This window comes from Nocardioides sp. NPDC127503, from assembly GCF_040302165.1.
In the GTDB taxonomy this organism is placed as follows: Bacteria; Actinomycetota; Actinomycetes; order Propionibacteriales; family Nocardioidaceae; genus Nocardioides.
Genome location: NZ_JBEORH010000014.1, coordinates 55,597 through 112,216, shown reverse-complemented (window position 1 = coordinate 112,216; position 56,620 = coordinate 55,597). Strand labels below are relative to the sequence as shown.

At 69.3% G+C, this 56,620-nt stretch carries 51 protein-coding genes and 1 riboswitch (2 of these 52 running past the window's edge); of the genes, 26 read left to right on the top strand and 25 right to left on the bottom strand.

Translation table 11 applies throughout. The features are described from left to right. Positions 1-2,063, bottom strand: partial view of an NADP-dependent isocitrate dehydrogenase gene (locus ABTW65_RS26350; RefSeq protein WP_350665720.1) — the 5' portion only. It extends 130 nt beyond the left edge of the window; only the first 2,063 of its 2,193 coding nucleotides appear in the window; it begins with the start codon at positions 2,061-2,063; its stop codon lies beyond the left edge, outside the window. A gap of 261 nt (positions 2,064-2,324) precedes the next feature. Here ABTW65_RS26350 and ABTW65_RS26345 point away from each other — a divergent pair, with 261 nt between their 5' ends. Next, positions 2,325-3,413, top strand: coding sequence for an MIP/aquaporin family protein (locus tag ABTW65_RS26345; protein ID WP_350665719.1), 1,089 nt, complete (start codon positions 2,325-2,327; stop codon positions 3,411-3,413). 55 nt (positions 3,414-3,468) lie between these two features. Here ABTW65_RS26345 and ABTW65_RS26340 read toward each other — a convergent pair whose 3' ends face one another. The 5 genes from ABTW65_RS26340 to purN all read right to left on the bottom strand — a co-directional run bounded on the left by ABTW65_RS26340 (position 3,469) and on the right by purN (position 8,039). Next, positions 3,469-3,852: a DUF3017 domain-containing protein gene (locus ABTW65_RS26340; RefSeq protein ID WP_350665717.1), complete on the bottom strand. Its 384-nt coding sequence runs from the start codon at positions 3,850-3,852 to the stop codon at positions 3,469-3,471. A gap of 4 nt (positions 3,853-3,856) precedes the next feature. Next, positions 3,857-4,708 carry a bifunctional methylenetetrahydrofolate dehydrogenase/methenyltetrahydrofolate cyclohydrolase gene (locus tag ABTW65_RS26335; RefSeq protein ID WP_350665715.1) on the bottom strand — a complete coding sequence of 284 codons (852 nt, stop codon included), beginning with the start codon at positions 4,706-4,708 and terminating at the stop codon, positions 3,857-3,859. Between the two features lie 51 nt (positions 4,709-4,759). Then, positions 4,760-5,611, bottom strand: coding sequence for a calcium-binding protein (locus ABTW65_RS26330; RefSeq protein ID WP_350665713.1), 852 nt, complete (start codon positions 5,609-5,611; stop codon positions 4,760-4,762). 119 nt (positions 5,612-5,730) lie between these two features. Then, positions 5,731-7,308: a bifunctional phosphoribosylaminoimidazolecarboxamide formyltransferase/IMP cyclohydrolase gene (gene purH, locus ABTW65_RS26325; RefSeq protein ID WP_350665711.1), complete on the bottom strand. Its 1,578-nt coding sequence runs from the start codon at positions 7,306-7,308 to the stop codon at positions 5,731-5,733. 30 nt (positions 7,309-7,338) lie between these two features. Beyond that, positions 7,339-7,417, bottom strand: a riboswitch (ZMP/ZTP riboswitch). A gap of 10 nt (positions 7,418-7,427) precedes the next feature. After that, positions 7,428-8,039 carry a phosphoribosylglycinamide formyltransferase gene (gene purN, locus ABTW65_RS26320; RefSeq protein WP_350665709.1) on the bottom strand — a complete coding sequence of 204 codons (612 nt, stop codon included), beginning with the start codon at positions 8,037-8,039 and terminating at the stop codon, positions 7,428-7,430. A 268-nt stretch (positions 8,040-8,307) separates the two neighbouring features. On the opposite strand from purN, the gene ABTW65_RS26315 reads away from it, so the two are divergent. Beyond that, positions 8,308-8,478: a hypothetical protein gene (locus tag ABTW65_RS26315; protein ID WP_350665707.1), complete on the top strand. Its 171-nt coding sequence runs from the start codon at positions 8,308-8,310 to the stop codon at positions 8,476-8,478. A gap of 124 nt (positions 8,479-8,602) precedes the next feature. Here the strand turns inward: ABTW65_RS26315 and ABTW65_RS26310 are convergent, their stop codons facing one another. Continuing rightward, positions 8,603-9,865: a cell division protein PerM gene (locus tag ABTW65_RS26310; RefSeq protein WP_350665705.1), complete on the bottom strand. Its 1,263-nt coding sequence runs from the start codon at positions 9,863-9,865 to the stop codon at positions 8,603-8,605. Positions 9,866-10,021: 156 nt separating this feature from the next. Here ABTW65_RS26310 and ABTW65_RS26305 point away from each other — a divergent pair, with 156 nt between their 5' ends. From ABTW65_RS26305 to ABTW65_RS26280, 6 genes are all read left to right on the top strand, one after another. Further along, positions 10,022-11,854: a SigE family RNA polymerase sigma factor gene (locus tag ABTW65_RS26305; RefSeq protein WP_350665703.1), complete on the top strand. Its 1,833-nt coding sequence runs from the start codon at positions 10,022-10,024 to the stop codon at positions 11,852-11,854. A gap of 105 nt (positions 11,855-11,959) precedes the next feature. Then, the gene (locus ABTW65_RS26300; protein ID WP_350665701.1) at positions 11,960-12,463 is read left to right on the top strand and encodes a SigE family RNA polymerase sigma factor; all 504 of its coding nucleotides are present in this window, start codon (positions 11,960-11,962) and stop codon (positions 12,461-12,463) included. A 1-nt stretch (position 12,464) separates the two neighbouring features. After that, positions 12,465-14,018 (top strand): hypothetical protein, encoded by a 1,554-nt coding sequence (locus tag ABTW65_RS26295; protein WP_350665699.1) that lies wholly within the window; start codon positions 12,465-12,467, stop codon positions 14,016-14,018. Positions 14,019-14,115: 97 nt separating this feature from the next. Then, positions 14,116-14,619 carry a SigE family RNA polymerase sigma factor gene (locus ABTW65_RS26290; RefSeq protein WP_350665697.1) on the top strand — a complete coding sequence of 168 codons (504 nt, stop codon included), beginning with the start codon at positions 14,116-14,118 and terminating at the stop codon, positions 14,617-14,619. A gap of 1 nt (position 14,620) precedes the next feature. After that, on the top strand, positions 14,621-16,123 hold the full coding sequence (locus tag ABTW65_RS26285) for a hypothetical protein (RefSeq protein WP_350665695.1): 1,503 nt from the start codon (positions 14,621-14,623) through the stop codon (positions 16,121-16,123). A gap of 156 nt (positions 16,124-16,279) precedes the next feature. Further along, positions 16,280-17,662: a dicarboxylate/amino acid:cation symporter gene (locus ABTW65_RS26280; RefSeq protein WP_350665693.1), complete on the top strand. Its 1,383-nt coding sequence runs from the start codon at positions 16,280-16,282 to the stop codon at positions 17,660-17,662. A 70-nt stretch (positions 17,663-17,732) separates the two neighbouring features. Here ABTW65_RS26280 and ABTW65_RS26275 read toward each other — a convergent pair whose 3' ends face one another. Further along, positions 17,733-18,329, bottom strand: coding sequence for an NADPH-dependent FMN reductase (locus tag ABTW65_RS26275; RefSeq protein WP_350665691.1), 597 nt, complete (start codon positions 18,327-18,329; stop codon positions 17,733-17,735). Positions 18,330-18,431: 102 nt separating this feature from the next. Between ABTW65_RS26275 and ABTW65_RS26270 the strand changes: the two genes are divergently transcribed. Then, entirely contained in the window at positions 18,432-19,268 is an 837-nt protein-coding gene (locus tag ABTW65_RS26270; RefSeq protein WP_350665689.1) for a helix-turn-helix domain-containing protein, read from the top strand. A gap of 2 nt (positions 19,269-19,270) precedes the next feature. Here ABTW65_RS26270 and ABTW65_RS26265 read toward each other — a convergent pair whose 3' ends face one another. The 3 genes from ABTW65_RS26265 to sucC all read right to left on the bottom strand — a co-directional run bounded on the left by ABTW65_RS26265 (position 19,271) and on the right by sucC (position 22,242). Then, positions 19,271-20,053, bottom strand: coding sequence for a lytic transglycosylase (locus ABTW65_RS26265; protein WP_350665687.1), 783 nt, complete (start codon positions 20,051-20,053; stop codon positions 19,271-19,273). Positions 20,054-20,164: 111 nt separating this feature from the next. Next, complete coding sequence (gene sucD, locus ABTW65_RS26260) at positions 20,165-21,061, bottom strand: succinate--CoA ligase subunit alpha (protein ID WP_350665685.1); 897 nt, start codon at positions 21,059-21,061, stop codon at positions 20,165-20,167. A gap of 17 nt (positions 21,062-21,078) precedes the next feature. Next, entirely contained in the window at positions 21,079-22,242 is a 1,164-nt protein-coding gene (sucC, locus tag ABTW65_RS26255; protein WP_350665683.1) for an ADP-forming succinate--CoA ligase subunit beta, read from the bottom strand. Between the two features lie 783 nt (positions 22,243-23,025). Here sucC and ABTW65_RS26250 point away from each other — a divergent pair. Then, entirely contained in the window at positions 23,026-24,774 is a 1,749-nt protein-coding gene (locus ABTW65_RS26250) for a M23 family metallopeptidase (RefSeq protein WP_350665681.1), read from the top strand. A 108-nt stretch (positions 24,775-24,882) separates the two neighbouring features. On the opposite strand, the gene pcrA is transcribed toward ABTW65_RS26250, so the two are convergent. Further along, positions 24,883-27,342: a DNA helicase PcrA gene (pcrA, locus tag ABTW65_RS26245; RefSeq protein ID WP_350665679.1), complete on the bottom strand. Its 2,460-nt coding sequence runs from the start codon at positions 27,340-27,342 to the stop codon at positions 24,883-24,885. Positions 27,343-27,403: 61 nt separating this feature from the next. Further along, the gene (locus tag ABTW65_RS26240) at positions 27,404-27,766 is read right to left on the bottom strand and encodes a hypothetical protein (RefSeq protein ID WP_160025265.1); all 363 of its coding nucleotides are present in this window, start codon (positions 27,764-27,766) and stop codon (positions 27,404-27,406) included. 170 nt (positions 27,767-27,936) lie between these two features. Between ABTW65_RS26240 and ABTW65_RS26235 the strand changes: the two genes are divergently transcribed. Next, positions 27,937-30,207 carry a SulP family inorganic anion transporter gene (locus ABTW65_RS26235; protein WP_350665677.1) on the top strand — a complete coding sequence of 757 codons (2,271 nt, stop codon included), beginning with the start codon at positions 27,937-27,939 and terminating at the stop codon, positions 30,205-30,207. 5 nt (positions 30,208-30,212) lie between these two features. Here ABTW65_RS26235 and ABTW65_RS26230 read toward each other — a convergent pair whose 3' ends face one another. Both ABTW65_RS26230 and ABTW65_RS26225 read right to left on the bottom strand, forming a co-directional pair. Continuing rightward, a complete protein-coding gene (locus tag ABTW65_RS26230) occupies positions 30,213-30,860 on the bottom strand; it encodes a LuxR C-terminal-related transcriptional regulator (RefSeq protein ID WP_091052906.1) in 648 nt (215 codons plus the stop codon). Then, on the bottom strand, positions 30,857-32,197 hold the full coding sequence (locus ABTW65_RS26225) for a PspC domain-containing protein (protein WP_350665675.1): 1,341 nt from the start codon (positions 32,195-32,197) through the stop codon (positions 30,857-30,859). The genes ABTW65_RS26230 and ABTW65_RS26225 overlap by 4 nt, the downstream gene beginning before the upstream one ends. Before the next feature lie 124 nt (positions 32,198-32,321). Here ABTW65_RS26225 and ABTW65_RS26220 point away from each other — a divergent pair, with 124 nt between their 5' ends. Beyond that, a complete protein-coding gene (locus ABTW65_RS26220) occupies positions 32,322-33,620 on the top strand; it encodes a PspC domain-containing protein (RefSeq protein WP_350665673.1) in 1,299 nt (432 codons plus the stop codon). Continuing rightward, entirely contained in the window at positions 33,617-33,871 is a 255-nt protein-coding gene (locus ABTW65_RS26215; RefSeq protein ID WP_350665671.1) for a hypothetical protein, read from the top strand. Before ABTW65_RS26220 ends, ABTW65_RS26215 begins: the two co-directional genes overlap by 4 nt. A gap of 7 nt (positions 33,872-33,878) precedes the next feature. On the opposite strand, the gene ABTW65_RS26210 is transcribed toward ABTW65_RS26215, so the two are convergent. The 5 genes from ABTW65_RS26210 to ABTW65_RS26190 form a co-directional block, all read right to left on the bottom strand. Continuing rightward, a complete protein-coding gene (locus ABTW65_RS26210) occupies positions 33,879-34,499 on the bottom strand; it encodes a TetR/AcrR family transcriptional regulator (protein WP_350665669.1) in 621 nt (206 codons plus the stop codon). Between the two features lie 29 nt (positions 34,500-34,528). Continuing rightward, a complete protein-coding gene (locus ABTW65_RS26205; protein WP_350665667.1) occupies positions 34,529-35,407 on the bottom strand; it encodes a glycerophosphodiester phosphodiesterase family protein in 879 nt (292 codons plus the stop codon). A gap of 101 nt (positions 35,408-35,508) precedes the next feature. Continuing rightward, the gene (locus tag ABTW65_RS26200) at positions 35,509-36,234 is read right to left on the bottom strand and encodes an acyltransferase (RefSeq protein WP_350665665.1); all 726 of its coding nucleotides are present in this window, start codon (positions 36,232-36,234) and stop codon (positions 35,509-35,511) included. A 19-nt stretch (positions 36,235-36,253) separates the two neighbouring features. Beyond that, positions 36,254-37,036 (bottom strand): SDR family NAD(P)-dependent oxidoreductase, encoded by a 783-nt coding sequence (locus ABTW65_RS26195; protein WP_350665663.1) that lies wholly within the window; start codon positions 37,034-37,036, stop codon positions 36,254-36,256. A gap of 97 nt (positions 37,037-37,133) precedes the next feature. Continuing rightward, positions 37,134-38,108, bottom strand: a complete 975-nt coding sequence (locus ABTW65_RS26190; RefSeq protein WP_350665661.1) for an RNA polymerase subunit sigma-70 — start codon at positions 38,106-38,108, stop codon at positions 37,134-37,136. A gap of 258 nt (positions 38,109-38,366) precedes the next feature. Between ABTW65_RS26190 and ABTW65_RS26185 the strand changes: the two genes are divergently transcribed. Further along, a complete protein-coding gene (locus ABTW65_RS26185) occupies positions 38,367-38,558 on the top strand; it encodes a helix-turn-helix transcriptional regulator (protein ID WP_350665659.1) in 192 nt (63 codons plus the stop codon). Then, positions 38,548-38,976 (top strand): hypothetical protein, encoded by a 429-nt coding sequence (locus ABTW65_RS26180; RefSeq protein ID WP_350665657.1) that lies wholly within the window; start codon positions 38,548-38,550, stop codon positions 38,974-38,976. The genes ABTW65_RS26185 and ABTW65_RS26180 overlap by 11 nt, the downstream gene beginning before the upstream one ends. A 9-nt stretch (positions 38,977-38,985) precedes the next feature. Here ABTW65_RS26180 and fgd read toward each other — a convergent pair whose 3' ends face one another. Then, positions 38,986-39,990, bottom strand: a complete 1,005-nt coding sequence (gene fgd, locus ABTW65_RS26175; RefSeq protein WP_350665655.1) for a glucose-6-phosphate dehydrogenase (coenzyme-F420) — start codon at positions 39,988-39,990, stop codon at positions 38,986-38,988. Positions 39,991-40,013: 23 nt separating this feature from the next. On the opposite strand from fgd, the gene ABTW65_RS26170 reads away from it, so the two are divergent. The 8 genes from ABTW65_RS26170 (at position 40,014) to ABTW65_RS26135 (ending at position 52,710) form a co-directional block, all read left to right on the top strand. After that, positions 40,014-41,054: an LLM class F420-dependent oxidoreductase gene (locus tag ABTW65_RS26170; RefSeq protein WP_350665653.1), complete on the top strand. Its 1,041-nt coding sequence runs from the start codon at positions 40,014-40,016 to the stop codon at positions 41,052-41,054. A gap of 91 nt (positions 41,055-41,145) precedes the next feature. After that, the gene (locus ABTW65_RS26165) at positions 41,146-43,419 is read left to right on the top strand and encodes an MMPL family transporter (protein ID WP_350665651.1); all 2,274 of its coding nucleotides are present in this window, start codon (positions 41,146-41,148) and stop codon (positions 43,417-43,419) included. A 99-nt stretch (positions 43,420-43,518) separates the two neighbouring features. Next, the gene (locus ABTW65_RS26160; RefSeq protein WP_350665649.1) at positions 43,519-44,907 is read left to right on the top strand and encodes a hypothetical protein; all 1,389 of its coding nucleotides are present in this window, start codon (positions 43,519-43,521) and stop codon (positions 44,905-44,907) included. 128 nt (positions 44,908-45,035) lie between these two features. Beyond that, positions 45,036-47,312: a serine/threonine protein kinase gene (locus ABTW65_RS26155; RefSeq protein ID WP_350665647.1), complete on the top strand. Its 2,277-nt coding sequence runs from the start codon at positions 45,036-45,038 to the stop codon at positions 47,310-47,312. Positions 47,313-47,349: 37 nt separating this feature from the next. After that, positions 47,350-49,875 carry a bifunctional FO biosynthesis protein CofGH gene (locus ABTW65_RS26150; protein ID WP_350665645.1) on the top strand — a complete coding sequence of 842 codons (2,526 nt, stop codon included), beginning with the start codon at positions 47,350-47,352 and terminating at the stop codon, positions 49,873-49,875. 4 nt (positions 49,876-49,879) lie between these two features. Then, a complete protein-coding gene (locus ABTW65_RS26145; protein ID WP_350665643.1) occupies positions 49,880-50,416 on the top strand; it encodes a DUF1697 domain-containing protein in 537 nt (178 codons plus the stop codon). A 103-nt stretch (positions 50,417-50,519) separates the two neighbouring features. Then, positions 50,520-51,734 (top strand): hypothetical protein, encoded by a 1,215-nt coding sequence (locus ABTW65_RS26140; protein WP_350665641.1) that lies wholly within the window; start codon positions 50,520-50,522, stop codon positions 51,732-51,734. A gap of 10 nt (positions 51,735-51,744) precedes the next feature. Then, the gene (locus tag ABTW65_RS26135) at positions 51,745-52,710 is read left to right on the top strand and encodes a formylglycine-generating enzyme family protein (protein ID WP_350665639.1); all 966 of its coding nucleotides are present in this window, start codon (positions 51,745-51,747) and stop codon (positions 52,708-52,710) included. Here ABTW65_RS26135 and ABTW65_RS26130 read toward each other — a convergent pair. Beyond that, a complete protein-coding gene (locus tag ABTW65_RS26130; RefSeq protein WP_350665637.1) occupies positions 52,695-54,236 on the bottom strand; it encodes a sulfatase-like hydrolase/transferase in 1,542 nt (513 codons plus the stop codon). The genes ABTW65_RS26135 and ABTW65_RS26130 overlap by 16 nt on opposite strands. A gap of 127 nt (positions 54,237-54,363) precedes the next feature. On the opposite strand from ABTW65_RS26130, the gene ABTW65_RS26125 reads away from it, so the two are divergent. Beyond that, the gene (locus tag ABTW65_RS26125; protein ID WP_350665635.1) at positions 54,364-54,831 is read left to right on the top strand and encodes a DUF5709 domain-containing protein; all 468 of its coding nucleotides are present in this window, start codon (positions 54,364-54,366) and stop codon (positions 54,829-54,831) included. Here the strand turns inward: ABTW65_RS26125 and ABTW65_RS26120 are convergent. Genes ABTW65_RS26120 through ABTW65_RS26110 form a run of 3 tightly spaced genes read right to left on the bottom strand, consistent with a single transcriptional unit; the run spans position 54,828 to position 55,869 of the window. Further along, a complete protein-coding gene (locus ABTW65_RS26120) occupies positions 54,828-55,223 on the bottom strand; it encodes a VOC family protein (protein WP_350665633.1) in 396 nt (131 codons plus the stop codon). The two genes, ABTW65_RS26125 and ABTW65_RS26120, sit on opposite strands and share 4 nt — an antisense overlap. Before the next feature lie 23 nt (positions 55,224-55,246). After that, complete coding sequence (locus ABTW65_RS26115; RefSeq protein ID WP_350665631.1) at positions 55,247-55,546, bottom strand: hypothetical protein; 300 nt, start codon at positions 55,544-55,546, stop codon at positions 55,247-55,249. Then, positions 55,546-55,869 carry a hypothetical protein gene (locus ABTW65_RS26110; protein ID WP_350665629.1) on the bottom strand — a complete coding sequence of 108 codons (324 nt, stop codon included), beginning with the start codon at positions 55,867-55,869 and terminating at the stop codon, positions 55,546-55,548. Before ABTW65_RS26110 ends, ABTW65_RS26115 begins: the two co-directional genes overlap by 1 nt. A gap of 93 nt (positions 55,870-55,962) precedes the next feature. On the opposite strand from ABTW65_RS26110, the gene ABTW65_RS26105 reads away from it, so the two are divergent. Next, a complete protein-coding gene (locus tag ABTW65_RS26105; protein ID WP_350665627.1) occupies positions 55,963-56,298 on the top strand; it encodes a hypothetical protein in 336 nt (111 codons plus the stop codon). 3 nt (positions 56,299-56,301) lie between these two features. Next, positions 56,302-56,620, top strand: partial view of a WXG100 family type VII secretion target gene (locus ABTW65_RS26100; protein WP_350665625.1) — the 5' portion only. 1,463 nt of this gene lie beyond the right edge of the window; 319 of the gene's 1,782 nt are visible here — the first part of the coding sequence; it begins with the start codon at positions 56,302-56,304; its stop codon lies beyond the right edge, outside the window.

The following is a 56,620-nucleotide window of genomic DNA, read 5'->3' as shown; positions in this document are numbered from 1 at the left end:
ATCGTGGACTCCTTGGCGGCCAGGGTCTCGGCGAGACCCTTGAACGCGGCAGCGAGCTCGGTGTCCTCGGTCTGCGCGGCGAGCTCCTGGGCCCAGTAGAGACCCAGGTAGAAGTGCGAGCCGCGGTTGTCGGTGGTGCCGAGCTTGCGACCCGGGGAGCGGTCGTTCTCGAGGAAGGTCGCGGTCGCGCGGTCGAGGGCACCGGCGAGCACCTTCGCGGCCGGGGCGGAAGCCTGCTCGGCGTACTTCTCGAACGAGGGCACCAGCGCGAAGAACTCACCCAACGAGTCCCAGCGGAGGTAGTCCTGCTCGACGAGCTGCTGCACGTGCTTCGGAGCCGAGCCGCCCGCACCGGTCTCGAACAGACCGCCGCCGGCGATCAGCGGGACGATGGAGAGCATCTTCGCCGACGTACCGACCTCGAGGATCGGGAACAGGTCGGTGTTGTAGTCGCGCAGCACGTTGCCGGTGACCGAGATGGTGTCCTCACCGTTGCGCAGGCGCTCGAGGGAGTACGCCGTGGCGAGCTCGGGCGAGAGGATCTTGATCTCGAGACCCTCCGTGTCGTGCTCCGTCAGGTAGGTCGTGACCTTCTTGATCAGCTCGGCGTCGTGGGCGCGCGACTCGTCGAGCCAGAAGATCGCCGGGGTCTTGGAGTCGCGGGCGCGGCTGACGGCGAGCTTGACCCAGTCGCGGACCGGGATGTCCTTGGTCTGGCAGGCGCGCCAGATGTCGCCGGCCTCGACGTCGTGCTCGATCAGCACGTCGCCGGCCGCGTTCAGGACCCGGATGGTGCCGGCGGCCTCGATCTGGAAGGTCTTGTCGTGGGAGCCGTACTCCTCGGCCTTCTGCGCCATCAGACCGACGTTGGGGACGGTGCCGATCGTGGCCGGGTCGAGCGGGCCGTTCTTCTTCACGTCGTCGATGACGGTCTGGTAGACGCCGGCGTAGGAGGAGTCCGGGATCACCGCGAGGGTGTCGTCCTCGCCGCCGTCGACACCCCAGAGCTTGCCGCCGTTGCGGACCAGGGCCGGGATCGAGGCGTCGATGATGACGTCGGAGGGGACGTGCAGGTTGGTGATGCCCTTGTCGGAGTTGACGTAGGACAGGCGCGGGCCGGCCTCGATGGCAGCCTTGAAGGCCGCCTCGATCTCGGCGCCCTTCTCCAGGCCGGAGAGGCCGGACAGGATCGCGCCCAGGCCGTCGTTGGCGGAGAGGCCGGCGGCCTCGAGGTCGGCGCCGTACTTCTCGAAGACGTCGGTGAAGTAGGCCTTCACGACGTGGCCGAAGATGATCGGGTCGGAGACCTTCATCATCGTGGCCTTCAGGTGCAGCGAGAAGAGCACGTCGTCGGCCTTGGCCTTGGCGAGCGCGTTCTCGAGGAAGGCGTGCAGGTTGGCCACGGACATGTACGTCGCGTCGACGATCTCGCCCGCGAGCACCGGCAGCTCGGCGAGCAGCGTCACCGTCTCGCCGTCGGCCTTCTCGAGCACGATGGAGAGCGTGTCGTCGGCCGGAAGGGTCACGGACTTCTCGTTGGACTTGAAGTCGTGGGAGCCCATCGTGGCGACGGTCGTCTTGGAGTCGTCGGCGAACGGCTTGTTGGTGTGCGGGTGGGCCTTGGCGTACGCCTTGACCGAGCCCGGCGCGCGGCGGTCGGAGTTGCCCTCACGCAGGACCGGGTTCACCGCGGAGCCCTTGACCTTGTCGTACTTGGCCCGGATCTCCTCCTCCTCGGGCGTGCTGGGCGCCTCGGGGTAGTCGGGGATCTGGTAGCCCTTCTCCTGCAGCTCCTTGACCGCGGCCTTGAGCTGCGGGATGGAGGCGGAGATGTTGGGCAGCTTGACGATGTTGGCTTCCGGCGTCTTCGCCAGGTCACCGAGCTCGCCGAGCGCGTCGTCGGCCAGGCCGAACTGGGCCAGGATGCGCGAGGCCACGGAGATGTCACGCGTCTCGACCTCGACCCCCGCCTTGGCCGCGTAGGCCGAGACGATCGGAAGGAAGGAGTACGTCGCCAGCAGCGGCGCCTCGTCGGTGTGGGTGTAGATGATTCGTGCGGCCATTGCTGTGGCTACTCCTGACAAGTTGCGATCTGCGTATGACTGAGGCCGGGGACCCGGACGAAGGAAAGTGTCTTGACATCAAGATAACAGAAAGGGTGATGAGACACCGCCCCGCCCCACCTAAGCACCACGATGTGCCGTCGCAAAAGAGTTACTGTGTGTCAACACCTCATGTTGTTCAGGTGACTGCTGATACCTGAGTGCTTCTCGGGTGTCGATGGGTCTGACCGACGTCAACAGACATTGAAGGGTTAAGGGGACATGACTGAGGAATCACTGTCGGCGGCTGAGCCGACCTTCATCCAGAAACTCGCAGCCGAGGTCATCGGGACATTCATTCTGGTGTTCATCGGTTGCGGCTCGGTCGTCGCAATCGTCGCCGGCGCCACCCACGCTGGCCCCGAGAATGCGGTCTGGGGCCTCGAGGTCGCCGCTGTCGGCCTGGCGTTCGGTATCGCCGTCGTGATCGGCGCCTACACCTTCGGCCGCATCTCCGGCGGCCACTTCAACCCGGCGGTAACGCTCGGTGTGGCGACCGCCGGCCGGATCAGCTGGAAGGACGCTGGCGCCTACATCGGCGCGCAGTTCGTCGGCGCCACCATCGGTGCGATCGTCCTGTTCCTCGTCGCGCTCTCCTCGGACTACAACTCGTGGAACGACGGCGGCCTCGGCGCCAACCGCTTCGGCGACGGAGCCGGCACCGGCCTCATCGGCGCGATCCTGATCGAGCTGGTCCTCACCTTCATCTTCGTCTTCATCATTCTCGGCGTCACCGACGTTCGGGCCGGGACCAACGCCACCGCTGCGCCGCTCGCGATCGGACTTGCGCTGGCCGCAATCCACTTCGTCGGCATCCCGCTGACCGGCACCTCGGTCAACCCCGCCCGTTCGTTCGGCCCCGCTCTCTTCTCGGGCACCGACGCTCTGGCCAACCTCCCGGTCTTCCTGATCGTCCCGGCTCTCGGCGGTGCCGTCGCCGGATTCGTCTACCCGCTGCTCCTCGGCAAGGACGGCTCCGAGATCGTGGGGGCCGGCCTCGCCTTCGGCGGCGACAACCTGACCCCGGCCCAGAGCGTCCCGGCCTGGGACTCCCAGGCTGTCGCCCCGGCGGCACCCGCGGCTGCTGCAGCCCCGGCTGCGTCCGCGGCTCCGGCGGCACCCGCCGCGCCCGCTGCCAACCCGACACCTCCGGCTGCGGAGACCGGCGACCGCACCATCGTCTCCGGCGGCGGCGGCCAGCCGGCGTGGCAGCAGCCGACCCAGGCCACCGAGGGCGACCTGCCGGTCTACGAGCAGGACGGCTGGCGATGGGACTACGCCAAGCAGGAATGGGTCCCGATCGAGCAGTAGTCTCGAGAAGCACGAAGGCCGCCCCTCGGGGCGGCCTTCGTTCTATCTGTACGTCTTATTCGCCTGGAACGGTCACCGCGAGGATCCACAGCGCGCCCGCTGTCAGCGCCAGCAGGGCCACGTCGAACCAGCGGTTGCGCACCGCCAGCATCCCGGCATCCTTCGTACGCAGCACCGCACGCCCCAGCGACGCGGCCCCCACCCCGGCGGCGAGGACGATGATCCCCACCCGCCAGTGGCCGAAGCCGACCAGCCCGAGACCGACGAGCGCCGCCGTCAGCACCCCGAGATAGACGAACCCGCCGATGGTCGAGGGGAAGCTGCGTACGTCCTGGGGGTCCGTCTTCTCAAGCTCAGGTGTCGCCACCACCGGGGCGGGAGCCTCCGGTGTGGGGCTGCGCCAGCGGGCGCGTTCCGGGAGCGGGGGGTGGACGGACACCATTTCAGAGCCTTTCGAGAGCCTTCTCGGCGCTGAGGACGATATTGGAGAGCAGCATGGCGCGTGTCATCGGACCCACCCCACCCGGGTTCGGCGACACCCAGCCAGCCACGTCCCAAACGTCCTCAGCCAGGTCTCCTGCGATCTTACCGTCGACCCGGGAGACACCGACGTCCAGCAGGGCCGCGCCGGGCTTGACCATGTCCTTGGTGATGATCCCGGGCACGCCCGCGGCCGCCACCACGATGTCCGCACTGCGGGTGTGGGCGGCCAGGTCGCGGGTGCCGGTGTGGCACAGGGTGACCGTGGCGTTCTCGCTACGGCGGGTGAGCAGCAGGCCCAGCGGACGCCCGACGGTCAACCCACGGCCGACCACGACCACCTCGGCGCCCTTGATCTCGACCCCGTGGCGACGCAGCAGCTCGATGCAGCCCACCGGGGTGCACGGCAGCGGCCCGTCCTCACCGAGGACCAGCTTGCCGAGGTTGTAGGGGTGCAGCCCGTCGACGTCCTTCTCCGGAGCGACCCGGGAGAGCAGCGCGAACTCGTCCAGACCCGTCGGCTGCTGCACCAGGAACCCCGTGCACGCCGGGTCGGCGTTGAGGCGGTCGATCTCCGCCTCGACCTCTTCCTGGGTCGACGTCCCCGGCAGGTCCACCCTGATCGACTCGATGCCGATCTCGGCGCAGTCCTTGTGCTTGGCGTTGACGTACCACCGCGAGCCGGGGTCGTCGCCGACCAGCACGGTCCCGAGGCCCGGCGTCACGCCCGAGGCCTTCAGCTTCTCCACCCGGTCGGCCAGCTCGGCCTTGATCGTCTTGAGGGTGGCGGTGCCATCCAGCTTCTGTGCAGTCACAGGGACCATCCTAGGCTCGTCCGAGTCGAGGCTTGCGAAGGCCCACGCGCGTCAGGGGATCAGCCGCTCGCAGCCGTACTTGACCTCGGCCCGGCAGGCGTCGGTGCCCGCGCGCCCGTAGACCGTGTCCCGGCCACCGCCGCCGTCGAGCACGTTGCCGCCGGCCGTCCCGTAGACGATGTCGCGGTAGACCGTGCCGTTGAAGTTCTCGATGCCGGTGAAGGTGAAGTCGTACGCGCCGTATTCGGTCGTTCCGGGCATCACCAGTGTGCGCCCGGTGCCGGCGGCGAGGTCGACGCGAGCACCACCGGTATCCGCGCCGCCGAGGGCGAGCTTGTCCGCTCCCGTGCCGCCGACCATGCGAATGCCGTCACCGTAGGGCGAGAGGATGTCGTTGCCCCCGTCGCCGTAGCCCGTCCCCTTTGCGACACCGATCCCATCAGCACCCGGACCACCGTGGCCGACGCCGCCCCACAGATGGATCCAGTCACGGCCGTCGCCGCCATAGACGACATCGCCCACAGTCTGGCCGAACACCGTGTCATCACCGGGACCACCGAAGAGTCGGTCGACGCCCTCGTGGCCTGTCGAGTCGTCGATCTTATCCGCCCCGAGTCCGCCGAAGATCCGGTCCTTGCCGAGGTTGCCGCGGATCGTGTCGTCGCCTGAGCCACCACACACAATGTCATTGCCAGCTTTACCGAGAATGACGTCGTTGCCGGCGCCACCGACGATCACGTCCACCCCAGAGGAGCCGACCAGTCTGTCCGCGGAACTGGTTCCGACGATGGTGGCGACCTTCCCGTCGCAGGTCGCGGCGGCACTCGCCGAATTGAGCGCGAAGCCCACGGGGATAGCGGTCGCGGCTGCGAGGGTGACGACTACGGCGGCACGGCGGATCATTCGTCGGGTCTCTCTTTCAGAAGTTGAGGCGGGCCCGACAGTAAACCCCGGGGCGTATGCACGCAGCCGATCCCGTGCCGTGTTACTCGGCGGTTACGGGATCGGCTGCGTAGCGATGATCAGTGGAAGAAATGCCGCGTGCCGGTGAAGTACATCGTCACGCCCGCAGCCTCGCAGGCCTTGATGGTGAGCTCGTCACGGATGGAGCCACCGGGCTGGACGATCGCCTTGACGCCGGCGTCGATCAGGATCTGCGGGCCGTCCTCGAAGGGGAAGAAGGCATCGGAGGCGGCGACGGCGCCGCGGGCGCGCTCGGCGCCTTCGGCGAGCGTGTTGGCGCGCTCGACGGCGAGCTTGCAGGAGTCGACGCGGTTGACCTGGCCCATGCCGATGCCGACCGAGGCTCCGTCGGAGGCGAGCAGGATCGCGTTGGACTTGGCGGAACGGCAGGCCTTCCAGGCGAAGGCCAAGTCGGCGAGGGTGGACTCGTCGGCGGCCTCGCCCGTGGCCAACGTCCAGGAAGCCGGGTCGTCGCCCTCGGCGTCGACGTGGTCGACCTGCTGCATCAGCAGACCGCCGGAGATCGGGCGGGTCTCGACCGCGGCGCGCTCATCGGCGGCGGCGATCAGGATGCGGATGTTCTTCTTGCCCTGCAGGATCTCGACGGCGCCGTCCTCGTAGCCCGGAGCCACGATGACCTCGGTGAACACCTCGGCGACCTGCTTGGCCATCTCGACCGAGACCGGCCGGTTGGAGGCGATCACGCCACCGAAGGCGGAGACCGGGTCGCAGGCGTGCGCCCGACGGTGCGCCTCGGCGATGTCGGCGCCGACGGCCAGGCCGCACGGGTTGGCGTGCTTGATGATCGCGACCGCCGGCTCGGCGAAGTCGTTGGCGGCGCGGCGCGCGGCGTCGGTGTCGGTGTAGTTGTTGTAGGACATCTCCTTGCCGTGGAGCTGCTCGGCACGGGCGAGCCCGGCGGGTCCGAACCCGTTGAGGTAGAGCGCCGCCTTCTGGTGCGGGTTCTCGCCGTAGCGCAGAACGTTCGCCTTCTCGTACGTCCCGCCGACCCACGCCGGGAAGCCGGTGCCCTCGGAGGTGTCGGTGAGCACGGAGCCCATCCAGGAGGCGACGGCCACGTCGTACGTCGCCGTGTGGACGAACGCGGCCGCGGCGAGGGCCTTGCGCTGGTCGTAGGTGAACCCACCGGCAGCGACGGCAGCGAGGGTGTCGGCGTACTGCTCCGGGGAGGTCACGATCGCGACCGAGGGGTGGTTCTTGGCGGCGGCGCGGACCATCGAGGGGCCGCCGATGTCGATCTGCTCGACGACCTCGTCCGGCCCGGCGCCGGAGGCGACGGTCTGCACGAACGGGTAGAGGTTGGAGACGACCAGGTCGAAGGGCTCGACCTCGAGCTCCTTGAGCTGCTCGACGTGGGACTCGAGGCGGCGGTCGGCGAGGATGCCGGCGTGGACGCGCGGGTGCAGCGTCTTCACGCGGCCGTCGAGGCACTCGGGGAATCCGGTCAGGTCCTCGACCTTGGTCACCGGCAGGCCCAGCTTCTCGATCAGCGCCGCCGAGCCGCCGGTCGAGACGAGCTCGACACCGGCGTCATGGAGCCCGCGGACCAGGTCCTCGAGACCGGTCTTGTCGTAGACGGACACCAAGGCCCTCTTGATGGTGATCTGATCGAGCACAGCAATCTCCTCATCGGTCGACTATTTCGATGAGGGCACCCAGGCGGTCGATGCCGTCTCTTTCACACTCCCCGGTGGTCCCCCACCTGCGCCAGTCGTGTGCTCGTCACTCTAGCCGCTCAGGCGCGGCCGAACCGAACCCGCCGGCCGTCCAACGTGTAGCCCTCGCGGGCGATCCGCCCGACCGTCTCGACCAGCATCGAACGCTCGACGACCTTGATCCGCTCGTGCAGCGTCTCCTCGGTGTCGTCGTCCTCCACCGGCACGGTCGCCTGGGCCATGATCATCCCCGTGTCGACCCCGGCATCGACGATGAACAGCGTCGCCCCGGTGACCTTCACCCCATAGTCCAGCGCGTCCCGCGCCCCGTGCATCCCCGGGAAGGACGGCAGCAGCGCCGGATGGGTGTTGAGGGTCTTCCCCCCGAACCGGGCGAGGAAGGAAGCCCCCACCAGCTTCATGAAGCCCGCGGAGACCACGAGATCGGGCTCGTACGCAGCCACCGACTCGGCCAGCGCCGCGTCCCACTCTTCGCGCGATCCGAAGTCCTTGACCCGGTGCACGAAGGTCGGGATCCCGGCGTCGGTCGCCCGGGTCAGCCCCTGGATCCCGTCGCGGTCGGCCCCGACCGCGACGACATCTGCCCCGAACTCCGGGGTGGCACAGGCGTCCAGCAGGGCCTGGAGGTTGGTGCCCGAGCCGGACAGGAGGACGACGAGACGCAGCGACATGTTGCGAACTCTAGGTCACTGATCGCAAGCAAACAGGCGGCGGCTGCCGCGTCCACCGCTCCGCAGCAGGCGCCTTGGTTCAGCGAACCGTACGCACCTGGCGAGCACAGACAGCGGGGCACTGGTCCTTCGTCATGCGAAAGCCGAGCACCCCTGAGGCACGAAAACGATGGGATCGGTGTGGGTAGCTGGTCTCTCCCTCCCCGGGGTTGGGCATCTCGGGGCCGAAGTCATGTGCAGGGAGCGCTGGCCGGCGACGCTACTGGGCATGAACAGGCTCATGAAAGTGGTCGTGTGGACGATAGGCATCACCTTCGGCCTCTTCTTCCTCGCCATCTCGCTGATGTTCTTGGAGTCAACCGGCGGCCACGATGGGTGGCTGTGCGAATGGGGCATCGACATCGACGGTGCGGGGACTCTGACCAGCGGATGCGGGTAGACCAGCCTGTCCTCATCTTTCTCCCGGGCTTCAGCGCGAATACCCAACCGCCGTCACGACGTGGGCGCAAGCGCTCGGTACCAGAGTCGCAACACCCTCGAACTCACCCTGAAGGCTGCGAGCTCTAGGCCGCCGGGTCGGTCGGGAGGGAACGCCGGTGCCACCAGGTCATCGCGAGCCCGGCGAGCAGACCGGCCAAGCCGAAGAAGGCGATGGCGTTGACGAGCACCTGCCCGGCGTACGGCCCGACGTCGAGCATCCGGCCGGGACCGACCGCGCCGCCGGCAATGCCGGAGGCGATGGCGACGAGGAGGCCGGCGACGACGCCGGCGCTGACGCCGCGGAGCGCGCCCTCGGACCAGCGCAGGGTGGGCCGGTGGCGCTGTACGCGGCAGACCGCGACGAAGGCGGTGAGCGGGCCGAGCGCCATCACCGCGGCGACCCAGGCGGGCGGGGCGCCGTTGTCGGGCAGGGCGGCGAGCATGGGGAACATCGGCAGCGGCCCGAGGGTCACCGCGGTCGGCGTCACCGTGGTGCCGACGCCGACGGTGAACCCGGGCCCGAGGGCGTACGCACTGGAGAACAGCACCGCGTTGGGCAGCACCAGGACGGCGAGCAGGGAGTAGAGGATGATCCCGCCGAGGTCGAGGTGGAGCTGGGAGACGACGTTGATCGAGGTGGTGAAGTCGGCGAAGAGGGCCGCGAAGAAGACCAGCGTGCTGACCGCGAGCCACCAGACCAGGATCGACCTGACCATCACCAGTACGTCCACGGCCGCGCGCGGCAGCAGGGTGATCCACAGCGCCGCGCGGCCGGAGCCGACCGCGATCGCGGGCAGGGCCACGACCACGCAGAGCCCGACCGACCAGGAGAAGACGCCGACGATGCTCGGCGCGGTGGCCGGGGTGCCGGCCATGATCGCGGTGACCAGCGCGGTGCCGGTGTAGCCGAGCGTGAAGAGGCCGGCGACGACCGGGACGGTCAGGTCACGCTCGCCGTCGGCGAGGGCGTTGACGTCCGGGCCGTGCAGCGAGACCGAGTCACCGACCCGGACCGCGACCTGCCACATCGTCCAGGCGAGGACGAGGGTCAGCCCGAGTGGGACGACGGTGATCGCGACTCCGGAGACGAGGACGCCCGAGCCGTGCCCGAGCAGCCATCCGAGCGCGGCGACACGCAGGGCGTCCGACGGCTCGCCGTGGGCTCCCATGTCGCTGATGAACCAGCCGAGGATGCCTATCGCCAGGCACACCACCAGCGTGGCCCCGGCCGTGCCGATTCCGCCCAGCAGGGCGACCGCGACCAGCGGGCGGCGGTGGCGGAGATCGTGGAGATCATCCGCGACTCGCCCGCGGTCAGGGGTGCGTGGAGGCAGCAGGGACGACATCGCCACTCATCCTCGCAACCCGCGTCGTCTCGATCTCGGCGACGCGCCGCCAGGGGCGTTCACCGGGTTGGTCACAGCGGTTGATACCCGCCTGTGCATCTGCGGCTATTGCCGTTCATTCGACCGAATCACCTACAGTTGACCGCTGACATGGGCATGACCACGGCAGACCACGAGACCTTCGAGGCGTTCTATCAGGACGTCCGTGGACGCCTCCTTCTCCAAACCTGGTCGCTGACCGGGGATCTGGAGGCCGCCAAGGCCGCCGTACGCGGTGCGCTGGTCGTCACCTGGCACCACTGGCGCAAGGTGAAGCCGATGGACGACTTCGAGCGCGAGGACTGGGTCCGCCCGATCGCCTGGTCCAAGGCGATCCGCAACCACTCGGTGCCGCTGCTCCACCGCGACCAGACGATCGCGCCGGAGGCCCGACACGCCCTCTCCGCGCTCCGCGGGCTGCCGCTCCACGACCGCAAGGTCTTCCTGCTCGGCCACCTCACCAGCGTCGACCTGGCCCAGCTGGCCCGCGAGGTCGGCACCCCGATCAGCCGCACCGAGACCGACCTGCAGGCCGCCAACGCCGCCATCTGCGACGAGCTCGGGATCGTTCCGGAGCAGCTGCAGTCCATCTTCGACCCGCTCGTTGACGTGCTCACCGAGCAGCCCTGGCCGAAGACCTCCACGATCACCACCGCCGGCGCCGTACGCCGCCGGGTGCACACCGCCATCGGCGCGGCCGCGGCGATCGCCGCCCTGGTCGGCACCGGCTTCTTCGTCACCCAGGACGCCGAGAGCGAGCCGCGGCTCAACACCCTCTCGATGCAGTCGGCAGCCGAGGAGTTCGAGGTCGAGCCGAGCCAGATCCCCGGCAAGAAGCTGACCGCCAAGGACCTGATGACCGAGGAGGAGGTCGCGAAGATCTACGGCGGCTCCTGGGCCGTCGACATCTCCTCCGACAACCTCGAGGGCACCGGCCTCACCATCCCCTGCCAGGCCGACACCTCGGCCGACAAGCGGCCGATGGCGAGCCTGGCGCGCACCTTCATCGCCAAGGCGAAGGCGACCACCGCCGGCACCACGATCGAGTCGTCGGTCGACGCGAAGGCGGCGGCTGCGGCGTACAAGAAGATGCAGGGGTGGTACGCAGCGTGCGCCGAGCCCCGCTACCAGCTGATGTTCACCGAGTCGGTCGACGGCATCGGCGACCAGGCGACCCTCTTCACCTACCGCGACTGGGAGAACAACCGCGCGGTCACCTACGGCGTCGCCCGCACCGGCAACCACACCGCCGCGGTCACCGTGAAGACCGAGGGCAAGTCCACCACGACCGCGGCCAAGACCTCGACCATGCTCGGCACCGCCGTGCACAACCTCTGCTCGATGCCGGGCGCGGGTGCGTGCGTGGAGACCAAGCGACCGCGAGCGACAGTGGTCCCGATCCCCACGGGCAAGGCGCCAGGGCTGATCAACGAGACCGATCTGCCCCCGGTCAGCACGATCGGTGACCCCTGGGAGGGCACCGAGGCGAAGGCGGCCAAGACCAACCCGGCCCAGACCCGCTGCGACGAGACCCAGTTCAACGCCAAGGGCATGGCCGGCGCCCAGACGCGCTCCTTCGTGATCCCCGAGACGAAGAAGAAGCTCGCGCCGATCTTCGGGCTCACCGAGACGGTCGGCAAGTTCGGCTCTGCCAAGGAGGCGCAGGCGTTCAACGTCGCGATCAAGGGCCGGCTGGACAAGTGCAGCGACAAGCAGCTCGGCAGCCACGTCACCCAGGTCGCGACCGAGTCCATCAAGGACGGCGCGATCACGGTGTGGTACATCCGGGTGGAGCTCGAGAACACCTCGATCTACTACCGGATGGCCGCGATCCGACGCGGCGCCAACGTCGCCCAGATGAGTTTCGTCCCCGACGGCAACGCCGACATCAGCAACTCCGAGTTCGTCAGCCTCGCCAAGCGCGCCGCGTACCGGCTCGACTATCTCTGAGCCCGGTTCGCTCCGGATGCAACCGGACCCGCCTCCCAAGCATCTGACCCAATGAGACTGGCGTCGTAGCGCCAGATCGGGGACGGCCAGTCTGGGAGGCAAGCGATGGACGAGGACGAGTTCGACGCGTTCTACAACGTGTCCTACCGCCGCGTGTGCGCTCAGGTGTACGCCATGATCGGCGACTCCGACGAGGCCGCCGAATGCGTCCAGGAGGCCTTCGCCCGCGCTTGGGCCCACCGACGGAAGCTCTCCTCGGTCGACTACCCCGAAGCCTGGGTCCGCACCACCGCCTACCGCCTCGCGGTCGGCCGCTGGCGCAGAAAGAAGTACGCAGGCCGCGTCACCGACAGAGCCGTCGGTGTCCGCACGGTGATGCCCGCCGTCGACGAGACCCATGTCGCCCTCGTCGCCGCGCTCAAGAAGCTCCCCGAGGCGCAGCGCCAAGCCATCGTCCTGCACCACATCGCCGATCTGCCGGTCCACCAGGTGGCCGCCGAGGTCGGCGCCCCCACCGGCACCATCAAAGCCCGCCTGGCTCGAGGACGAGCCACACTGGCCGAGCTGCTCGCCGACGAACAACCCGGCGCCGTCTGGAAGGAGGCCTGAGATGAGTGACCCGATCTCGCGTCTGGACCAGTTCCGCGCCGACACCCCTGGAGCACCGATGAAGTCCGCAGCCGAGGTACGCCAACGGGGTGACCAGATCCGCCGCCGCCAGCGTGCGATCGTCACCGCCGGAGCCGTGGCCCTGGCCGCGGTCGTGGCCGGACCGATCATCTTCCTCTCCGCCGGGTTCGGCGAACGCGCCATCGAACCGGCACCGGCACCGAGCGAGACGCCGAGCACGATCACGCCCAGTCCGTCCGGATCCGCCTCCGCGGGCCCGTCCACCCTGACCCGCGCCAACCTCCCGGCCGCCAAGGACCTGGTCGCCCCCCTCGAGGCCTCCTGGGGCGAGACCAAGACCTACGACGGGGAGGGCAGCGACGCCTACAACCCGTGCCTCACCAAGACGTTGGGCGAGTCCGCGGCCGATGTCACCTTCCGCCGCGACTTCGCGATCGGTCCGTCGCTGAACGCCGGCGTCGACGATTACGGGATCATGAGCGCGGTGGTCGCCGAGTTCCGGTCTCCCGAAGCCGCCGAGGACGTCCGCGCCGACCTCTCGACGGCGGCCGCCTCCTGCACCCCGCTCGACGCGAGTCCGGCTGCTTCGTTACCGGTCGCAGGCGGCGTCATCTCGCGCGGCGACATCAACGTCGTCACCTACGTCTCCGACGATCCTGGAGCGAACGCTCGCCCCGAGGTCGCGACGGCCGTGGTCGTCGCCGAAGACCGGGTGCTGGTGCTGACGCGTCAGCGTGGCGCGAAGGAGCAGGTCTCGTCAGAATTCCTGCAGACCTCCCTACAGACTTCCGCGGTCAACGCCGCCCACCGGATGGCCGGCGCCGAGCCGCCTGCCCCGCCCGACTCCCCTGCTTCATCTGCGTCGGGCTCGGCATCCTCGTCGGCATCCTCGTCCGCGCCCGCGCCAGCGGCGATCCTCAGCGACGCACATCTCGTCGTGGCCGGGTCGCTGCCGGGACTGCCGATGGAAGGTGAGTCGTCCGCGGTGTGGCAGCAGGTCGCGCCGCAGCCGACCCCGACGCTCTACTGCCAGGGCGCCTGGCTCTCGTCGCTGAAGGCCGCCGAGTCGGTCAGCCGGGAGTTCCGCCTCGAGAACAGCGGCCAGATCGGCAAGGTCAACGTGACGGTGCTGGAGTTCGCCGAGAAGGCGAGCGCCGACGCGGCCTTCGAGACGGTCCACGGCTGGCTCGACACCTGCCCGGCATCGATGGACGACGCGAAGCTCTTCACCGCCAGGCCGGTCGAGTCCATCGCGATCGGCACCACCCCCGAGGTCGACCGAGCCGCGCAGACGCTCGCCGAGTACGCCGCCGACTGCGGTGGCGAGGGCTGCGACGCCACCTGGTACGACCACCAGACCGTCGCCCAGCTCGGGACCCGGCTGGTGCTCGTCACCCACGCCGAGGCCGGTGGCCCCTGCCCGCCGACCAGAGCCTGCCCGCCGGAGGAGGCCTCGGACTACACCGAATGGGACAACCGGGTCGCCCAGACGGTCGAGGCCACGGTGGACCGCGCCTTCCAGGACCTGCCCTGATGAGGACGCAGTGCAATTGACCTTTACGCTCACACACGCCACCGCAGACACTGGCGCACGGGCAAGAGTCATGGAAAGCCAGCCGGGGAGGCGAACGATGGACGAGGACGAGTTCGACGCGCTGTACAACGCGTCGTACCGCCGCTTGTGTGCTCAGCTGTACGCCATGATCGGCGACTTCGACGAGGCCGCGGAGTGCGTCCAGGAGGCCTTCGCCCGCGCTTGGGCGCATCGTCGGAAGATGTCCTCGGTCGACTACCCCGAAGCCTGGGTCCGCACCACCGCCTACCGTCTCGCGGTGGGCCGCTGGCGCCGGAAGAAGTACGCCGGGAGGGCCGCCGATAGAGCCGTCGGCGTCCGCACGGAGATGCCCGCGGTCGACGAGTCCCACGTGGCTCTCGTCGCCGCGCTGAGGCAACTCCCCGAGGCGCAGCGCCAGGCCATCGTCCTGCACCACATCGCCGATCTGCCGGTCCATCAGGTGGCCGCCGAGGTCGGTGCGCCGACCGGCACCGTCAAAGCCCGCTTGGCTCGAGGACGAGCCGCCCTCGCGGAGCTGCTCGCCGAGGACAATCCCGGCGCCGTCTGGAAGGAGGCCTGAGATGAGTGACCCGATCTCGCGTCTGGACCAGTTCCGCGCCGATGCCCCCGGAGCACCGATCAACTCTGCGGCCGAGGCACGGAGGCGGGGTGACCAGATCCGCCGGCGGAAGCGCACCGTGCTCACCGCGAGCGCGGCGGCCGTGGCCGCCGTCGTCGCCGGGCCGATCATCTTCCTCTCCACCGGACTCGGCGACAAGGGCATCGACCCCGCACCGGCGCCGAGCGACACCGCTGCCGCGCCCAGCGCGTCCGCCTCGGCCCCGGCCTCCGATCTCAGCCGGGCCAATCTGCCGACCGCGGACGATCTCGTCTCCGACGACCCCTATCCGGCGTGGGTCCAGCAGCAGACCTACGACGGCGAGGGCACCGACACCTACAACGACTGCCTCACCGAGTCGCTGGGCGACTCGGGCGCGCTGGCGACGTACCGCCGCGACTTCGTCGCAGAGCCCGGGAAGGAGATGGCGGACGCAGCCGGCACGCTGAACGCCGTCGTCGCCGAGTTCGGCTCGGCCGACGAGGCCGAGAAGGTACGCACCGACCTCTCCGACGCCGCGACCTCGTGCCCCGGCGTGGACGGAGCAGAGGTGGCCGGTTCGCTCCCGGTCGAGGGCGACGTCATCTCGGGCGGGGACATCGACGTGGTGACGTACCAGCCCGACGACCCCGAGATGAACGCGGTCTGGGAGACCGCGACGGCCGTCGTGTCCGCGGACGACCGGGTGCTGGTGATGACCCGGAAGCGGGGCGTGCAGGACTACGTTCCGCCCGCCACCCTGCAGACCTCCGCCGTCAACGCCGCCTACCGGATGGTCGGCGCCACGCCTCCAAGCGATCCCTCCGCCGACCCGACGGAGACAGGACCGCCCGCGACGGACGGGCTCAGCGCCGCCAATCTGATCGACGGCAGCACCCTCCCCGCGCTCGACCGCTTCGAGAGCCCTCTCGGCTGGAACCAGTACACGCCCACCCCCGACGTGCCGACCCTCGCCTGCCAGAAGGAGTGGCTCTCCTCGCTCGACGCCTCGGCGAAGGTCGCGTCGGACTACCGCTGGGACACCGACAGCGCCATGGTCGGCCAGGTCCACGTGGCGGTGCTGGAGTTCGCCGACGAGAACGCTGCGGGCGCTGCGTACAACGAGGTCATGGAGTGGATGGAGGTCTGCCCGGCGAACAAGCTCGGGGTCGACCCGGACGTCACCGCGCTGCCCATGGATGTCAGCTCCGAGCTCGATGCCGGGCCGAAGCGCGCGGCACGCTCACAGGCGACCTACCCTGGCCTGGACGGTGGCGACAACCTGTGGTTCGAGACCGAGCTGGTCGCGGAGTACGAGACCCGGCTCGTCCTGGTCGGCTACGCCGAGCTCGCCGGCCCCTGCCCGCCGAGCACCGGCGACAAGGACGACCCGTGCTACCAGCCGGACCAGCCCGACTCGTGGCCCGGCCGGATCCTCGCGATCGAGAAGGCGGCGGTCACCGCCGGGATCAGCGACCTGCGCTGACGGACACAACTCAAACACGATATGGTTGATCGTCTTTCATGACTTAGCGCGTGGAGACTCCTGTCACAACGCGCTCATCCGAGGAAGACACGTACTGGTCATGGCGTTTGGGCCCATCAGAGCCCCGACCCGCATCAACCTTGGAGAAGCCTTCTCGTGTCCACCGCCCCCACTGCACCCGCCAGGCGGCGGTTGCCGCTTCCGTCCTTCTCGGTCCAGATCATCCTGGGCCTCGTCCTCGGCGTCGCCCTCGGTGCCGTCGCGCGCGCCATCGGCCCCGGGGCCGGCGACGAGGCCAACTGGCTGACGACCACGCTCGCCACGATCGGCGACTCGTTCGTCTCGTTGCTCAAGGCCGTAGTCGTACCTCTGATCTTCACCGCCATCATCGCCTCGATCGCCAACCTGCGTACGGTCAGCAACGCGGCCCGTCTCGCGGGCCAGACGCTGCTGTGGTTCGCGATCACCGCGGCGATCTCGGTCGTCATCGGCATCGGTCTGGGGCTGCTCTTCCGGCCCGGCAGCAACACCGCGGTCAGCACCGCCGACGCGGCCGAGGCCGGTGCATCCGCCTCGTGGCTCGACTTCCTCCAGGGCCTGATCCCGGGCAACTTCCTCGGCCTCGAGGCATCGACCAGCGTCGAGCAGGTCGGCGGGAGCCCGCTCGCGGAGACCGCGTTGAGCTTCAACGTCCTCCAGGTGCTCGTGGTGGCCCTCGCGATCGGCATCGCGGCGCTCAAGACCGGCGAGAAGGCCGAGCCGTTCCTCGCCTTCAACCGCTCCTTCCTCGCCATCGTTCAGAAGGTGCTGTGGTGGATCATCCGGCTGGCGCCGATCGGCACCCTCGGCCTGATCGGCAACGCGGTCGCCTCCTACGGCTGGGACTCGCTGAGCTCTCTGGCCTGGTTCGCGGTGGCCGTCTACGTCGGCCTGGCACTGGTCCTGTTCGTCGTCTACCCGGTGCTGCTGCGCGCCAACGGGCTCAACCCGCTGGCCTACTTCCGCGGCGCCTGGCCGGCGATCCAGCTCGCCTTCGTCTCGCGCTCCTCGGTCGGCACCATGCCGGTCACCGAGCAGGTGACGGTCAAGAACCTCGGCGTCCCCCAGGAGTACGCCTCGTTCGCCGTCCCGCTGGGCTCGACCACCAAGATGGACGGCTGCGCGTCGATCTACCCGGCCATCTCGGCGATCTTCGTCGCCCAGATCTTCGGGATCGACCTGGGCATCACCGACTACCTGCTGATCGCCTTCGTCTCGGTCGTCGGTTCGGCAGCCACCGCGGGCCTCACCGGCGCCGTCGTGATGCTGACGCTCACGCTCTCGACCCTCGGCCTGCCGCTGGCCGGTGTCGGCCTGCTGCTCGCGATCGACCCGATCCTCGACATGGGACGTACCGCGGTCAACGTCGCCGGACAGGCGCTCGTGCCGACCATCGTGGCCAAGCGCGAGGGCATCCTCGACGTCGACCGCTACCGCTCCGCCTCCGCGGAGGGCCTGCTCGCGGACGAGCAGCCGGCTTCGGAGACCGTCGCCGCCTGACCTTCCCAGCCAGACCGTCACAGCCCGAGCAAGCGCCCCGGCAGCCATCCGGCTGCCGGGGCGCTCTGTCTCACTCCGGGTAGGACGAAGCGGCTCGCCCAGCCCGAAGGGCCTCGGCCCACCACGCCAGCTGGGCAAGCATCCCCTTGGCGTAGACGGCCGAGTCCGGGTCGTTGGGGCGACCGTCCTCGTCGAGACGCTCCCAGTAGCGCGGGAACGAGAGACGGGCCTGGAGCGGGTGGGCGTGCAGCTCGGTGAGCACGTTCTCCAGATGCAGGGTGGCATGCCGGCCGCCACTGTCACCGCCGTAGGAGACCAGCGCGACCGGCTTGGCCTGCCACTGGGTGAAGTGCCAGTCCAGCGCCGACTTCAGCGAGGCCGGGAAGCTGTGGTTGTACTCAGGGGTGACGATGATGAAGCCCTCGGCGGCGTCGAGCGCGTCGGTGAGGTCGGTCTGGCCGTCGGGCCGCGGATAGTCCGCGCCGGCCATCTTGGGCGACTCGGCGGGCAGGGACAACGGGATCTCGTGGTCCGCAAGGTCGATCAGCTCGACCTGGAGGCCGCCGTACGCCTCGGCCTGCTCGGCCACCCAGGAGCCGAAGATCGGGCCCCCGCGGCCTTCCCGGACGCTGGCGGTGATGACTGCGATACGTAGTGGTTGGGTCATGCCATCCAGGTTCACGCGGGTCGGCGAGCGGCGGGAGACCGAGCCGAGGCTGGCCCCAGCAGGGCCACCATGACCGCCCGGCTGAGCCGTAGGCTTGATGACATGCCAGCCAACGCGGGAGCCCTCGGCTCGTTCATCCGGGACCGCCGCGACCAGACCACGCCGGAGAGCGTCGGTCTCCCGGAAGGCGTACGCCGCCGGGCCCCCGGCCTGCGGCGGTCCGAGCTGGCCACGCTGGCCGGGATCAGCGTCGAGTACCTGGTCCGGATCGAGCAGGGCCGCGACCGGCATCCTTCACCGCAGGTCCTGCGGGCCATCGGTGACGCGCTCCGCTTCGACGCCGCGTCCCACGAGCACTTGCGCACCCTCGCGATGGCCTCCAGCGGCCAGTGCCTCGGGCCGTTCTCCTCCGGTCGTGACGTACGCCCCGGCGCACGCGCCCTGGTGGAGCAGTTCGAGCCGGGCATCGCCGTGCTCACCAACCGCCTCGGCGACCTGCTGGCCCACACCTCCACGTTCGACCTGCTCGCCCGACCCCTCGGGATGCTCGACCACGCGGAGCCCAACCTGACCGCGTACGCCTTCCTCCACCCGCGCGCCCGCGAGGCGTTCCCCGACTGGGCGCGGGTGGCCGACGACCTGGTGGCCAACCTCTACCGCGGCCCCAACCCCGTCGCCGCGCGGATGATGATCGAGGCGATGTCGGACCGGGCGGGGCCGGAGTTCACCGACCGGCTGACCCGCCACGACCCGCCTCACGGCGGCGTGTGGCGCTGGCTGCATCCCGACGCCGGCGAGCTGCGGTTCGACGTCGAGGAGCTCGAGCTCCCGGCCGCCGACAACCAGCAGATCCAGGTCCTGATGCCTGCCGACGATGCCACCGCCGAGGCCCTCGACGCGATGCGGCGCCGCCGCTCGGGAGCCCTGCGCGCGGTCTGACCTCAGCTCGGCGGGATGTAGAGCTTGTAGCCGGGAGGCAGCTTGTCGGGTGACCTGGAGCCGTTGTAGATCCGCAGCTCCTCCTCGGTGATCCGGAACCTCTTGGCAACGCTCGCGTAGGTGTCCCCGGCAACGGTCGTGTAGACCGTCTCCCCGGTGCCGGGCTCGGGGTTCGGCTTGGGCTTGGGCTTGACCGCCTTGGCCGGGATCTCGATCGTCGTGCCGGCGAGCAGCTTGGTCGGGTCCTCGTAGCCGTTGTGCGCCATCAGCTCGTCCGCGGTGACGCCGAACCTCTTGCCGATGCTGACGAACGTGTCACCGGCGACGACCTTGTACTTCTTCAGCTTCGGCTTCGCCTTGGGGATCTTGATCTCGCTGCCCGCCAGCAGCTTGGTGGGATCCTCGTAGCCGTTGTAGGCCATCAGCTCGCCCACCTCGACGCCGAACTTCTTGGCGATGCCGGAGAAGGTGTCACCGGGCGCCACGGTGTACGTCTTCCCGGCCGGCTTCGCGGGTGGGCTCACCACGAGCTTGGCCCCCGCTCGGATCTTGGCGGGGTCGGCGATCTGGTTCCAGGTCGCGAGGTCGCTGACCTTGACGCCGTACTTCTCCGCGATTCGGGAGAGCGTCTCCCCTGGCTGGACGGTGTGGGTCTTCCGGGCGGTCTCCGCCTGAGCCGTCGATGCCGCCGCCACCGGCGTCAAACCGGCACCCAACGACGCGATCGAGATCGTAATCCCGACACCGACCACACCCGAGATCAAACGTGCCATTCGCTTGGCCATGCTCGTCACATTAATCCGTGCGGAGGCTCGAGGGTGCGCATTCGGAGCAACTCCCCCGGAGACGACGACCGCCCCGCGACCATGACGGTCGCGGGGCGGTCCTGACGTAGGTCAGAGGGACTGCAGGATCTCGCGAGCGAGAGCAGCGGTCTCCGACGGGGTCTTGCCGACCTTGACGCCGGCGGCCTCGAGGGCCTCCTTCTTCGCCTGCGCGGTGCCGGCGGAGCCGGACACGATCGCACCGGCGTGACCCATGGTCTTACCCTCCGGCGCCGTGAAGCCGGCGACGTAGCCGACGACAGGCTTGGAGATGTTCTCCTGGATGTAGGCCGCGGCCCGCTCCTCGGCGTCGCCACCGATCTCACCGATCATGACGATGAGCTTGGTCTCGTCGTCCTTCTCGAACGCCTCGAGGGCGTCGATGTGGGTGGTGCCGATGATGGGGTCACCGCCGATGCCGATGGCGGTGGAGAAGCCGAAGTCCTTCAGCTCGTACATCATCTGGTAGGTCAGCGTCCCCGACTTGGAGACGAGACCGACCGGGCCCTTGCCGGTGATGGTGTGCGGGGTGATGCCGGCCAGCGACTCGCCCGGCGTGATGATGCCGGGGCAGTTCGGGCCGATCATCCGGGTGGCCTTGCCCTGCAGGTAGGACCACACCTCCGCGGTGTCCTGGACCGGGACGCCCTCGGTGATGACCACGATCAGCGGCATCTCGGCGTCGATGGCCTCGATCGCGGCGTCCTTGGTGAACGCCGGCGGCACGAAGAGAACCGACACGTTGGCGCCGGTCTCCTTCATCGCCTCCGCGACCGTGCCGAACACCGGGAGCTCCACGTCGGCGCCCTGGGCGTCCTTGTGGGTGACCGTGGTGCCGGCCTTACGGGCGTTGACGCCACCGACGATCTGGGCGCCCGAGTCGAGCATCAGGGCGGTGTGCTTCGCACCCATGCCGCCGGTGATGCCCTGGACGATGACCTTGCTGTCCTTGTTGAGGTAGATGCTCATGTTTCTCTCTCCTGACCTCAGGCGTTGGCCAGCTCGGCGGCCTTGTCGGCGCCGCCGTCCATGGTGTCGACGATGGTGACCAGCGGGTGGTTGGCCTCACTGAGGATCTGGCGACCCAGGTCCACGTTGTTGCCGTCCAGACGCACGACGAGCGGCTTGGTGGCCTCGTTGCCGAGGATGTCCAGCGCGCCGACGATGCCCTTGGCGACCTCGTCACACGCGGTGATGCCACCGAAGACGTTCACGAACACGGACTTGACCTGCTCGTCGTTCAGGATGACGTCGAGACCGTCGGCCATGACCTGCGCGTTGGCGCCGCCACCGATGTCGAGGAAGTTGGCGGGCTTCACGCCGCCGTGAGCCTCACCGGCGTACGCGACGACGTCGAGGGTCGACATGACCAGACCCGCGCCGTTGCCGATGATGCCGACCTGGCCGTCGAGCTTGACGTAGTTGAGGCCCTTGTCCTTGGCCTTGGCCTCGAGCGGGTCCTCCTCGTCACGGATGACGAACTGCTCGTGGTCCTCGTGGCGGATCTCGGAGGCGTTGTCGTCCAGCGACACCTTGCCGTCCAGGGCCTCCAGCTTGTCGCCCTCCAGGCGAGCCAGCGGGTTGACCTCGACGAGCGTCGCGTCCTCCTCCACGAACACCTTGTAGAGGCTCTCGATCATCGCGACGGCCTGCTCGAAGACGGGCTCCGGGAAGCCACACTCGGCCGCGATCTCGCGCGCCTTGGCCTCGTCGACACCCTTACCGGGGTCGATGCCGATCTTCTTCACGGCGTCGGGGTTGGTCTTGGCGACCTCTTCGATCTCCACACCACCCTCGACGGACGCGATGCAGAGGTACTGCCGGTTCGACCGGTCCAGCAGGAAGGAGAAGTAGTACTCCTCCACCGGCGGGGTCGCCGGAGTGATCAGCACCCGGTTGACCTTCAGGCCCTTGATCTCCATGCCGAGGATGTTCGAGGCGTGCTCGAACGCCTCGTCCGCGGTCTTGGCCAGCTTCACGCCGCCGGCCTTGCCTCGGCCACCGGCCTTCACCTGCGCCTTGACGACGCAGAAGCCGATCTCCTCGGCGGCCTTCCTGGCTTCCTCAGCCGTCTCGACGACGACACCTTCGGTCACGGCGACGCCGTGCTTGGCGAAGAGCTTCTTCGCCTGGTACTCCATGAGATCCACTGATCCACCTGGTCTGTGTGTTGCGGTACGGGGGCCGTACCGCATGGATCAGCGGTCGACGCCCTCGTCTTCAGATGTGTCCGTCCAGCACCATAGACCCCGCCGAGCCGGACTTACGAGCCCAGGGCACACGACGTGACGTACGCCACTAGCGCGGCGTGAAGCCGGACACACCGGACATATACCAACAAATCGGCAACCTTGGGTAACAGTCCGTAGCCCTACGTAGCGACCCCCGTTTGACCCCGTACGACGCAGCCCGCGGTCCGGGGACCGGCGGGTTTCGAAGGCGTATCGAGGCGCAAATGGGCCGAAGACACGCGTTTCGGGTGACATCAATAAGTCGCAATCGAGTTCCGAATCTGGCGGAAATGCGCAGATCAGCGACTGATTCGGCCGTCGCCGAAGGTGAAATCAGCGAAACGGGCGTGCCACATTTCTTGACCCCGCCCTCCGGTCCGTTACAGTCATGGCTCGCCGTCTGACCCCGAACAGCGGAGATATGAACTGATGGGCAACCACCGAGCCGACGTCACAAGTGACAGTCCGCGTTCGGTCACCCCTTCCCCCGGAGCAACCACGAGCAGCAGCAGCTACGTTGGGAAGCGGCGCGCAGCGCCGGCGACCGACAGCCCTGCCTCCAGGCCTGCCCCGCGAGCGACCGGATCGACCTCCTACGTCGGGAAGCGGCGCGCCGCGCCGTCCCCCGCCGTTGGGACCGCGAAGCCAACCCCCGCCCCTGAGACTCCTGAAGAGCCGGTAGCCAAGGCCCGGCCCAACCGCGTGGTCCTCGAGCAGACCGGCAAGCTGCCGGTCGTCGGGTCCCCCCGCGACTACGAGGCCACCGACGGCCGCATCTCGACAAGTGAGCTGCGTGCTCTCGTCGAGGGCGACGGCCCCGCCTTCCCGGCCTCGTTCCCGACACCGCCGCCTCCCGCGGCGACCCCGATCGTCCCCGTGCAGCGCCGAGCGACCCAGATCGACCCGGTCCTGGCCGACCTGCTCTCCTCGATGGGCATCGACCCGGACAAGGTGACCCCCGAGGTGCTCGAAGACCTCGGCGTCGGAGGCATGACGACCTCCGAGCTCACCATGTTCCTGACCCAGCCGACCAAGCCCGTGCCCACCAAGGCGAAGCCGAGCAGGTCGGTCTCGACCAAGACGCCGCCGCGCGGTGTTCCGGCAGCTCCCGCGCCGGTTCTTCCCGAGCCGGTGGCGCCTGTCGCTCCGGTCGCCCCCGTCGCTCCTGAGCCGACCTTCGAGGCGCCCGAGCCGACGCACACCCCGAAGCCGCTGCGGATGGCCAACACCTTCGCGCCGCTGACCGGCAAGATCCGCGCCGTTCGCGAGGCCCGCCAGATCCCGGCTCCGCCGGTTGCTCCGGTGGCCCCGCCGGCTGCTCCGGCCTACGAGCCGGAGATCCAAGAGCCCCGCGGGTTCCAGGAGGCGTTCGACGCGCCGCCGACGTCGTTCAAGATCGACACGACCTCGTTCCCGGCCCCGCCGGTGTCGCTGCCGCAGCAGATCGACTTCGACTCGATGGCGATCGACCTTCCGGCCGAGACCTACACCGTCGACGCGCCCTACTACGAGGCGCCGCAGCCGCACGAGGCTTACTACCAGGACGACTACGCCGACGGCTACAACAGCGACCCGCAGCAGGCCGAGACCTACTTCCGCGCCGACACGGGCAGCATCGACCTGCCGAGCATCAGCGAGATCGCGACCTACCGGCCCGAGCTGCACGACCTCCCGGCGGTCGAGACCACCGGCACTATGGTCGGCATCGGCGTCCCCGCCCGTCCCCGCACCCGGCGCGCCTCAGCCGCGGCTGCCGGTGGCCGCCCGACGGTCCCGCTGACCGCCGGCGCCGCCGCTCTCGCCGCCGCCATCGGTGGCATCGCGCTGACCGGCGGTCCGACGATGGTCGCCGCCGATGACGTACGCCTCGTCGGAGCCACCGCGCTCGGTGGCGACAGCGACATGGTCGTCGTCGGTGACCGCTCCGCGACCGTCACCCGCAACGACGAGCGCTCCGAGGCCGACACCGCGGCCAGCGACCGGGAGAAGGCGCTCCAGGGCGTCGACGTCCAGGCCGACAAGCAGGACAAGTTCCTCAAGTCGAACATGTGGGAGCTGCCGATCCCGGCGGGCGTCTACCGCATCACCGGCACCTTCGGCTCCTCGGGCTCCAACTGGTCCAGCACCCACACGGGTCTCGACTTCGCGGCCCCCTACGGCACGCCGATCCACGCGATCGCCCGCGGCACGGTCACCGAGACCGCCTGGGGCGGCGCGTACGGAAACCGGACGATCATCACCCTCGAGGACGGCACCGAGATCTGGTACTGCCACCAGAGCGACTACGGCGTCTCCGTCGGCCAGACGGTCTCCCCCGGCGAGGTCATCGGCTACGTCGGCTCCACCGGTAACTCCACCGGCAACCACCTCCACGTGGAGGTCCGCCCCGGTGGTGGTGACGCCGTCGACCCCGACGCCGCCCTCAACGAGCACGGCGTAGACCCGAGCTGACGCGCGCAGCGCGTCCTGATGTAGCCGAGTCGGCGCAACTGCACGCCTTGGAGCGAAGCGAAGCGAGCGAGGCGTGCGGTTGCGCCGACTCGGCGCGTCATCATCTAGTCAGAGCTTTTCGACCGGCGCGTAGCGAAGCAGCAACCGCTTGACGCCGGTGTCGCCGAAGTCGATGCTCGCGACCTGCTTGTCGCCCGAGCCCTCGATGGTGACAACGGTGCCGAGGCCGAAGGAGTCGTGGGTGACCCGGTCGCCCGGGTCGAGCGAGGGCACCTCACGGGCCGGCTTCGACTTGGCGGCGACGTCGGCGCGCAGCGCGGCCGAGGAGAAGTTGCGTCGTCCGGCAGCCGTGGGCTGACCGAGACGCTGGCCCCCGCCCCAGGTGTCGTTGGCGAAGTTCGGCCGGCCCCAGGAGGACATCTCCTTCTCCGTACGCCGCCAGTCGACCAAGTCGACCGGGAGCTCGTCGAGGAAACGGCTGCCGGGGTTGTGCGAGGGCGCGCCCCAGGCGGACCGGACGACGGCACGCGAGATGAAGAGCCGCTTCTCGGCGCGGGTGATGCCGACGTAGGCCAGGCGGCGCTCCTCCTCGAGCTCGGTGCCGTCACCGAGGGCCCGGGAGTGCGGGAAGACGCCGTCCTCCATGCCGGTGAGGAAGACCGCGGGGAACTCCAGACCCTTGGCGGTGTGGAGCGTCATCAGGGTGACCACGCCGTCCTCGTCGTCGGGGATCTGGTCGGTGTCGGCGACCAGGGCGACCCGCTCCAGGAAGTCGCGGAGGCCAGGCTCGACGGTGCCTGCGTCGACGTCGGCCGGGTCGGCGCTCGGGGCCGCGACGGGGTCGTCGGAGAACTCACGGGCCACGGCGACGAGCTCGGCGAGGTTCTCCACGCGGGTCTCGTCCTGCGGGTCGTCGGACTCCTCGAGCGAGGCGAGGTAGCCCGATCGGTCGAGCACCGTCTCCAGGATGACGTCGGCCCGCTCGCCGGCGGCGACCATCTGCAGCAGCTCTTCGACCATCGCCACGAAGGCCTTGATGTTGGTCAGGCTGCGGGTGGCCAGACCGGGAGCGTCCTCGGCCTTCTGCAGCGCGTCCCAGAAGGTCAGGCCGTCGCGCTCGGCGAGCGCGTTGACGCAGGCCACGGCGCGGTCGCCGATGCCCCGCTTGGGGGTGTTGAGGATCCTTCGGAGCGAGACCTGGTCGTCGGGGTTGGCCAGGGTGCGCAGGTAGGCGAGCGCGTCGCGTACCTCCTTGCGCTCGTAGAAGCGGACACCGCCGACGACCTTGTAGGGCTGGCCGGTGCGGATGAACACCTCCTCGAAGACACGCGACTGGGCGTTGGTGCGGTAGAAGACGGCGACGTCGGCGGCCTTGAGCCCGCCGTCGACGAGCTTGTCGATCTCGTCGGAGACGAACCGGGCCTCGTCGCGCTCGTCGTCGGCGACGTAGCCGACGATGCGGTCGCCGTTGCCGGCGTCGCTCCACAGCGCCTTCTCCTTGCGACCCTTGTTGTGCTTGATCACTGCGTTGGCGGCGGTGAGGATCGTCTGCGTGGAGCGGTAGTTCTGCTCCAGCAGGATGGTGGTCGCGTTGGGGAAGTCCTGCTCGAAGTCGAGGATGTTGCGGATGTTGGCGCCGCGGAAGGCGTAGATCGACTGGTCGGCGTCACCGACGACCATCAGCTCGGCCGGCTCGGCCCGCGGGGTGTCCTCGGCGTAGGAGTCGGTCAGCGCGGTGTCGTCCATCCGGTCGGCGCAGAGCTCGTGGACCAGGGCGTACTGAGCGTGGTTGGTGTCCTGGTACTCGTCCACCAGCACGTGCCGGAACCGGCGCCGGTAGACCTCTCGCACCTCCGGGTAGGCCCGGAAGAGCTCGACGGTCGACATGATCAGGTCATCGAAGTCGAGGGCGTTCGCCTGCCGCAGACGCTTCTGATACTCCTTGTAGGCCGCCACGTAGGTCTGCTCGAGGTGGTTGCGCGCGTCCTTCTCGGCAGCCTCGACGTCGCGCAGCTCGTTCTTCTGGTCGCTGACCCAGTTGAGCACCTGACCGGGCTGGTAGTGACGCGGATCGAGGTCGAGATCGGTGAGCACCAGCTGCATGAGCCGCTTCTGGTCCTGGGCGTCGTAGATGGAGAAGTTGGACTTCAGCCCGACCTTGTCGATCTCCTTGCGGAGGATCCGCACGCAGGCGCTGTGGAACGTGGAGACCCACATGATCCGGGCGCGCTTGCCGACCAGCGCCTCGACGCGCTCCTTCATCTCGGCCGCAGCCTTGTTGGTGAAGGTGATCGCCAGGATGCTGCCGGGGTGGGCGCCGCGCTGAGAGATCAGCCACGCGATCCGCCGGGTCAACACCCGGGTCTTGCCCGACCCCGCTCCAGCGACGACCAGGAGGGGCGCGCCCTGGTGCTGCACAGCGGCCTTCTGGGGCTCGTTGAGCCCGTCGAGGAGCTCCTCGGTGCTCGGGCCACGTCGTTTCGTACGCGGCTCGTCGGCCGGCTGCGCCGAGGCGAAGGCCTCGAGGCCCGGAATGGTTGCGACAGGGGTCTGGTCAGGCGTACTCATGCTGCCTCCAGCCTAGGGGCTGGCACCGACAAGTCGCGGGTCGGCGGGCCCGTGGGGATCGTCAGGCAGCGACGTGCGCGGAGGACCAGAAGACCGCCACGCAGACGTTGATGATCGTCAGCCCGAAGATCGTCCAGTAGAGCCCGTCAGAGATCTTGGGCTTGCGCAGCTGCGACATCACCAGGCCGAGGATGACCAGGCCGATCACGAGCTTCACGCCGACCTTGGCGTGGTCGACCGGACCGTCGCCCATCTCGAGGACGCCGACGAGCAGCAGACCGGCGAGGAACGCGGTGCCGGAGCCGTCGCGCATGAGGCCGTTGGCGACCTTGTCAGGGGCCTTGATCTGCACCAGCAGGCCGCCGAAGAGGGCCGCGAAGCCGAGCAGGTGAATGACGAGCAGGATGTGCCGCACGATCTCCATGGGCAAAGACTAGAGCCACCGCCTCGGAGCCCACCACGGGGTACCGCTTCGGCACGTTTTCGAACGATCACACGATTTTGGTCACATTCGCCTTGGGGAATTCGGCGGCGTCTGCCTACTCTCACCGTGACCGCCACCATCGCTCTCGGCTCCGCAAGGAGGATTCTGACGTGTCATCACCCAACCCGACCCTGCCCACCGGCGGGTCCAGACCCCTCGATCAGCTCCGCCAGACCATTCGCTTCGACGTACCGGCCTCGCTGGTCGTCTTCCTCGTCGCCGTGCCGCTCTCGCTCGGCATCGCCGTCGCCTCCGGTGCTCCTGTCGCCGCAGGCCTGATCGCCGCCGCAGCGGGCGGCATCGTCGCCGGCCTCTTCGGCGGATCACCACTACAGGTCAGCGGCCCGGCCGCGGGCCTCACCGTCGTCGTCGCAGAGACGGTCGCCGAGTTCGGCTGGGAGGCGACCTGTGCGATCACGGTGATGGCCGGAATTCTCCAGGTCATCCTCGGCGCCACCCGGCTCGGGCGCTACGCGCTGGCGATCTCGCCGACCGTGGTCAGCGCGATGCTGGCCGCGATCGGGATCTCGATCGTCCTCGGCCAGCTCAACGTCGCCCTCGGCGGCCGCTCCCAGTCCAGCGCGTTCGAGAACCTCAAGCACATCGTCGGCAACGCGCAGGAGCCCAACATCCACGCCATCCTGGCCGGGCTCGGGGTGATCGGCATCCTGCTCGCCTGGCCTCGGCTACCGCAGCGGGTCCGCGCGGTGCCCGGCCAGCTGGTGGCCATCGTCGCGCTCACCCTGCTCGCCGCGGCATGGCTGCCCGGCGCCGAGCGCGTCGAGCTCGGTGGTGACCTGCTCGACGAGATCGGCTCGGTCGCGCTCCCGGAGGGCACCCCGCTCGCGGTGGCCGGCGCGGTGCTGACAGTCGCTCTGATCGCGAGCGTCGAGAGCCTGCTCTCGGCGGTCGCCGTGGACAAGCTGCACGGCGGCCCGCGCAGCAACCTCAACCGCGAGCTCGTCGGCCAGGGTCTGGCCAACTCCGCGTCCGGTGCCCTGGGCGGCCTCCCCGTCACCGGCGTCATCGTGCGCAGCTCGACCAACGTCGCCGCCGGAGCCCGCACCCGCGTGTCCGCGATCCTGCACGGCGTCTGGGTGCTCCTCTTCGCCCTCGTCCTGGTCGGACTCGTGGAGCAGATCCCGCTGGCCGCCCTGGCCGGGCTGCTGATCATGATGGGCACCGGCCTGGTCCGGCCCGCCGACATCTCCCAGGCGCACGCCCGCGGCGAGCTGTGGATCTACGGCCTGACCATCGCGGGAGTGCTCGCGCTCAACCTCATCGAGGGTGTCCTGATCGGCCTGGTCGCCGCTCTGGTCCTGGTGCTGTGGCGCCTGGTCCATGTGCGGATCGAGGTACGCCCGGCCGGCCTGGCCGCCGACGGCCGCGAGAAGTGGCTGGTCGAGGTGCACGGCAGCCTCTCGTTCCTGGCGACACCGAAGCTGGTGAGCAGGCTCGACGCGATCCCGGAGGGCCAGGTCGTCGAGCTCGACCTCCTCGTCGACTATCTCGACCCGGCCGGGCGCGACCAGCTCGACCACTGGCGTGTCCGCTACGAGGCCGCCGGCGGCACCGTGCTCGTGGAGCACTCCGGACCGCACGGCGACGAGGCGCCGCGTCAGGAGCGCGCTCTCAAGGCGCCTCCGATCAGCCCGCGCGGTCTGCTTCCGTGGAGCGCCTGGCAGGACGTACGTGCCGACCGCGCCGACGGACACCACCCGCTGGCCCTCGGCGTCCGGGAGTACCACCGCCGCCACGCGGCACCGCTGCGCCCGGTCTACGAGGGGCTCGCCGACGGCCAGGAGCCGCACGCGGTCTTCCTGACCTGCGTCGACTCCCGGGTGGTCCCGAACCTGATCACGTCGAGCGGCCCGGGCGACCTGCTGACGGTGCGCACCATGGGCAACCTCGTGCCCGAGCCCGGTAGCCCGGACAGCTCGGTCGCGGCGCCGATGCTCTTCGGCGTGGACGACCTCGGCATCAACACCGTCGTCGTCTGCGGCCACTCCCGCTGCGGTGCGATCACCTCGGCGCTGGAGAGCACCCGTGCCGGCACGGTGCCCGCCGGGCCGGTCGGCGACTGGCTGCGTCACGCCACTCCGGCGATCCAGGAGTGGCAGGCCGGGCACCCGGTCGGCGCCGCGGCCGCCGCGGCCGGCCGGAGCGAGGTCGACCAGGTCTCCCAGGTCAACGTCGCGGTGATGATCGACCGCCTCGGGGAACTCCTGGCAGGCCGGGACGTACGTATCGTCGGGCTGTTCCTGGACATCTCCGACGGGACGATGCAGATCCTGCGCGGAGACGGGTTCACGACGCTCACCGACGCCGAGACCGACGAGCTCGCCCATCTGATGGAGGCACGCCCGCCCGAGCCCGCGTAAGAGATCTAGAGCAGGCGGCGGTCGTTGGCCCAGCGAGTGAGCTCGTGACGGCTGGACAGCTGCAGCTTGCGCAGCACGTTGGACATGTGGGTTTCGACCGTCTTGATCGAGATGAACAGCTCGCCGGCGACCTCCTTGTAGGAGTAGCCGCGGGCGATGAGGCGCATCACCTCGCGCTCTCGTTCGGTCAGGCGGTCGAGATCCTCGTCGATGTCGGCGATGGCGATGGTGCCGGCGAAGGCGTCGAGCACGAAGCCGGCCAGGCGCGGAGAGAAGACCGCGTCTCCGCCGGAGACCCGCTGGATCGCGGCGACCAGCTCGGCGCCGGTGATGGTCTTGGTGACGTAGCCGCGGGCACCGCCGCGGATGGTGCCGATGACGTCCTCGGCCGCGTCGGAGACCGACAGCGCGAGGTAGCGCGGCGAGCCGTCGACGGCGGGCGCTTTGCGCATCACCTCGACACCGCCACCACCGGGAAGATGTACGTCGAGCAGCACCACGTCGGGCTTGCCCTCGGCGATCGCCTTGACCGCGGTGTCGACATCCTCGGCCTCCCCGACGATCCGGATCACCGGCGACCGGCTCAGCTCGGCGCGTACGCCGGTGCGGAACATCGCATGGTCGTCGACGATGACGACCTTGACCTCACTCATCGTCGTTCCTCTCCAGAATGTGTATTGCCGGTCCGCGGCTGCTTCAGCCGCACCTCGGTGCCGTCTCCCGGAGACGATCTCACCACAGCGCTGCCGCCGTGGCGCGACATCCGGTCGATGATGCTGTCGCGTACGCCATGCCGGTCGGCGGAGACCTCGTCGACGACGAAGCCGGCTCCCCGGTCGCGGACGAAGACCTCGAAAGCCTCCTCCGTCGCCTCAGCGTAGACGTCGACCCGTCCGGTGCCGGCGTGCTTGGCGGCATTGGTGACCGCCTCGCGGGTGGCGGCGACGATCGGGCGCACCGTCTCATCGAAGGGGCCGTCGCCAACGACCACCACGTCGACGGTCACGCCGTGGGCGTCCTCGACCTCGGCGGTCGCCGCCTTCAGGGCGGCCGCGAACGTCTCGTCGGCCTCGGCCGGGGTCGAGAAGAGCCACTCCCGCAGGTCGCGCTCCTGGGCGCGGGCGAGCTTCTGCACCATCGCGGGATCGGCGGAGTTGCGCTGGATCAGCGCGAGGGTCTGGAGGACGGAGTCGTGCAGGTGAGCGGCCATGTCGGCGCGCTCCTGGCTCCGGATCCGTTCCTCGCGCTCGCTGCCCAGGTCGCTGGCGAGCTGGTGCATCCACGGCCCGACGACGAGGAAGCCCGCGCCCAGCACGATCAGCCCGGCGATGATCAGCGCGGTGGCGTTGCCGAAGTCGAGCTGGCCACCGGCGAGGATCACCGCGAAGAGCATCAGCCCGACGCCGACCCCGACCCGGACGTACGCCCGCCAGCCGCCCTTGCCGAAGACCATCCGGACCAGGTCGAGGCGTCCGGTGCCGTCGATCCAGCGCTCCCGCTGGGCGGCGTCGGCCTGGCGCCACAGCAGCGCGACCCCGGCCACGCCGAGCATCGCCGGCCAGATCAGCGCGCCGGCGCCGAGCACGGTGTCGAAGAGGACCACGGCACCGAACCCGAGGGCGAGCAGTGCGATCGCCGGCCCCTTGTCGACGCCGCCCGAACGCGCGGCCGGGCGGCGGCCACCGCGGGTCGCACTCTCCCCACCCGGCGTGGACTGCTCCAGGAGGGGCGCGGCCGGGACGAAGATCCACAGGGCGGCGTAGAGCAGCACGCCGAAGCCGCTGAACACAGCGGTCACCACGAAGAAAGCACGCACCGCGAGCACCGGCAGACCGAGGTGCTCGGCCAGGCCCGCGGCCACGCCGCCGATCACCGACGCGTCGGTGTCGCGGTAGGCGCGGCGCACTGCTGAAGCGGAGCCCGAAGCCATAGGCCCCCCGCGCTCCGGGGGCGGTGCCGGCAGCTCTGCCATCGCATGGGTTGTCGTCATGATGACATCCATCGTCACACCAACCGCTGGCGCATGCCATGAGGATTCACCCTGATCCTTGCTCATCGAGAACTCAGGGCCGTCCCTGATGGTCTGCGGGGTGCGGAGGAGTCAGAGTAGGGGTGTGACGATCCCGCCCGAGGCGCCGCTGCCTCCTACCCCGGAGCCGCCACCGCCTGTCTCCGAGGCGCGCACCCGCCCCAGTGGCGAGCAGCTGCGCAATCTCAGTGGCCTGCGGCGTACGACCCATGCCTCCCCGGAGGGACGGCACATCGCCGGCGTCGCGGGTGGGATCGCACGCCACTTCGACGTCGACCCGCTGCTGGTGCGGGTGCTGCTGGTGGTGGCGGTGTTCTTCGGGGGCGCCGGCGGGATCGTGTACGTCGCAGCCTGGGTGCTGGTGCCCGAGGAGGGCGCCGAGGACGGGATGATCCCGGTCGGGCCGCCTGCCCGCAACCTGCTGCTCTGGATCGCCGGCGGGATCGCGGCGATCTCCCTGCTCGGCGACGCGTTCGGCGACACCAGCGTCCCCTGGTTCTGGCTCGCGGTGCTCGGCGTGGTCGCGCTCTGGTACACCAACCGCGGCAAGTGGGGCCGCAAGCGCGGCGGAGATCCCATGCCCCGGGCCTCGTCGCCGGTCGACCCGAGCAAGGACGTTCCCGCAGGTCAGACACGCTATCTTCCGGCCCCATGGGCTCCCGGTTCCTACGATCCAAATGCCCCGCTCACCCCGACCGGTCGTCGGCGCCCGCCGCTGCTGTTCGGCCGGGCCATCGCGGTTGCCGCATTGGTGGTGGGCGTACTGGGGCTGCTCGATGTCGCCGACTGGGCGCCGGTCCCGACCAGCGCCTACCCGGCCGCGCTGCTGGCCGTCTTCGGTGGCTTCCTCGTCCTCGGTGCCTTCTGGGGCCGGGCCGGCGGGCTGATCTTCCTCGGGCTGATGGCCCTCGTCGCGCTCCCCCTGACCATGATCGACCCCTCCACCCTGGAGACCGGCAGCAGCGTCGAGATCCACCCACGAAGCGTCGCGGCCCTGGAGAGCTCTTACGTGGTCGACGCGGGCGCGATCGTCGTGGACATGAGCGCCATCGACCCGGCGACGCTCGATGGCCGCAACCTCGACATCACCAGCTCGTTCGGTGAGATCACCGTGATCGTCCCCGACGACGCCACCGTCGCGGTGGAGGCCAGGGTCGGCGCGCTGGGCGAGGCCCAGGTCTTCGACGAGACCCGCAGCGACATCGGCGGGTTTGCCCTGACCCGCACCCATGTCGCCGATGAGGAGGGCAGCGAGCCCGGCCTGGCCGACGACGCCGACCTCCAGCTGAGCGCCACCGCCGATGTCGGTGCGATCAACGTCTACGAGGAGAGCGACCCCAGAGCCGCACGCTTCGTGGCCACGACCGAGAGGAGCACCCCATGAGCTACGACTACGCTCCCCCGCCACGCTTCGAGGACCGGGCCGTCGACGAGAAGCCCACCGGCCGGCACCCCGTCAACATCGGCCACCTGGTCATGGGGCTGGCCTTCCTGGCCTTCGTGGTCGTCTGGGCCTTGATCGTCACCGGCACGGTCGACATCGACAGCATCGAGGACCTCCGCTGGCTCCTCCCGCTCCCCTGGATCGTCGGCGGCTCCATCGGTCTCCTAGCCGCGCTGCTCAGAAAGAGCTGACTCGCCACTAGGAGACGCTGGAGATCTCTCCAGCCCACCGCCCGATCAGCTCGGCCTCGTGCGGAGGCGGACCGGGAAGGCGGCGGCTGGCCGCCTCGGCGCGCAGGCCGTCGCAGACCAGAGCGAGGTAGCGGCGGCGCAGGGCGGCGCTGCGTACGTCATCTCCTACGTCGATGCGACCGATCTGCTCGAGGAGGACGGTGATGTCGGCGCGGGTGACGTCGGGTCGGAGGATGCCGCTGCCACGGGCACCGCGCAGGAGGCGGTTGGTGGTGTGGACGGCGAGTTTGTCCAGGTCACGCAGGCCCTGGTCGAAGGTGACCTCGTCGCGCAGAGCGAGAGTGAGCCGCGGGAGTCCGTCGTCGAGCACCTGGCGCAGGAAGCCCGTGAACGCGTGCCATGGGTCGTCGGTGTCGCTCAGAGCCGCCTCCGCGAAGGCGATGAAGCGGCGGTAGTTGTCGGCGGCGACCGCCCGCAGCAGCGCCTGCTTGTTGGCGTAGCGGCGGTAGAGCCCGGCGACCCCCATGCCGGCCTCCTCGGCGACCGCGGCCATCGTCGCGCGGGGGTCCCTGAGCAGGACCTCCCGAGCAGCGATCAGGACCGCGCGGTCCGCGTTGAGGGGCGGCATGCCCCACACCCTACGTGCGGGCGCCAGGCTCAGGCGGTATGTGCCTGTGTGATGTCGGCCAATGCGGCGATCGGCCGGTTCGGGTAGTCGGCGAACACCCCGTCGACGCCGGCCTCGAAGAGTCGATTCGCCTGGTCACGTCCTGCTTTCAGGGTCCACACGAACACCATCAGGTCGTGCCGGTGGGCCTCGTCGGCCAAGCCGGTGGGCGGCTGCCCCTTCTTGCGGACCATCGACTTCTTGGGGCCGATGGCCTGGGCGTACGTCGCGATCTCAGCGCAGTCGACCGCACCCCACTTCTTGTCGACCAGCTGCACCAGCGGAAGGTCTGTGCGGGTGCTCATCTCGCGTACCCACGCCTCGTCGAAGCTCTGCAGCCACAGCCGCTGCGTGGGCAGGCCCGGGAGGCTGTTCCAGCCGTCGACGCCGTGGTCGGCGAGGGTCTGCAGCAGGGTCTCGGTGACGGGCAGGCCGATGGAGGCGAAGTACGTCGGGTGCTTGACCTCCACGTGCAGACCGACCCGCCGCCCGCGGCGCTGGGACTCGTCGGCGACGAGCAGCAGCAGCGTGTCGAGGGTGATGATCGGCTGGCTCGTCGTCGGCGCCCCGAGGCTGAGCAGCTCGGAGAAGGTGAAGTCCTCGGTGAACCAGCCGGTCCACTTCTTGCCGCTGATGACCTTGGTCGTACGCCGCTCCGCGAACTCCGGGTGCGAGGCCACGTCCGTGGTGCGGGTGAGCTCGTTCTCGTGGCGGAGCACCATCACTCCGTCGCTCGTCATCACCACGTCGGTCTCGAGCGCGTCCACGCCCTGACGCAGCGCCAGACGGTAGGACTCCAGGGAGTGCTCCGGCAGATAGCCGGGTGCTCCGCGATGGCCGATCACAAGGGGGCGGTGGGCCGATGCCATGGCGTCAAGCGTGCGTGGCGGCAGCGACGCCGCGGCGGGCGCAATGTGAATGGCACGTTACGAGCGGCGGGCCGTTCGGTTCGGCACCCTGGGGGTTGATCTCAAGGAGTGTCCTCGCCGGACCACACGACGTTCTCGCGGATCAGCCGGGCGGGGACGCCGGCCACAGCCGTACGCGGCTCGACCTTCTGGTTGCGGACCATCGCGCGCATGCCCACGACGGCACCGTCGCCGATCTCGGCGTGGCCGGTGACGATCACGTCGCGGCCGAGCCAGACGTGCTCGCCGAAGCGGATGTTGGCGCCGTACGGATTGATCCGCTGCCCCGTCTCAGCGTCCTCGAGCCGGTGCATGTCGTCGGTGGCGACGTAGACGTTGGCCGCCCAGAGCTGGTCGCGGGCGGCCACGATCGAGCCGCCGTTGCGGGCATCGATCTGCGCGCGCGAGGTCGCGACGAGACCACCGGAGAGGATCACCGCCGAGCCGCCGCCGCAGTAGATCTCGCCCCAGACCATGCTCGTGTCCGGGCCGATGAAGATGGTCGGCGAGTCGCCGCCGACCAGCAGCGCCTGCATCGAGGTGATGTCGGTCGCGACCACGATCAGCGCGTCGGAGAACGGGTAGAACCCGAGCAGCTCGATCAGCCGCTCGTCGAGCGGGAACCCGTCGCGCAGGTAGAGCGCGTTGCCGCCCTCGTGCCACCACTCCGGCAACGGCCCGGTGATCTCGCTCAGCTCGAGCCCGACAAGAACCTCCGGCTCGAGCCCCGCGGCGATGAGCCGCTCCCGATGTACGTCGGTGAGCGGCTCACCCCTGGTCCAGGACATGCCGGGAACCTTAACCCGGTTAGCTCGGGTACATCCCACTGGTCACGTTGAGCCAGGTGCCGGTGATCGCGCCGGCTCCGTCGGAGGCGAGGAAGGTCGCGGTGTCCGCGACCTCCTTCAGCCGCGGCGACCGCTTGGTCATCCGCAGGCCGTCGAGGTTCGCCCGGATCCCGTCGAGGGCCTCCTCCGGGAGCGGTGTCCCGAGGACCCGCTCGAACTTCTCCGGGGTGAAGGTCTCGGTGATCCCGGCGGTCCAGATCCCCACGACGCGTACGCCCGAAGGGCCCACCTCCGCGGCGAGATCGCGGACCAGCGCGTCGAGGGCACCGTCGGCGGCGCTGGTGCCGCCCATACCGGGCGCCGAGCCACGTGCGGAGCCGGAGTCGAGCGCGAGCACGACGCCGCGACCCTGCTTCACCATCTGCCGGGCGGCTGCGCGGGCGGTGTTGAAGGAGCCGACGATGCCGCGTACGACCGGCTGGGTGTAGTCGGCGGCCGAGATCTCGAGCAGCGCCTGCCCCTGGATGTCGCCGCGGTCGGCGACGTTGAACGAGATGTCGAGCGAGCCGGTCTCGGCGACGACCCGGTCCACGAAGGCGACCACGGCGTCCTCCTCGAGGATGTCGACGACCCCGTAGCCGGCCGCGCCGACCTCCTCGGCCTTGGCCGCGAGGGTGGCCTCGGTGCGGCCCGCGAGATAGACCTTGGCGCCCGCGGCGGCGAAGGCCTTCGCGGTCGTCGAGCCGATGTCGCCCGCGCCGCCCCAGACGATGGCGGTGCGGTCCTGAAGCTGTGCGTTCATGATGTCTCCTGAGCTGTCCTCACGCACCTGGTGTGCGTGATCTGCCCGTTAGGACGTACGCCGGGCCAGCAACTCATCGGGTAGGCGGAAACTTCTTTCAGGTCAGCGCCTGCGGGAGCCCGAAGGCGGGGAAGAGATGTGGCTCGAAGGTGGTGATCTGGGCGAGCCGGCCGTCGACGATCCGGAGCACGTCGAGCGTCTGCGGGCGGTAGATCGTGGTGCCCGGGCGGCGTACGTAGCCCGCGACCGCGGGCATCCGGTTGGCGCTCGCCGGGATGAACCGCCACTCGCCCAGGTAGGTCGGCGAGGACGGGTCGAGATTGGGCAGCACGAACGACAGCAGCGCGTCGCGGGTGGTGAACCAGAACGGGTTCGGCGGCATGGTCAGCACGGCGTCGCTGGTCAGCAGGTCGGCGATGCCCTCGCGCCAGTTGCTCGCCCCGGCCGCGATGTAGGCGTCGATGACCTTCCGCTCCTCCTCGGTCGGCCCGTCGGTACGCCACGTCGACCGGTCCTCGGGCAGATGGCGGCGCAGCGCGGGCTTGGCCCGCTGGAGCAGCGAGTTCACGGTGGCGCCGGTGACGTCGAGCGCGGCCGCGGTCTCGGCGGACGACCAGCCGAGCACCTCGCGGAAGACGAACACCGCCCGCTGCTGCGGGGTCAGGTGCTGGATCGCGGTGAGGAAGACCAGCTCGATCGTCTCCCGCGCGACCGCCTCCTCCTCCGGACGCTCCGGCTCGAGCAGGGAATCCGGGAACGGCTGCAGCCACTCCAGAAGCTCCGGCGGCTCACCGGTGCCGTGGTCGAACCCCGGCAGGGCGGCGTACGTCCTCGGCCGCCGTTCGTTTCGACGCAGGAAGTCGAGGCAGGTGTTGGTCGCGATCCGGTAGAGCCAGGCCCGCAGCGCCTCCGGATCGGTCAGCTGTTCGCGCCGCTCCCAGGCCTTGACCAAGGTCTCCTGCACCAGGTCCTCGGCCTCGTCGAAGCTCGCCACCATCCGGTAGCAGTGCACTCGCAACTCGCGCCGGTGCTTCTCGGCGGCGTCCACGAACGGGTCGGTGGTCACGCTCATGGCTGGTGAGCGTAGGCCCCTGGTCCACACTCCCGAAGCGAATTTTGCAAGCAATGTCAAACCGATGCAACGCAATCCATCCGGACGACGTACCACGTATGTGGGGCGGTCCTCCCAGGGTCCCGGCCGAAGTGCTCACGGCCGGGGCCCTGGTTTCTTCTCAGCTCATCGGACCACGATCAATGACAAGCGTGCTTGACATCAATTCTGATGTCAAGCACGCTTGTCATTGACGCAGCAGAGCAGGAGACGAGCAGCATGGAGAGCAGAGTGAAGGACCTCCGCACAGCGGCGGGCCTGACACAACAGGCGTTGGCCGAGGCGGTCCACGTCTCCCGGCAGACGATCAACTCCATCGAGGCCGGGCGCTACGACCCCTCGCTCACCCTGGCTGTCCACCTGGCTCGCTTTTTCGACACCAACGTGGAGGAGCTGTTCCATGTCCCCTAACCAGGAACGCGTACGCCGGCTACCGCTGTCCAAGTGGAACATCACCTCGCTCGCGGTGTTCGCCGCCCTGATCCTGGCCGCCGTGATTCGGCAGGTCTGGCCCGTCGCCACGGTGTTGTCGATCGGGCTCGTCGTCGGCATCATCCTCGCGATCGCCGCCCGCGCACGGCCGTCGGGCGACTTCGAGCGAGTCAGCGCCTTGGAGTTCCACGACGAGCGCGACCGTTTCATCGCCATCCGGGCGCTCGCCGTCGTCGGAGCGGCCTCGCTCGCGCTGCCGTTCCTCGCCCTCGCCGGGTACGCGATCGTCGACTACACGGCGTTCGCCAACAGCGCCCTGACCACGCCGGCCCTTCTCTACTACCTGTTTCTCACGGTGCTGTGGTCAGCGTCGAACTGGTACTTCTCCCGACGCTGACCACCAGCCTCAGCCGAGAGCGCGGAGCTTGGGGAGGATCTCCTCACCGTAGAGCTTGAGGAACTTCGCCTGGTCCGGGCCCGGGGCGTGGAAGACGAGGTGGGTGAAGCCCATGTCGAGGTATTCCTTGATCCGGGCGACGTGCTCGTCGGGGTCGGTCGACACGATGAACCGCTTGGCGGTCGCCTCGGTCGGGAGCGCGTCGGCGAGACGCTGCATCTCGACCGGGTCCTCGACGGAGTGCTTCTGCTCGGGGGTGAGACCGAGAGCACCCCAGAACCGGGTGGCCTCCATCGCCTGCTCCAGGTCGTGGTCGAAGGAGACCTTGACCTCGATCATCATGTCCACGTCCTCCAGCTTGCGCTCGGAGAGCTCGATGCCGGTCCGTACGGCCGGGAGCAGCGTGTCGGTGTAGAGCTCGGCGCCCTTGCCGGAGGTGGTGATGTAGCCGTCACCGGCACGGCCGGCGTACTTGGTCGCTGCCGGGCCGCTGCCGGCCAGGTAGATCGGGACCGGCGTCGACGGCTTGTCGTAGATGGTCGCCCGGTCGAGCTGGTAGTAGTCGCCCTCGAAGGTGACCCGGTCCTCGGACCAGAGCTTCTTGATCACCCGCACTGCCTCTCGGAACCGCGCGAAGCGGACCTTGCCCTCGGGCCACTCGATGCCCAGCGGGGCCTCGTTCATCGCCTCACCGGTGCCCATGCCGAGCACGACGCGGTCGGGGAAGAGCGAGCCCAGGGTCGCGAAGGACTGCGCCACGATCGCCGGGTGGTAGCGGAAGGTCGGGGTGAGCACCGAGGTGCCCATCACGATCCGCTCCGTACGCGCACCGAGCGCGCCCAGCCAGGTCATCGCGAACGGCGCGTGACCGCCGTCGTGTCTCCAGGGCTGGAGATGGTCTGAGATGAAGACCGAGTCGAAACCCTGCTCCTCCGCCATCACCCCGTAGTTCAGCAGCTCCGTGGGTGCGAACTGCTCGTTAGACGCCTTGTATCCGAACCTGATCTCCGTCACACGGTCACGGTAGCCTCCTCGGCATGAAGCTTGCGATGCCCTTGACCTACTTCGGCAACCCGCGGGAGACCGCTGACCAGGTCGTCGGCCTGGAGAAGGCGGGGCTCGACCAGCTCTGGGTCGCCGAGCCGTACGGCTTCGACGCGGTCTCGCTGCTCGGCTACCTGGCTGCCAAGACCGACACCGTCGAGCTGGGCGCGGGCATCCTCAACATCTACAGCCGTACGCCGGGAGCGCTGCTCCAGACCGCTGCCGGTCTCGACAACGTCTCCGAAGGCCGCGCGATCCTGGGCCTGGGCGCGAGCGGGCCCCAGGTCATCGAGGGCTTCCACGGAGTGGCGTACGACAAGCCGTTGACGCGCACCCGCGAGATCATCTCGCTGCTGCGCGCCGGGCTGCGGGGCGAGCGGCTGAAGAGCGACGGGCTCTACAAGATCCCGCTGCCGGCCGACCAGGGCACCGGCCTCGGCAAGCCGCTCAAGCTCCTCAACAAGCCCGAGCGCGCCGACACCCCGCTCTGGGTGGCCGCGCTGGGCGACAACAACGTCGCCATGACCGCCGAGGTCGCCGACGGCTGGCTGCCGTTCCAGTTCCTGCCCGACAAGGCCCGCGACGTCTGGGGCGAGGCGCTCGACAAGGGCCTGGCCAAGCGCTCGGCCGACCTGAAGCCGCTGGAGATCTCCGCCGGCGGCCTGCTCGCGATCACCGACGACCCCGACGAGGCCAAGCGCCACCGCGACACGATGCGCGGACTGCTGGCGCTGTACGTCGGCGGCATGGGTGCCCGCGGCAAGAACTTCTACAACGACATGGCCGTGAAGTACGGCTTCGGTGACGCGGCCAAGAAGATCCAGGACCTCTACCTCGACGGCCACAAGCGCGACGCCGAGGCCGAGGTCCCCGAGGCGTGGCTCGAGGCCGGCAACCTGGTCGGACCGGAGTCGTTCGTGAAGGAGCGGATCGCGGCGTTCAAGGAGGCCGGCGTGACCAGCCTCCAGGTGACGCCCGCCTTCGGCACCGACGGTCTCGCGTCGATCGCCCAGGTCAAGGAGTGGCTGGCCTGACCCCTGGCCAGCTGTGAACTCCCTTACACCCACGGCGGTCCCGGCACTCCCGATGTGACACTGCCCCCACGGGCATTGGTTGCATGGACGCATGTCTGAGCGGATCGTCAGCGCCATCACCGGGCCCGTCACGAAGTGGGTCGTGCTCGGCTTCTGGCTGGTGATGCTGGTCCTGATGGGGCCGCTGACGGGCAAGCTGGGCGATGTCGAGTCCCACGACAACTCCGACTGGCTCCCGGCCAACGCGGAGTCGACCCAGGCGATCGACGAGCTCGCCAAGGTGCAGGACCCCGACGACCTGACGACGACGATCGTCTACCACCGCGGCGGTGGCCTGACGAAGTCCGACTACACCGCGATCGTGCTGCAGATCCCGGAGATCGCCTCGCTCGATGGAGTGGTCACCCAGGAGAGCAAGCCCGATCAGCCGGTGATGCCGGCGATCGCCTACCCGACCGGGGAGAAGAAGGGCCAGAAGCACGGCCTGGTCTCCCCGGACGGCGAGGTCGCGACGGTCTCGCTCGTGGTCAACTACGCCGACGAGGACCCGACCGCGCTGCTCGACCTGCGCGACGACCTGGTCGAGATGACGAAGATCGACGGCGTCGACGTCTACATCGGCGGCGCGGGCGGTTCCACGGCCGACCAGATGGAGGCCGGCGCCGGGATCGGCGGCGCCCTGCTCTACGCCGCCGCCGGGGTGGTCATCGTGATCCTGCTGATCACCTACCGCAGCCCCGTGCTGTGGTTCCTCCCGCTCGTCTCGGTGCTGGTCGCGCTGGTCGTGTCGATGGGCGTCGTCTATCTCTGCGCCATGTACGCCGGGCTGACCCTCAACCAGATGAACCGGGCGATCCTCGATGTGCTCGTCTTCGGTGCCGGCACCGACTACGCGCTGCTGCTCATCGCCCGATATCGCGAGGAGCTGGGCCGTCACGAGGACCGGCACAAGGCGATGGCGGCGGCGCTGCGCGGGTCGGCACCCGCGATCATCGCCTCGGCCGGCACCGTGACCGTCGGCATGCTCGGCCTGATGGTCGCCACCATGGGGTCGACGGCCAGCCTCGGCCCGGTCTGCGCGATCGGCATCGTCGCCGGCCTGGTCGTGATGCTGACCCTGCTCCCGGCCCTGCTGGTGATCACCGGTCGCTGGGTGTTCTGGCCGGTCAAGCCGGCGTACGGTACCTCCGGCGAGAAGAGCGGCGGCATCTGGACACGGCTCGGCGGCTGGATCCGGAAGCGGCCCCGGGCGGTCTGGATCGGCACCGCCGCGGCGCTGCTGGCCTGCTGCGGCGGGCTCTCGATGCTCAACATCACCACGCTGGACAGCTCGGAGACCTACACCAAGGACTTCCCGTCGCTGATCGGCGACCGGGTGCTCGAGGAGCACGACCTCGGCGACCCCTCCAACCCGATCCAGGTCGTCTCGGCACAGGGCACCGAGAAGGACGTCGTCGAGGCGCTGACGAAGGCCGGCTACGAGGGCGTCACCCCGGTCACCGACGGCACCCACGAGGTCGCGCTGACCGCGGTCCCGCTGTCCACCGACCCGATGTCGAAGGCGTCGTTCGACACCGTCGAGGACGTACGCAGCGTCGTCCACACCGTCGACGGCGCCGACGCGCTCGCCACCGGCACGGCCGCGATCCAGCTCGACATGGCCTCGGCGACCGACCGGGACACCAAGGTCGTGATGCCGCTCGTGCTCGGGCTGGTGCTGATCATCTTGATGATCCTGCTCCGCTCGGTCCTCTCCCCGCTGCTGCTGATGGCCACGGTCGTGCTCAGCTTCGGCGCCGCGCTCGGCCTCTCGGCGGTCATCTTCGACGCGATGGGGTTCGCCGGGCAGGGCCGCGAGTTCCCGCTGTTCGTCTTCGTGTTCCTGGTCGCACTCGGCATCGACTACAACATCTTCCTGATGCACCGGGTACGCGAGGAGGTCGTCGAGCACGGCGACACCCGGCGTGCCTCCCTGGTCGCCCTCTCGGCGACCGGCGGCGTCATCACCAGCGCCGGCATCGTCCTGGCCGCGACTTTCGCGGTGCTCACCACGCTGCCGCACGTGAGCTTCATCGAGATCGGCCTGGCGATCGCCCTCGGCGTACTCCTCGACACCCTCGTCGTCCGCTCCATCCTGGTCACCGCCATCAACCTCGACCTGGGCGACATCATCTGGTGGCCGAGCAGGCTGGCCCGCGGGCGAACGAAAATTCGTTCGCCTCATCCGGCGGCCGGTCGGAGGCCGATGCCCTCGCCGCAGCCCCCGCCAATGCGTGGCCCGCGACCCCCTCGGGACCTCCGGGGCCGACCTGATCTTCGGGGCCATCCGCAGCAGCCGCGGCCGCGCGATCCTGGTCGGTACTGATGGCCTGCTGCGAATTCCGCGAAGTGTCTTTACGATGTGCCTACGACTCGGGTCGCTCGGCCCGGTCGCTCCACTTCACTGACATGCGGGGCGTGCGACATGGGGCCAGACGACCAGGACAAGACGAGACCCGGTACGCCGCGGCCGACGCCGCCTCCGGCGCCTGAGCCGGCGAACCCGATCGACCCGGACGCGACCCGGATCCCCGGCTCAAGCCCTACTCCGCCGCCGCCTCCGCCTCCCCCGGCATCGGCTCCTCCGTCGTCTCCCCCTCCGTCGTTTCCCCCGCCTGCCCAGCCGCCGTCGGCACCGCCCCCGCCGCCGCCCAGCGGCTACGGGCCGCCTCCGGGGCAGCCGCCGGTTGCGTACGCCTCCGGTTATGGGCTGCCGCCGCACCACCAGCAGCCGAAGAAGAACAACAAGGGGCTGCTGATCGGGCTGGGTGCCGCCGGCGCGGTGGTGCTCGTCGCGCTGCTCGGCACCGGGGCCTGGGCGTTCTTCACCGGGCGTCTCGGGTTCGGCCCGCTGAGCGCGGAGGACAAGAAGGCGGTGGTGGCGATCGCCGCGGACGCGCCGAAGCCGACCTGGGCCTCGGCCGGGGACGCCAAGTGTGCCGCCGAGCAGCTGGTCAAGGACGAGCGCAGCGACGCCCTGCGCAAGGCCGGGCTGATCCAGATCTCCGGTGAGTCGGTGACCTACACCGGCGCGTGGCGGGGACAGCAGGCGACGACGTACTCCGAGGGCCTGCTCTCCTGCTCCGGCGACTGGAGCAAGACGATCGGCAAGGAGTGGGCGCTGACCGACACCGACTGCCTCGGCGACGTCGACGAGACCGCGATGGCCGGCCTGATCACCACCCAGGTCATGGAGGTCGAGGACGCCGGCGTCACGAAGCAGGCCGAGAAGGCGGTGGCCGCGCTGGACGAGTGCTACGTGAGCGACGAGCTCACCGCGCCGGCCGCGACGGCGACTCCCGCCGTGCTCGGCGTCGACTTCGCGGTCACCTCGCCGACCGTCGAGGGCAGCGAGGTGGTCGTACAGGCGAAGTCCGCCGACTCCTCCGAATGGGCCCCGGTGGACGGCGGCAAGATCAACATCCCCGTACGTGAAGGCGGCCAAGAGGGTTGCGCGACCTTCCAGGCCTCGATCAGCTACCCCTGGGGCACCACCAAGACCAGCGAGAGCGAGGCCTGCGGGAAGGCTAAGGACCGCCGACTGTGGTGGACCAAGGACAAGTCGTGCGCCCAGCCGAAGTACGCCCCGTGCAGCTCCTGGACGCTCCACTACGAGGGCTACGAGCTCCTCTCCAGCGTGACGATCAAGCTGAAGCTCAACGGCGGAGACTGCCGGTCGGCCTCCGGCTCGTGCTCGGACACGGCCTTCGTCACCAAGCCGAGTGGCACATGGACCAACTGGACCGCACCGAAGGGCTGGAAGGACCGGTTCACCGCCGAGGTCGACGGTCTCAAGGCCGTCCTCCCGAACTAGCCCAGCCCAACTAACGCCTTAACAATTGGTCTCGCCCGTGGCGTTGCCGCACGACGATCGTTAAGGGGACGCTAGGGTTTCGGCAGAGGTCTGGAATCGGGTAAAAAAATCAGGGCGAGGTTCTAAAGATGGTTGCGTTCCCCCAGGAAGGCGAGCAGTTCGGTCGCTACGTGATCGAGCGGGTCCTGGGTCAAGGTGGCATGGGTGTCGTCTACCAGGCGAAGGACCCGGCACTGCGACGCAAGGTGGCGCTCAAGCTGGTGCTGCCCTCGCTCACGGTCGACAAGGACTTCATCACCCGCTTCGAGCGGGAAGCCAACATTTTGGCCAAGCTGCGCTCGCGCAACATCGTTCAGATCATCGAATACGGCGAGGTCGAGGGCACGGTCTACCTCGTCACCGAGTACGTCCCTGATGGCGACCTGCACGGCTGGCTGAAGACCAAGGGGCCGCTGGAGACCGTCCAGGCGCTGCGCCTGGTCGGTGACGTCAGCGACGCGCTCTTCGACGCCCACCGCGCCGGCGTGGTCCACCGCGACGTGAAGCCGTCCAACGTGCTCCTGTGGGAGCGCCAGGAGGGCGAGCTCGTCCCCTACCTCACCGACTTCGGCATCGCGACCGAAGGCGACTCCAACGTGACCCGGGCCGGCTCGGTGGTGGGCTCGCTGCCTTACATGTCGCCCGAGCGTCACATGGGTGAGCAGGCGACCGCTTCGGGCGACATCTACGCCGCCGGTTGTCTGCTGTGGGCCTGCCTGACCGGCAAGGCGCCCTACGTCGGCACCGACTTCGAGCTGATGAGCGCCCACATCAACAGCCCGGTGCCGAGGCTGCCCGCCTCGACGCCCGGCGCCGACCTGATCAACCCGATCATCCAGCGGGCGCTGGCGAAGAAGCCGGAGAACCGCTTCCGCACCGCGGCCGAGCTCTCCAAGGCGCTCGACAAGGCCGCCGACCGGCTCGAGGAGTCCGGTCTCGGTGGTGGCGTCATCGGCGCTGTCGCCGGAGCAGGCGCCGCCGATCTCGGCTCCCGTCCTGGGGTCACCTGGGACACCACCGCGGACGGCAACTCCGGGGCCGGCGCCAACGCCCCCGAGGCAGAGGCCCAGCCGACGATCGTCAAGCGCCCGGGCGAAGGCACCCCGACTCCCGCCCCGCTCGCCAACGAGACCGACTCCACGGTCGTGCACAGCGGCAAGGGCCTGCCCCACGCTGCCGCCGCTGCCGCTGCGTCCTCGACCGGCGGCACCGGCGGAACCGGCGGCGGCCAGCCCGAGTGGCTACCGTCGCACCACTCCAGCGCCGGTCAGGGCGACGGCGGCGACAAGAAGAAGCTCTACGCCATCGTCGGCGGCGGGGTCGCCGCGGTTCTGCTCGTCGGCGTCGGCATCTTCACCCAAGGCTTCGGCATCTTCGGTCTCCACGGCGACGACGGCAAGGCGGCGGAGGCGATCGCCAGCGGCGTACCCAAGCCGGGCTGGGCCACCGAGGACCAGATGACCTGCGCGGCGGAGACCCTGGTCGGGAAGGTTCCCGCCGCCGAGCTGCGCTCCCACGGAGTCGTGGACGCGGGCGACGACTGGACCTACACCGGCGAGTGGCCCGCGGACGACGCGATGAACTTCAGCCGGGGCCTGCTCGACTGCACCGAGTCCTGGGCGACCGAGATCGGCGACAACTGGAAGGTCGGCGACACCCGCTGCATGGAGAAGGAGGTCGACAAGACCTCCATGGCCGGCCTGATCGCGGTCGACGATCTCCTCAAGGACGGCGACCCCGGTGCCGCCGGCCCGGCCAAGGAGAAGGCCGTCAAGGCCCTCGACGCGTGCTACGTCAAGGCCGACGCCCTCGGCGCCAAGGTGACCCCCAAGCCCGCCTACATGCAGGTCGACTTCGACGTGCAGGAGCCCACCGCTCCCGGCGGCGAGTCGGTGATCGGGATCGCCAAGACGGGCAGCAGCAGCTACGAAGAGCTCAAGGGCTCCTCCTACGAGCTCCCCGTCGCCGAGGGCGGCGTCGAGGGCTGCATCGCGGTCAAGACCACCGTCGACTTCGCCTGGGGCACCGAGAAGGCCACCGACGCCGAGACCTGCGGCAAGGCACAGCCGAAGAAGCTCGAGTGGGTCAAGCAGGACCAGTGCACGGACAAGGCCTACAACGCTCAGAAGGTCGCCTGTAACACCTGGACGCTTCACTTCGAGGGCTTCCAGCCGGGCAAGAAGTTCGACGTCAAGCTCACCATGAACGGTGGCAAGTGCTCTGACGCGAAGGGGGCGAAGTGCGTCTGGCCCGGCACCCCCGACGGTGAGGGCAAGGGCGCCGTCATCAACTGGTCGGGCCCGAAGGACTGGAACGCCAAGTTCGTCGCCACGGCCCCCGGAGCGAGCGCCCAGATCGACAACTAGTTCGACAACTGGGCGGTGCCTACTAGGCTGCTTGGTGATGAGCGAGCAGCCGACACCTCAGCAGATCCGCCGGGCGCTGGCCCGGGCCGAACGCGGCGCAGCCCTGGACGTGGCGGAGGCTTCGGCACTCCTCGCGGCGAGGGGCGATGACCTCGAACGACTGACCACCGCCGCGGCGAAGGTACGTGACGCTGGACTGGTCGCGGCCGGACGCCCCGAGACGGTGACGTACTCCCCGAAGGTCTTCATCCCGGTGACCAAGCTGTGCCGGGACCGATGTCACTACTGCACGTTCGTGGAGACGCCGGGACAGGCGGAGCGGGAGGGCCGCGAGCCCTACCTGAGCCCCGATGAGATCCTCGAGATCGCTTCCGAGGGCGCGAAGCTGGGTTGTCTGGAGGCGCTGTTCACCCTCGGCGACCGGCCCGAGGACCGGTGGCCCGAGGCGCGGGAGTGGCTGGAGTCCCGTGGCTATGAGTCGACCCTCGACTACGTGCGCGCGATGGCGATCCGGGTGCTCGAGGAGACCGGGCTGCTCCCCCACCTCAACCCCGGGGTGATGTCGTGGGAGGAGATGAACCGGCTCAAGCCGGTCTCGCCGTCGATGGGGATGATGCTCGAGACCACGAGCCGCCGGCTCTTCGAGACCAAGGGTGAGGCCCACTACGGCTCGCCCGACAAGGACCCGGCGGTGCGCCTGCGGGTGCTCGAGGACGCCGGTCGCCTCTCGATCCCGTTCACCTCCGGGCTGCTGGTCGGCATCGGCGAGAACCTCACCGAGCGGGCGGAGACGATCTTCGCGCTGCGGAAGGTGCACAAGGCCTACGCCGGGCTGCAGGAGATCATCGTGCAGAACTTCCGCGCCAAGCCGTCGACCGCGATGCGCCATGTCGACGACCTGGGGCTGGATGAGTACCTGGCCGCGATCGCGGTCACCCGGATCGTCCTCGGACCCAAGGCCCGGGTCCAGGCGCCGCCCAACCTGGTCGACCTCGACGAGTGCCGGGCGCTGCTCGGCGCCGGGATCGACGACTGGGGCGGCGTCTCGCCGCTGACGCCCGACCACGTCAACCCCGAGCGCCCCTGGCCCTCGCTGGACGCGCTGCGCCAGGTCAGCGCCGAGGCCGGCTTCCAGCTCAGGCCGCGGCTGACCGTCCACCCCGAGTACGTCAACGGCACCCTGCGCGACGGCCAGGCCTGGATCGACCCGCGCGTCCTCTCCCACGTCGAGGCTCTCGCCGACGAGGACGGGCTGGCCCGTGACGGCATCCGGCCCGAGGGGCACCCGTGGCAGGAGCCCGACGGTGGCTTCACCGCGGCCGGGCGGGTCGATCTGCACGCCTCGGTCGACACCGAGGGCCGCATCAACGACCGGCGCGACGACTTCGAGACGGTCTACGGCGACTGGGACGCCGTACGGGAGGCAGCCACCGCGACCGGCGCTCCGGCGATACTCCACGCCGAGGGGCACGAGGCTCTCGCCGCAGCCGAGAAGGACCCCGGCAACCTGTCCGACGAGCACGCGCTGACCCTGATGACCGCCGAGGGCGACCTGCTGCGCCAGGTCACCAAGCTCGCCGATGACCTGCGCCAACAGGTCAACGGCGACACCGTGACCTACGTCGTCAACCGCAACATCAACTTCACCAACGTCTGCTACGTCGGCTGCCGGTTCTGCGCCTTCGCCCAACGCAAGACCGACGCGGATGCGTACTCCCTGGATCTGGACCAGGTCGCCGACCGCGCCGAGGAGGCGTGGAACCTCGGCGCCACCGAGGTCTGCATGCAGGGCGGGATCGACCCCGAGCTCCCCTCGACCGCCTACTTCGATCTCGTCCAGGCCGTGAAGCAGCGGGTGCCGGAGATGCACGTGCACGCCTTCTCCCCGATGGAGATCGTCAACGGCACCTCCCGCACAGGGCTGTCCATCGAGGACTTCCTGATCAAGGTCCGCGAGGCCGGGCTGGGCTCGCTCCCGGGCACTGCCGCCGAGATCCTCGACGACGAGGTCCGCTGGGTCCTGACCAAGGGCAAGCTGCCCGCGAAGACCTGGATAGAGATCGTGTCGACCGCCCACCGCGTCGGCATCCCGACGACGTCGACGATGATGTACGGCCACGTCGACAACCCACGCCACTGGGTCGGCCACCTCCGCGTCCTCGCCGGCATCCAGGACCAGGCCCGCGAGCACGGAAACGCCGGATTCACCGAGTTCGTACCCCTCCCCTTCGTCCACACCAGCGCCCCGATCTACCTCGCCGGCGCCGCCCGCCCGGGCCCGACGATGCGCGACAACCTCGCCGTCCACGCGCTCGCCCGGATCATGCTCCACGGCCGCATCGACAACATCCAGACCTCCTGGGTCAAGCTCGGCGTCGACGGCACCAGGGCGATGCTCCAGGCCGGCGCCAACGACGTCGGCGGCACCTTGATGGAGGAGACCATCTCCCGGATGGCCGGCTCCGAGCACGGTTCGGCAAAGACCGTCGCCGAGCTCGAGGAGATCGGCGCAGGCATCGGCCGGGACGTACGCGAACGGACGACGTTGTACGAAGGCCGATGACCTCATGCACGTCGTGTTCTACCGGAACCTCAACCTCGGTCATGCCGGGTCGCCGAACCGGGAGCAGCTGGAGGGTGCGCTCGAGCGGGGCGGCGCCTTGCGCGTGAGGTCGTTCCAGACGAACGGGACGGTGTTGCTCGAGGCCGAGGCCCCCGAGAGGGTCGTGGCTGCGGCAGCCGGCGAACTGGGCTCCCTGGCAGGGTACGACGACGCAGCCATCGTGAGGCCGCTGGCAGATCTCGAACGCGTGCTTGCGCTGGGGGTGTTCGAGAAGCACCAGTCCCCCCGTACGTACCGCGAAACCGTGACGTTCTTCCAGGGCGGCACGGAGCCGAGCTGGTCGATGCCGTGGACCAACTCCAAAGACGACGTCGACGTGCTGCACATCGGAGACGGGATCGCCCTGAGCCTGATCCGCAAGCCCCGCAACTCCGCGGGGAGTCCCACCCTCGAACTGGAGCGGGCCACCGGTGGCGTGGCCACGACGAGGACCCGCGGCTCCATCGACCGGCTGTTGAATGCCGCCGAAACGTGGAAGTAATCCCCCAGTCAAAGCCGATGCGTAGGCCACCGGGGAGTGGCAGGGGGTATCGGAAACGGCTAACCTCTACGATCCTCGCTGAACCGTCTCGAGGAAGAGTGAGATGTCCGAACCCGGCAGCACCGCTCAACAACAACCGAAACCCACCGAGCTCGCCAACGCGGCGGCTGAGGAGGCCCGTCGGCGTCGGCTCGGGCTGCCCCCGATGCCACGGCGGCGGCGCGACCGCAGCCGCCCTGTACGCCTGGCGCTGCGCTGGCTCGTGAGCGTCGGCGTGCTCGTCATGGTGGCCTTCCTCGGCACCTCGGCGTGGGCGTACTTCACCGGTGAGATCGGGCCGATGCGCGGGGACGAGAAGGACGCCGCGCGCACTCTCGCCCTCGCCGGCGACACCCCGGCCTGGGCCGACCCCGAGCAGATCCGCTGCGCCGCGGACGCCGTGGTCAAGGACAAGGGCAGCGCCGCACTCGCCGATGCAGGAGTGGTCACCAAGACCGGCGGCGGGTTCAGCTACGCCGGCGAGTGGCCCTCCGCGCTGGGCTCGCAGTGGTACGCGGAGCTGCTCGGCTGCGCCGACGGTGGCGCCAACAGCTGGAGCAAGCAGGTCGCGGGCGCATGGACGCTCGACGACGCGCGATGCCTGCGGGAGGTCGGCCGCCCAGCGATCGCCGGCGTCCTGGCCGTCACCAACCTGCGGCTCACCGACGAGGACCTCGCCGCCAAGAACGTCGACGCGATCACCCACCTCGACAGCTGCTACGCCCGCACCCCCGAGGCGCCGGTCGGTGCCGCCGCCGCGGGCTACCGTGAGGTCACCCTGAAGGTCACCGCCCCGGCGGTCACCTCCGGCATCGCCTCCATCGACGACGGCGCCGCGCAGCCGACCGCCGGCGAGGACCCGGAGCTCACCTACACCCTGCCGGTCGCCAAGGGCGGCAGCGAGGCGTGCGTGCAGGCGACCACCAAGGTGACGTACGCCTGGGGCACGGTCCGCACCGGCGAGCCGGCCAATCTCTGCGGCAAGGCGGCCGCGGCCCGGATGGAGTGGCGCACGTACAAGCACGCCTGCCCGAAGGGCATGCCCAAGTGCGCCTACATGGCTGCCTACGTCGAGGGCCTGTCGGACAACCAGAGCGTGAAGGTCACCTACCGGCCATCGGGTGATTTCAAGTGCCCGGGCAAGAAGCCGGCCTGCAGCGTCACGGTCAAGGCCGACGACGCGGGCAAGGCTCGGGCGCCGGGCATCCTGGTCACCGGCAAGAAGGGCAAGGTCGTCGCCAGTGCGGGCAGTCTGAAGGCGACCTATCCCGGCTCGTAGGCTGGTGCGCGTGCCTTCCGACCTCACCTTCGGCGCGACCCGCGGGCCCAGCCCTGACCCGGCTCGACGCCCGCCGGCCCTGCCCCGCAAGCGCCGCCGGACCCTCGTCGACCTCCCCGGAGGGACGTACGCCGCCGGCGACTCGTTCGGCGAGGGCTACCAGGCCGACGGCGAAGGCCCGGTGCACTCCGTCGACCTACCGGGCTTTCGTTTGGACGCCACCGCGGTCACCAACGAGGAGTTCGCCCGGTTCGTGAAGGCGACCGGCCACGTCACCACGGCCGAGCGAGAGGGCTTCTCGGCCGTCTTCCACCTCGCCTTCGACGGCTCGCCGCGCGACATCCTGGGCCGCTCACCAGAGGCGCCCTGGTGGCTCGGCGTACGCGCCGCCTCCTGGCGGGCACCGGAGGGCCCCGGCACCAACATCGGCCGCCGCGGCAACCACCCGGTCGTGCACGTCTCCCACGACGACGCGCTGGCCTACTGCGAGTGGGCCGGGACGAGGCTGCCGACCGAGGCCGAGTGGGAGTACGCCGCCCGCGGCGGTCTCGCCGGCTCGCGGTTCCCGTGGGGTGACGACCTCGAGCAGGACGGCACCCACCACGCCAATGTCTGGCAGGGAGCCTTCCCCGACACCAACACGGCCGACGACGGGTTCGTGACGACCGCTCCGGTGCGGACGTACGACCCGAACGGCTTCGGGCTGTTCCAGATGATCGGCAACGTCTGGGAGTGGTGTGCGGACTGGTTCTCGCCGACCTACTACGCCGACCTCGTCGACTCAGGCTCCTCTGCAGACCCGCGGGGCCCGGCCGAGGGCCTGACCCGCGTCATGCGCGGCGGCTCCTACCTCTGCCACGACTCCTACTGCCACCGCTACCGGCTCTCGGCCCGCTCCAGCAGCCCGCCCGACTCGACCGCGGGCAACCTGGGGTTCCGCTGCGCGGCCGACCTGGACGGTCAGTCCGCCGGGTAGAACTTCTTCGGGCAGGTGTCACCCGCACAGGTCGCGTACTTCTCGCTCAGCCCGCGCAGCTCGGCCAGCTCGTCGGCGTACTCGGGGAGCAGCGCGAGCGAGCGGATCTGGTAGGGGTCGTCGGCGAGGTTGTAGAGCTCTTCGCTGCCGTCGGAGAAGCGGGCATAGGTCCAGTCACCGAAGCGGATCCCTGAGTAGATCTGCTTGTAGCCGTCGTTGACCCGCCAGGCGGAGAGCGGGATCACCCGGTTCTGCGCGGGGGCGTTGAGCCACGGCATGATGTTGACGCCGTCCTGCGTCCGCCCCGGCTCGGCGCCGGCGACCGCCATGATCGTGGTGGCGATGTCGGGGTTGCCGATCCCGGTGGCCAGGGACCGTCCGGCTGGGATGCCCGGGCCGCGCAGGATCACCGGGATCCGCTGCGTCTCGCGGTAGTGCATCAGCTTGCCGTTGATGTTGTGGCCGCCGGTGGTGTAGCCGTTGTCGGAGGTGAAGATGATGATGGTGTTGTCGAGCTGACCGGTCTCCTGCAGACGGAGTACGTGGCTGGCGACCGCCCGGTCGAGCGACTGAACGGCCTCGACCCGCTGCTCGTGCGCGATCCGCAGCTCGGCGCGGCCCTGTGCGTCGAACTGCTTGCGGGAGGCCGAGATCCGCGGCGCGTCGGTCGGGGTGCGGAACATGTAGGGAGTGTCCGGCAGCTCGAGACCGTCGAAGGAGTGCTTGTCCTCCTCCGCAGGTCTGGTCGTGCTGGTGCCCTCCGGGTCTTCCGGCTCATCGGGCCCGCCGTGGTGCGGCGCCACGTAGTTCAGCCACATGTACCACGGCTTGTCGGCGCGCTCGGGCGCCGAGATCATCTCGTTGGCCTGGTCCCGCATCACGTACGTCGTGTAGCGGTTGTAGGTCGTGAGCTTGCCGTTGTGGTTGACCCGCGGCCGGATGAAGTTGTAGGTCGACATGTCGGTCGTCGCCCGCCAGTCGGTCCACCCGGGCGGCACGTCCTTGGCGGTCCCGTTGAGGCCGTAGCCGTTGAGGTACTTGCCGGCGAAGAGGGTGTCGTAGCCGGCGTCCTGCAGCGCCTCGGGCAGCGTGCCGGTGTGGTCCATCGACTCGTAGCCACCGCGTTCGCCGTTGATCGTCACGGTGTCGTGGTTCTGGCTGTACTGCCCGGTCAGCAAAGACGCACGGGCCGGCACGCAGATCGGCGTGGGAGCGATCGCCTCGGTCAGCGAGGTGCCCTGCGCGGCCAGCAGGCTGCGGGTGTGGGGCATGAACTCGAGGTCCTCGTAGGCGAGATCGTCCGCCGTGATCATCAGGATGTTGGGCTTGGTGGAGTAGGGCGCCCAGTCGGGCGTCGCCGTCGGCGTCGAAGGCACCACGCCCTCGTCGTCGCGCGCGAAGGCGTTCCCGGCCAGAGACCCCAAAGACCCCAGCGGGCCGGCCGATTCAGGCATCACGCCGAGCGCGATCGAGGCGCCGGCGAGCACGGCAACAGCCGCCACCGCCAATCGGGCGCGAGGCGCCATCTGGTCTGCTCCCTTGGTCGATCCCCGCGTCGTATGTTCCCGTCCGGTTCCACTCCATACCGGACCGGGTTAACGTTACCGAAGGGGGCCGTCATGGCCCCAATGCCCGGCTGATCAGGAGACTCAAGTGAGCGAATCGCGCGAGAACTACGGCGACTACAGTGTCGACGACGAGGACCAGATCACCGGGGAGGACGCGCTCTCCGGGGACGTTCTCGAAGGTGAGGTGCGCGACGAGCTCGACCACGGCATCGTCACCGCCGACCACTACTCCACCGACTACGGCAACACGCCCTGGGAGGAGGAGCACCGTGAGTGCATCGACCAGCGCCGCCACCAGGAGGTGCCGGAGCCGGATCCCTACGCGGTCGAGTACGACGATGCCGAGGAGAGCGACGACCCCGACGGCCGCGAGGTCGGCAACAAGCGAGCGGGCCGACTGGTCGACCCCGACAACGGTGAGGGCGAGGATGCAGAGTCCGAGCTCTACGGCATCGATGCCGGCATCGACGGCGCCGGCGCCTCCGCCGAGGAGGCCGCCATCCACATCATCGACGACGACGCCGACAGCGACGGTGGGGACGACTATCGCTAGGCCGTGAGGTCTTCGATCTCCAGCACGATCTCGACCTCGAACCCCTCAGAGCTCTCCAGGTAGAGCGCCGTGTGCTCGTCGCCGCCGGCGTGCGGGTAGCGGTCGGCGTACATCTCGTGCCAGCCGTGCTCGGTCGACGCCGCACGGATCCTGTCGAGCTGGTCTCGGTCGTCGATCATGAACGCGATGTGGTTCACGCCGGGCCGGAGCCGGTCCTGCGTGCCGTGCTGGTCCTTGGAGTGCTCCATGAAGACGTACGTCCCGTCCGGTGCCTCCCAGAAGTGGCCCTTCTCTCCGGCCTCCCAGCCGAGCTCGCCGAAGAGCCAGCCCCACTCCCCCGACGCGGTGTCGAAGTCGTCGACCCAGAGGTCCCAGTGGTGGATCGCCCGCATCTTCGTCTCCTCGGTTCAGGCGATCATCCGACGATCGCGACGTTCTTGACCTCGATGTCGTGCGCCTCTTCGCCATAGTTGTGTACGGCGGTGGCCATCGTCTCCAGCACAGCGGCGGCGCGTCCGGAGGCGTCGATCATCCGGCGTGCGGCGCGGTCCGCGGCCTGCTTCGACCCTGTCTCGGCCGACCAGCCGGCAGTGATCTGGTCGACCTCGTCCATCAGGTCGGTGAAGAAGCTGCGCAGATCTCCGGCGGCAGTCTTCAGAGTCGTCTCGAGGTCCTCGATGCTGGCTTCCTTGACGATCAGGCTGTTGTCGCTCATCAGATGTTCCCCAGTCGCTGCTCGAGATTCGAGGCCTGCCCGTGCGCCTCGTGGACAATCTCGTTCTGGGTCGTCGCGTGCTGGACGTCCACGTCGCGCAGCGCGGCGGCGTACTCCTGCATCAGCGTCGCCAGCCCGCCGACCTTCTCGTACCACGTCTGCAGGGACTCCACGAGACCTCCGGCGGCGCTCCCCATCATCCCCGGCACGGCGCTCTCGATGTTGCCGGAGAGGGTGGTCAGCAGCTTCTCGAGGTCGGCGATGCTGTCTTCGACATGCTTGGCCGCAGCGGTCTGTTGACCGACTGTCAGTTGAATGTTCACGGGCGCCCCAGAGTATTCGATGTGCCGGTGAGCCTGAGGCTACATTGTCCTTCGGCGTACGTGGGTTGGGTACAGACTCGGAAGGCTCGGTGGATGGCGTCGTACGACTTCGAGGTGGATCTGGAGTCCCTGGCCAAGGCTGCTCAGGGGCTGGCCGAGACGGTGCAGCTGTTCAAGGACAAGGACGTCGAGGATTTGGTTCCGTCTGAGGACGCCTGCGGCTCCGAGGAGGTCTGGGGCGCGGTCGAGGAGTTCAAGGACCGCTGGGAGCGCGGCATGAACAACCTCTGCGAGGACGTCGGCGAGATGTCCGGCCGCATCGGGAAGATCGCGATGAACTACTTCGAGCTCAACGAGACGGGCAAGACGGAGATGGACAAGGCCAAGTCCGCCGCGACCGACCTCACCATCACCGGCGGAGGGAAGTAGCCGGTGCCCGACTTCACCATCAAGGGCAATCCCGGTGAGATCCGCTCCCGCGGCCAGACCTGCGCCGACAAGGGCAAGTTCTTCGACCAGACCGGTGACGCCCTCACCAAGATCGACACCCAGGGCTGGATCGGCCGGGCCGCCGACAACTTCCGCGACGCCCACGACCGCGAACCGAACCGCTGGTACGAGGCCGGCACCGGCTTCCGCGCCGCCGGCAATGCCCTGATCGAGTACGCCTCCGCGCTGGAGACCGCCCAGCAGAACGCGGCGACCGCCAAGTCGGAGTACGAACGTGGCGAGGGCGTCACCACCCAGGCCA

Coding starts and splice junctions, on each gene's coding strand:
- ABTW65_RS26345 (WP_350665719.1), top strand. CDS start 2,325: ATGACTGAGGAATCACTGTCGGCGGCTGAGCCGACCTTCATCCAGAAA.
- ABTW65_RS26330 (WP_350665713.1), bottom strand. CDS start 5,611: ATGATCCGCCGTGCCGCCGTAGTCGTCACCCTCGCAGCCGCGACCGCT.
- purN (WP_350665709.1), bottom strand. CDS start 8,039: ATGTCGCTGCGTCTCGTCGTCCTCCTGTCCGGCTCGGGCACCAACCTC.
- ABTW65_RS26315 (WP_350665707.1), top strand. CDS start 8,308: ATGAACAGGCTCATGAAAGTGGTCGTGTGGACGATAGGCATCACCTTC.
- ABTW65_RS26310 (WP_350665705.1), bottom strand. CDS start 9,865: ATGTCGTCCCTGCTGCCTCCACGCACCCCTGACCGCGGGCGAGTCGCG.
- ABTW65_RS26305 (WP_350665703.1), top strand. CDS start 10,022: ATGACCACGGCAGACCACGAGACCTTCGAGGCGTTCTATCAGGACGTC.
- ABTW65_RS26300 (WP_350665701.1), top strand. CDS start 11,960: ATGGACGAGGACGAGTTCGACGCGTTCTACAACGTGTCCTACCGCCGC.
- ABTW65_RS26295 (WP_350665699.1), top strand. CDS start 12,465: ATGAGTGACCCGATCTCGCGTCTGGACCAGTTCCGCGCCGACACCCCT.
- ABTW65_RS26290 (WP_350665697.1), top strand. CDS start 14,116: ATGGACGAGGACGAGTTCGACGCGCTGTACAACGCGTCGTACCGCCGC.
- ABTW65_RS26285 (WP_350665695.1), top strand. CDS start 14,621: ATGAGTGACCCGATCTCGCGTCTGGACCAGTTCCGCGCCGATGCCCCC.
- ABTW65_RS26275 (WP_350665691.1), bottom strand. CDS start 18,329: ATGACCCAACCACTACGTATCGCAGTCATCACCGCCAGCGTCCGGGAA.
- ABTW65_RS26270 (WP_350665689.1), top strand. CDS start 18,432: ATGCCAGCCAACGCGGGAGCCCTCGGCTCGTTCATCCGGGACCGCCGC.
- ABTW65_RS26265 (WP_350665687.1), bottom strand. CDS start 20,053: ATGGCCAAGCGAATGGCACGTTTGATCTCGGGTGTGGTCGGTGTCGGG.
- sucD (WP_350665685.1), bottom strand. CDS start 21,061: ATGAGCATCTACCTCAACAAGGACAGCAAGGTCATCGTCCAGGGCATC.
- pcrA (WP_350665679.1), bottom strand. CDS start 27,342: ATGAGTACGCCTGACCAGACCCCTGTCGCAACCATTCCGGGCCTCGAG.
- ABTW65_RS26240 (WP_160025265.1), bottom strand. CDS start 27,766: ATGGAGATCGTGCGGCACATCCTGCTCGTCATTCACCTGCTCGGCTTC.
- ABTW65_RS26230 (WP_091052906.1), bottom strand. CDS start 30,860: ATGAGTGAGGTCAAGGTCGTCATCGTCGACGACCATGCGATGTTCCGC.
- ABTW65_RS26225 (WP_350665675.1), bottom strand. CDS start 32,197: ATGACGACAACCCATGCGATGGCAGAGCTGCCGGCACCGCCCCCGGAG.
- ABTW65_RS26215 (WP_350665671.1), top strand. CDS start 33,617: ATGAGCTACGACTACGCTCCCCCGCCACGCTTCGAGGACCGGGCCGTC.
- ABTW65_RS26210 (WP_350665669.1), bottom strand. CDS start 34,499: ATGCCGCCCCTCAACGCGGACCGCGCGGTCCTGATCGCTGCTCGGGAG.
- ABTW65_RS26205 (WP_350665667.1), bottom strand. CDS start 35,407: ATGGCATCGGCCCACCGCCCCCTTGTGATCGGCCATCGCGGAGCACCC.
- ABTW65_RS26200 (WP_350665665.1), bottom strand. CDS start 36,234: ATGTCCTGGACCAGGGGTGAGCCGCTCACCGACGTACATCGGGAGCGG.
- ABTW65_RS26195 (WP_350665663.1), bottom strand. CDS start 37,036: ATGAACGCACAGCTTCAGGACCGCACCGCCATCGTCTGGGGCGGCGCG.
- ABTW65_RS26190 (WP_350665661.1), bottom strand. CDS start 38,108: ATGAGCGTGACCACCGACCCGTTCGTGGACGCCGCCGAGAAGCACCGG.
- ABTW65_RS26185 (WP_350665659.1), top strand. CDS start 38,367: ATGGAGAGCAGAGTGAAGGACCTCCGCACAGCGGCGGGCCTGACACAA.
- ABTW65_RS26180 (WP_350665657.1), top strand. CDS start 38,548: ATGTCCCCTAACCAGGAACGCGTACGCCGGCTACCGCTGTCCAAGTGG.
- ABTW65_RS26170 (WP_350665653.1), top strand. CDS start 40,014: ATGAAGCTTGCGATGCCCTTGACCTACTTCGGCAACCCGCGGGAGACC.
- ABTW65_RS26165 (WP_350665651.1), top strand. CDS start 41,146: ATGTCTGAGCGGATCGTCAGCGCCATCACCGGGCCCGTCACGAAGTGG.
- ABTW65_RS26160 (WP_350665649.1), top strand. CDS start 43,519: ATGGGGCCAGACGACCAGGACAAGACGAGACCCGGTACGCCGCGGCCG.
- ABTW65_RS26155 (WP_350665647.1), top strand. CDS start 45,036: ATGGTTGCGTTCCCCCAGGAAGGCGAGCAGTTCGGTCGCTACGTGATC.
- ABTW65_RS26150 (WP_350665645.1), top strand. CDS start 47,350: ATGAGCGAGCAGCCGACACCTCAGCAGATCCGCCGGGCGCTGGCCCGG.
- ABTW65_RS26145 (WP_350665643.1), top strand. CDS start 49,880: ATGCACGTCGTGTTCTACCGGAACCTCAACCTCGGTCATGCCGGGTCG.
- ABTW65_RS26140 (WP_350665641.1), top strand. CDS start 50,520: ATGTCCGAACCCGGCAGCACCGCTCAACAACAACCGAAACCCACCGAG.
- ABTW65_RS26130 (WP_350665637.1), bottom strand. CDS start 54,236: ATGGCGCCTCGCGCCCGATTGGCGGTGGCGGCTGTTGCCGTGCTCGCC.
- ABTW65_RS26120 (WP_350665633.1), bottom strand. CDS start 55,223: ATGCGGGCGATCCACCACTGGGACCTCTGGGTCGACGACTTCGACACC.
- ABTW65_RS26115 (WP_350665631.1), bottom strand. CDS start 55,546: ATGAGCGACAACAGCCTGATCGTCAAGGAAGCCAGCATCGAGGACCTC.
- ABTW65_RS26105 (WP_350665627.1), top strand. CDS start 55,963: ATGGCGTCGTACGACTTCGAGGTGGATCTGGAGTCCCTGGCCAAGGCT.